The 57,671-nt window shown below is 66.4% G+C and carries 51 protein-coding genes and 5 pseudogenes (1 of these 56 running past the window's edge); 39 read left to right on the forward strand and 17 right to left on the reverse strand.

What is annotated here, in order from left to right:
- Nucleotides 1–98 precede the first annotated feature (98 nt).
- Nucleotides 99–1,514: an IS110 family transposase gene (locus MSM1_RS20750; protein ID WP_213446085.1), complete on the reverse strand. Its 1,416-nt coding sequence runs from the start codon at nucleotides 1,512–1,514 to the stop codon at nucleotides 99–101.
- A 459-nt stretch (nucleotides 1,515–1,973) separates the two neighbouring features.
- Here MSM1_RS20750 and MSM1_RS20755 point away from each other — a divergent pair.
- The 4 genes and pseudogenes from MSM1_RS20755 to MSM1_RS20765 form a co-directional block, all read left to right on the forward strand.
- Nucleotides 1,974–2,288 (forward strand): annotated as a pseudogene (locus MSM1_RS20755) (ATP-binding protein); the annotation flags it as partial.
- A 136-nt stretch (nucleotides 2,289–2,424) separates the two neighbouring features.
- Nucleotides 2,425–2,670: a hypothetical protein gene (locus MSM1_RS22295; protein ID WP_236057386.1), complete on the forward strand. Its 246-nt coding sequence runs from the start codon at nucleotides 2,425–2,427 to the stop codon at nucleotides 2,668–2,670.
- Nucleotides 2,671–2,718: 48 nt separating this feature from the next.
- The gene (locus tag MSM1_RS20760) at nucleotides 2,719–4,197 is read left to right on the forward strand and encodes an IS1634 family transposase (protein ID WP_236057395.1); all 1,479 of its coding nucleotides are present in this window, start codon (nucleotides 2,719–2,721) and stop codon (nucleotides 4,195–4,197) included.
- 77 nt (nucleotides 4,198–4,274) lie between these two features.
- Nucleotides 4,275–4,634, forward strand: a pseudogene (locus MSM1_RS20765) (ATP-binding protein); the annotation flags it as partial.
- Nucleotides 4,635–5,386: 752 nt separating this feature from the next.
- Here MSM1_RS20765 and MSM1_RS20770 read toward each other — a convergent pair.
- Entirely contained in the window at nucleotides 5,387–5,857 is a 471-nt protein-coding gene (locus tag MSM1_RS20770; RefSeq protein WP_213446086.1) for a DIP1984 family protein, read from the reverse strand.
- A gap of 262 nt (nucleotides 5,858–6,119) precedes the next feature.
- Between MSM1_RS20770 and MSM1_RS20775 the strand changes: the two genes are divergently transcribed.
- Nucleotides 6,120–6,392, forward strand: coding sequence for a type II toxin-antitoxin system Phd/YefM family antitoxin (locus MSM1_RS20775; RefSeq protein WP_213446088.1), 273 nt, complete (start codon nucleotides 6,120–6,122; stop codon nucleotides 6,390–6,392).
- Nucleotides 6,392–6,790 (forward strand): type II toxin-antitoxin system VapC family toxin, encoded by a 399-nt coding sequence (locus tag MSM1_RS20780; protein ID WP_213446090.1) that lies wholly within the window; start codon nucleotides 6,392–6,394, stop codon nucleotides 6,788–6,790. The genes MSM1_RS20775 and MSM1_RS20780 overlap by 1 nt, the downstream gene beginning before the upstream one ends.
- Nucleotides 6,791–7,077: 287 nt before the next feature.
- Here MSM1_RS20780 and MSM1_RS20785 read toward each other — a convergent pair whose 3' ends face one another.
- Nucleotides 7,078–7,248: a hypothetical protein gene (locus MSM1_RS20785; RefSeq protein WP_213446092.1), complete on the reverse strand. Its 171-nt coding sequence runs from the start codon at nucleotides 7,246–7,248 to the stop codon at nucleotides 7,078–7,080.
- A gap of 1,076 nt (nucleotides 7,249–8,324) precedes the next feature.
- Between MSM1_RS20785 and MSM1_RS20790 the strand changes: the two genes are divergently transcribed.
- Nucleotides 8,325–8,567 (forward strand): hypothetical protein, encoded by a 243-nt coding sequence (locus tag MSM1_RS20790; protein ID WP_213446094.1) that lies wholly within the window; start codon nucleotides 8,325–8,327, stop codon nucleotides 8,565–8,567.
- 273 nt (nucleotides 8,568–8,840) lie between these two features.
- Here MSM1_RS20790 and MSM1_RS20795 read toward each other — a convergent pair whose 3' ends face one another.
- Nucleotides 8,841–14,093, reverse strand: a complete 5,253-nt coding sequence (locus MSM1_RS20795; RefSeq protein ID WP_307857471.1) for an AAA domain-containing protein — start codon at nucleotides 14,091–14,093, stop codon at nucleotides 8,841–8,843.
- 514 nt (nucleotides 14,094–14,607) lie between these two features.
- Here MSM1_RS20795 and MSM1_RS20800 point away from each other — a divergent pair.
- The 5 genes and pseudogenes from MSM1_RS20800 (at nucleotide 14,608) to MSM1_RS20820 (ending at nucleotide 17,828) form a co-directional block, all read left to right on the forward strand.
- Nucleotides 14,608–14,994: a hypothetical protein gene (locus tag MSM1_RS20800; protein ID WP_213445068.1), complete on the forward strand. Its 387-nt coding sequence runs from the start codon at nucleotides 14,608–14,610 to the stop codon at nucleotides 14,992–14,994.
- Nucleotides 14,991–15,461, forward strand: coding sequence for a hypothetical protein (locus tag MSM1_RS23130; protein WP_236057398.1), 471 nt, complete (start codon nucleotides 14,991–14,993; stop codon nucleotides 15,459–15,461). The genes MSM1_RS20800 and MSM1_RS23130 overlap by 4 nt, the downstream gene beginning before the upstream one ends.
- Nucleotides 15,462–16,033: 572 nt before the next feature.
- Nucleotides 16,034–16,183: pseudogene (locus MSM1_RS20810) on the forward strand (integrase core domain-containing protein); the annotation flags it as partial.
- Nucleotides 16,184–16,270: 87 nt separating this feature from the next.
- Nucleotides 16,271–17,317, forward strand: a complete 1,047-nt coding sequence (locus tag MSM1_RS20815) for a ParA family protein (RefSeq protein ID WP_213446100.1) — start codon at nucleotides 16,271–16,273, stop codon at nucleotides 17,315–17,317.
- 76 nt (nucleotides 17,318–17,393) lie between these two features.
- Entirely contained in the window at nucleotides 17,394–17,828 is a 435-nt protein-coding gene (locus tag MSM1_RS20820; protein ID WP_213446103.1) for a hypothetical protein, read from the forward strand.
- A gap of 66 nt (nucleotides 17,829–17,894) precedes the next feature.
- Here the strand turns inward: MSM1_RS20820 and MSM1_RS22610 are convergent.
- A pseudogene (locus MSM1_RS22610) lies at nucleotides 17,895–19,972 on the reverse strand (DEAD/DEAH box helicase family protein); the annotation flags it as partial.
- Nucleotides 19,973–20,693: 721 nt separating this feature from the next.
- On the opposite strand from MSM1_RS22610, the gene MSM1_RS20830 reads away from it, so the two are divergent.
- Nucleotides 20,694–22,436: a serine/threonine-protein kinase gene (locus MSM1_RS20830; RefSeq protein ID WP_213446105.1), complete on the forward strand. Its 1,743-nt coding sequence runs from the start codon at nucleotides 20,694–20,696 to the stop codon at nucleotides 22,434–22,436.
- A gap of 1,120 nt (nucleotides 22,437–23,556) precedes the next feature.
- On the opposite strand, the gene MSM1_RS20835 is transcribed toward MSM1_RS20830, so the two are convergent.
- Nucleotides 23,557–24,297, reverse strand: coding sequence for a DUF732 domain-containing protein (locus tag MSM1_RS20835; RefSeq protein WP_213446107.1), 741 nt, complete (start codon nucleotides 24,295–24,297; stop codon nucleotides 23,557–23,559).
- Between the two features lie 120 nt (nucleotides 24,298–24,417).
- Here MSM1_RS20835 and MSM1_RS20840 point away from each other — a divergent pair, with 120 nt between their 5' ends.
- Both MSM1_RS20840 and MSM1_RS20845 read left to right on the forward strand, forming a co-directional pair.
- Nucleotides 24,418–24,567: a hypothetical protein gene (locus tag MSM1_RS20840; RefSeq protein WP_213446109.1), complete on the forward strand. Its 150-nt coding sequence runs from the start codon at nucleotides 24,418–24,420 to the stop codon at nucleotides 24,565–24,567.
- On the forward strand, nucleotides 24,558–25,958 hold the full coding sequence (locus MSM1_RS20845; RefSeq protein ID WP_213446111.1) for an IS110 family transposase: 1,401 nt from the start codon (nucleotides 24,558–24,560) through the stop codon (nucleotides 25,956–25,958). The genes MSM1_RS20840 and MSM1_RS20845 overlap by 10 nt, the downstream gene beginning before the upstream one ends.
- Before the next feature lie 108 nt (nucleotides 25,959–26,066).
- Here MSM1_RS20845 and MSM1_RS20850 read toward each other — a convergent pair whose 3' ends face one another.
- From MSM1_RS20850 to glpX, 3 genes are all read right to left on the reverse strand, one after another.
- The gene (locus MSM1_RS20850; protein WP_236057405.1) at nucleotides 26,067–27,215 is read right to left on the reverse strand and encodes a hypothetical protein; all 1,149 of its coding nucleotides are present in this window, start codon (nucleotides 27,213–27,215) and stop codon (nucleotides 26,067–26,069) included.
- Nucleotides 27,216–27,467: 252 nt separating this feature from the next.
- Nucleotides 27,468–28,898, reverse strand: coding sequence for a class II fumarate hydratase (locus tag MSM1_RS20855; RefSeq protein WP_213446113.1), 1,431 nt, complete (start codon nucleotides 28,896–28,898; stop codon nucleotides 27,468–27,470).
- A gap of 34 nt (nucleotides 28,899–28,932) precedes the next feature.
- Nucleotides 28,933–30,123 (reverse strand): class II fructose-bisphosphatase, encoded by a 1,191-nt coding sequence (gene glpX / locus MSM1_RS20860; protein ID WP_236057414.1) that lies wholly within the window; start codon nucleotides 30,121–30,123, stop codon nucleotides 28,933–28,935.
- 53 nt (nucleotides 30,124–30,176) lie between these two features.
- On the opposite strand from glpX, the gene MSM1_RS20865 reads away from it, so the two are divergent.
- The gene (locus tag MSM1_RS20865; protein WP_213446114.1) at nucleotides 30,177–30,812 is read left to right on the forward strand and encodes a DUF4245 domain-containing protein; all 636 of its coding nucleotides are present in this window, start codon (nucleotides 30,177–30,179) and stop codon (nucleotides 30,810–30,812) included.
- A 72-nt stretch (nucleotides 30,813–30,884) separates the two neighbouring features.
- Here MSM1_RS20865 and MSM1_RS20870 read toward each other — a convergent pair whose 3' ends face one another.
- Entirely contained in the window at nucleotides 30,885–31,958 is a 1,074-nt protein-coding gene (locus MSM1_RS20870) for an Lrp/AsnC family transcriptional regulator (RefSeq protein ID WP_213446116.1), read from the reverse strand.
- Nucleotides 31,959–32,091: 133 nt separating this feature from the next.
- On the opposite strand from MSM1_RS20870, the gene MSM1_RS20875 reads away from it, so the two are divergent.
- Entirely contained in the window at nucleotides 32,092–32,727 is a 636-nt protein-coding gene (locus MSM1_RS20875) for an SDR family NAD(P)-dependent oxidoreductase (RefSeq protein ID WP_213446119.1), read from the forward strand.
- Nucleotides 32,728–32,812: 85 nt separating this feature from the next.
- Entirely contained in the window at nucleotides 32,813–33,868 is a 1,056-nt protein-coding gene (locus MSM1_RS20880; protein WP_236057417.1) for an SAM-dependent methyltransferase, read from the forward strand.
- Between the two features lie 37 nt (nucleotides 33,869–33,905).
- Here MSM1_RS20880 and MSM1_RS20885 read toward each other — a convergent pair whose 3' ends face one another.
- From MSM1_RS20885 to MSM1_RS20895, 3 genes are read right to left on the reverse strand one after another with little or no spacing between them, the layout of a single operon-like run.
- The gene (locus tag MSM1_RS20885; protein WP_213446121.1) at nucleotides 33,906–34,139 is read right to left on the reverse strand and encodes an exodeoxyribonuclease VII small subunit; all 234 of its coding nucleotides are present in this window, start codon (nucleotides 34,137–34,139) and stop codon (nucleotides 33,906–33,908) included.
- A complete protein-coding gene (gene xseA / locus MSM1_RS20890) occupies nucleotides 34,129–35,370 on the reverse strand; it encodes an exodeoxyribonuclease VII large subunit (protein WP_374101757.1) in 1,242 nt (413 codons plus the stop codon). Before xseA ends, MSM1_RS20885 begins: the two co-directional genes overlap by 11 nt.
- Before the next feature lie 8 nt (nucleotides 35,371–35,378).
- A complete protein-coding gene (locus MSM1_RS20895) occupies nucleotides 35,379–36,020 on the reverse strand; it encodes a lipid droplet-associated protein (RefSeq protein WP_213446125.1) in 642 nt (213 codons plus the stop codon).
- An 88-nt stretch (nucleotides 36,021–36,108) separates the two neighbouring features.
- Here MSM1_RS20895 and MSM1_RS20900 point away from each other — a divergent pair, with 88 nt between their 5' ends.
- Nucleotides 36,109–37,110, forward strand: coding sequence for a 4-hydroxy-3-methylbut-2-enyl diphosphate reductase (locus MSM1_RS20900; protein WP_213446127.1), 1,002 nt, complete (start codon nucleotides 36,109–36,111; stop codon nucleotides 37,108–37,110).
- A gap of 49 nt (nucleotides 37,111–37,159) precedes the next feature.
- On the opposite strand, the gene MSM1_RS20905 is transcribed toward MSM1_RS20900, so the two are convergent.
- Nucleotides 37,160–38,182: a DUF6542 domain-containing protein gene (locus MSM1_RS20905; protein WP_213446130.1), complete on the reverse strand. Its 1,023-nt coding sequence runs from the start codon at nucleotides 38,180–38,182 to the stop codon at nucleotides 37,160–37,162.
- A 173-nt stretch (nucleotides 38,183–38,355) separates the two neighbouring features.
- Between MSM1_RS20905 and ychF the strand changes: the two genes are divergently transcribed.
- From ychF to MSM1_RS22320, 5 genes are all read left to right on the forward strand, one after another.
- On the forward strand, nucleotides 38,356–39,429 hold the full coding sequence (ychF, locus tag MSM1_RS20910) for a redox-regulated ATPase YchF (RefSeq protein WP_213446132.1): 1,074 nt from the start codon (nucleotides 38,356–38,358) through the stop codon (nucleotides 39,427–39,429).
- Nucleotides 39,430–39,632: 203 nt separating this feature from the next.
- A complete protein-coding gene (locus tag MSM1_RS20915; protein WP_213446135.1) occupies nucleotides 39,633–40,985 on the forward strand; it encodes an SGNH/GDSL hydrolase family protein in 1,353 nt (450 codons plus the stop codon).
- On the forward strand, nucleotides 40,982–42,820 hold the full coding sequence (locus MSM1_RS20920) for a carbamoyltransferase (protein ID WP_213446136.1): 1,839 nt from the start codon (nucleotides 40,982–40,984) through the stop codon (nucleotides 42,818–42,820). Before MSM1_RS20915 ends, MSM1_RS20920 begins: the two co-directional genes overlap by 4 nt.
- The gene (locus MSM1_RS20925) at nucleotides 42,820–43,230 is read left to right on the forward strand and encodes an SxtJ family membrane protein (protein ID WP_213446138.1); all 411 of its coding nucleotides are present in this window, start codon (nucleotides 42,820–42,822) and stop codon (nucleotides 43,228–43,230) included. Before MSM1_RS20920 ends, MSM1_RS20925 begins: the two co-directional genes overlap by 1 nt.
- A gap of 20 nt (nucleotides 43,231–43,250) precedes the next feature.
- Complete coding sequence (locus MSM1_RS22320) at nucleotides 43,251–43,439, forward strand: DUF5989 family protein (RefSeq protein ID WP_213446140.1); 189 nt, start codon at nucleotides 43,251–43,253, stop codon at nucleotides 43,437–43,439.
- Between the two features lie 113 nt (nucleotides 43,440–43,552).
- Here MSM1_RS22320 and MSM1_RS20935 read toward each other — a convergent pair whose 3' ends face one another.
- Nucleotides 43,553–44,248: a guanylate cyclase gene (locus MSM1_RS20935; protein WP_213446141.1), complete on the reverse strand. Its 696-nt coding sequence runs from the start codon at nucleotides 44,246–44,248 to the stop codon at nucleotides 43,553–43,555.
- 49 nt (nucleotides 44,249–44,297) lie between these two features.
- Here MSM1_RS20935 and MSM1_RS20940 point away from each other — a divergent pair, with 49 nt between their 5' ends.
- From MSM1_RS20940 to MSM1_RS20950, 3 genes are all read left to right on the forward strand, one after another.
- Entirely contained in the window at nucleotides 44,298–44,456 is a 159-nt protein-coding gene (locus MSM1_RS20940) for a hypothetical protein (RefSeq protein ID WP_213446143.1), read from the forward strand.
- Nucleotides 44,457–44,792: 336 nt separating this feature from the next.
- Nucleotides 44,793–47,201, forward strand: a complete 2,409-nt coding sequence (ppsA, locus tag MSM1_RS20945; protein ID WP_213446145.1) for a phosphoenolpyruvate synthase — start codon at nucleotides 44,793–44,795, stop codon at nucleotides 47,199–47,201.
- A gap of 163 nt (nucleotides 47,202–47,364) precedes the next feature.
- Nucleotides 47,365–48,708, forward strand: coding sequence for a phosphoribosyltransferase (locus MSM1_RS20950; protein WP_213446147.1), 1,344 nt, complete (start codon nucleotides 47,365–47,367; stop codon nucleotides 48,706–48,708).
- Nucleotides 48,709–48,815: 107 nt separating this feature from the next.
- Here MSM1_RS20950 and MSM1_RS20955 read toward each other — a convergent pair whose 3' ends face one another.
- Together MSM1_RS20955 and MSM1_RS23135 are read right to left on the reverse strand one after the other, a co-directional pair.
- A complete protein-coding gene (locus tag MSM1_RS20955; RefSeq protein WP_213446149.1) occupies nucleotides 48,816–49,247 on the reverse strand; it encodes a DUF2267 domain-containing protein in 432 nt (143 codons plus the stop codon).
- 65 nt (nucleotides 49,248–49,312) lie between these two features.
- Nucleotides 49,313–49,669 (reverse strand): DUF4193 family protein, encoded by a 357-nt coding sequence (locus MSM1_RS23135; RefSeq protein WP_374101758.1) that lies wholly within the window; start codon nucleotides 49,667–49,669, stop codon nucleotides 49,313–49,315.
- 343 nt (nucleotides 49,670–50,012) lie between these two features.
- Here MSM1_RS23135 and MSM1_RS20965 point away from each other — a divergent pair, with 343 nt between their 5' ends.
- From MSM1_RS20965 to MSM1_RS21020, 12 genes and pseudogenes are all read left to right on the forward strand, one after another.
- A complete protein-coding gene (locus MSM1_RS20965; RefSeq protein ID WP_213446151.1) occupies nucleotides 50,013–50,558 on the forward strand; it encodes a GNAT family N-acetyltransferase in 546 nt (181 codons plus the stop codon).
- Nucleotides 50,559–50,650: 92 nt separating this feature from the next.
- The gene (locus MSM1_RS20970; RefSeq protein ID WP_213446153.1) at nucleotides 50,651–51,337 is read left to right on the forward strand and encodes a class I SAM-dependent methyltransferase; all 687 of its coding nucleotides are present in this window, start codon (nucleotides 50,651–50,653) and stop codon (nucleotides 51,335–51,337) included.
- 235 nt (nucleotides 51,338–51,572) lie between these two features.
- Nucleotides 51,573–52,907: a phosphoribosyltransferase gene (locus MSM1_RS20975; RefSeq protein WP_213446271.1), complete on the forward strand. Its 1,335-nt coding sequence runs from the start codon at nucleotides 51,573–51,575 to the stop codon at nucleotides 52,905–52,907.
- Between the two features lie 17 nt (nucleotides 52,908–52,924).
- Nucleotides 52,925–53,347: an archease gene (locus MSM1_RS20980; RefSeq protein ID WP_213446155.1), complete on the forward strand. Its 423-nt coding sequence runs from the start codon at nucleotides 52,925–52,927 to the stop codon at nucleotides 53,345–53,347.
- 12 nt (nucleotides 53,348–53,359) lie between these two features.
- Nucleotides 53,360–54,778: an RNA-splicing ligase RtcB gene (rtcB, locus tag MSM1_RS20985; RefSeq protein WP_213446158.1), complete on the forward strand. Its 1,419-nt coding sequence runs from the start codon at nucleotides 53,360–53,362 to the stop codon at nucleotides 54,776–54,778.
- Nucleotides 54,779–54,873: 95 nt separating this feature from the next.
- On the forward strand, nucleotides 54,874–55,800 hold the full coding sequence (locus tag MSM1_RS20990) for a sigma 54 modulation/S30EA ribosomal C-terminal domain-containing protein (RefSeq protein ID WP_307857473.1): 927 nt from the start codon (nucleotides 54,874–54,876) through the stop codon (nucleotides 55,798–55,800).
- A gap of 28 nt (nucleotides 55,801–55,828) precedes the next feature.
- Entirely contained in the window at nucleotides 55,829–56,266 is a 438-nt protein-coding gene (locus MSM1_RS20995; RefSeq protein ID WP_213446276.1) for a pyridoxamine 5'-phosphate oxidase family protein, read from the forward strand.
- A 106-nt stretch (nucleotides 56,267–56,372) separates the two neighbouring features.
- Nucleotides 56,373–56,480: pseudogene (locus MSM1_RS21000) on the forward strand (IS607 family transposase); the annotation flags it as partial.
- Between the two features lie 19 nt (nucleotides 56,481–56,499).
- A complete protein-coding gene (locus MSM1_RS21005) occupies nucleotides 56,500–56,697 on the forward strand; it encodes a hypothetical protein (RefSeq protein ID WP_213446160.1) in 198 nt (65 codons plus the stop codon).
- A gap of 12 nt (nucleotides 56,698–56,709) precedes the next feature.
- Nucleotides 56,710–56,808, forward strand: a complete 99-nt coding sequence (locus MSM1_RS21010) for a group II intron maturase-specific domain-containing protein (protein ID WP_213446162.1) — start codon at nucleotides 56,710–56,712, stop codon at nucleotides 56,806–56,808.
- A gap of 158 nt (nucleotides 56,809–56,966) precedes the next feature.
- Nucleotides 56,967–57,176 (forward strand): hypothetical protein, encoded by a 210-nt coding sequence (locus MSM1_RS21015; RefSeq protein WP_307857474.1) that lies wholly within the window; start codon nucleotides 56,967–56,969, stop codon nucleotides 57,174–57,176.
- Nucleotides 57,177–57,180: 4 nt separating this feature from the next.
- Nucleotides 57,181–57,671: the 5' portion of a hypothetical protein gene (locus MSM1_RS21020; RefSeq protein ID WP_236057422.1), read on the forward strand. The gene runs 52 nt beyond the window's last position; the window shows 491 of its 543 coding nt (coding positions 1–491); it begins with the start codon at nucleotides 57,181–57,183; the stop codon falls past the right edge of the window.

The raw sequence follows: 57,671 nt of genomic DNA on the forward strand, positions 1-57,671 counted from the left end.
AGGTGACCACAAGTTGGTGAGTGCGGTATTGGGCGACACGCCGCTGTTAAGAGGCGAGATCGGCTGCTGCGGTATGTGATTGAGGGTCTCGGTTTAGGTTAGGCGGCGGCCTGCAGGGTGACTCGGTAGCCCATCGCGGTCAGTTGTGCGATGTGGTTGCGTACCCGGCGTTCGACGGCGACGCGGTTGGTGTGGTAGTCGGAGCCGAGGTCGCAGAAGCGGGCGGCCGGGTTGGAAAGCAGATGCCAGATGACGACCAGGATGGAGCGGGCGACCGCGACCAGGGCTTTGAGTTTGCCGCGGCGTTTAACGATGCGCCGGTAGCGTTCGCCCAAGAAGGTGTCGGTTTTGGCGGCCGCGACCGCGGCCTCACCGAGCGCGCCTTTGAGGTAGGGGTTGCCTTTGCCGGTCTTGCCGCCGCGGGTGATTGGCCCGGACTGGATGGTGCGTGGGCACAGCCGCGCCCACGACACCAGATGCTCAGGTGTGGGAAATCTGCTCATATCCAGTCCGATCTCGGCGATGATCGCCTGCGCGGCGCGTTGGCCGATGCCCGGGATCTCATCAAGGCGGCCGATGACACCTGGCAGGTCATCGGCCGCCGGGGCGGGATCGAGCGGGGCCGAATCGCTGCCGCCGGCGTCAGGATCGGCGTCGGTGCCCGCACCCGCGCTGGTGCCGGGCCCATCGCCGCTGCCGGAGGAATCGATGGCCACAGCATCGTCGGGCAGTTCGGCGATCAGCTCCTCGATGCGCGCGGTCAGGGTGTCGATCTGGGCGCACAGTGCATCGATTTGGCCCAGCAGCATCCGCGCCAGTTCGGCGTGATGGTCATCAAAACGGCCGTCGAGCGCGGCGATCAGCTCCGATCGCTTGGTTTTCATCCGCCCCCGCGCCAGGTCGGCCAGCCGGCGCGGGTCGCGCTGCCCGGCGATGAGCGCCTCGATCATGTCCCGAGTGGACAGGGTGTCCAGCGTGGAGGCCACCGCCGACACCTTGATCGCGGCGTCCTCGAGCAGCTTTTCCAGCCGCTGCCAGTAGCGCGAGCGTTCCCGGGTCAGGTCTTCGCGTAGCCGGGTGTAGTCCCGCAGCCGCCGGATCGGCGCCGGCGGCACGAAACTTGGCCGCAGCAGGCCTTTCTCGGTCAGCTTAGCCAGCCAGAGAGCGTCGAGTTTGTCGGTTTTAGGCCGGCCGGGCACGTTCTTGACATCGCGGGCGTTGACCAGCTGCACATCCAAACCCTGGTCTTCGAGCAGGTAATACCAGATCCGCCAATAGTCCGAAGTCGATTCGACAGTCACCTTCTCGATACCCTGCTGCCTCAGCTGCTGGGCCAATTCTCCGATCGCGCCGGTGCGTGCAGACACCTCCCACACCCGAGAAAACCGCCTCCCGGACTTGCCGGGCAGCCGCACACACACTGTGCCGGTCACCTTGGCCACGTCGACCGCCGCGGCCCGCTCGATCACCACCTCATGGTCGCCGTCGGGAATCTCCTGCGGCGTGGCTGTCACTACCTGCTTCTGCTTGCTCCTGCGTCGTGCCGCCACTTCTGTTACCCTCCCATCGAATCCATCCATATCGGGTGGGTCGCCTGGGGCCTCGGTCAAGGGAACCGAAATTCTGACCGGCGTGCTCGAAGCAACAGTGCGTGACCCTTCCAGGTCGGGCCCCGGCACCAAACTCACATGCGGGCTCACACGCCCAAGGAAACATCGGCGTCGGCAGGCGACCCGACCCCATTTTCACGCCCGCAAGGCGTCCCCCGGAAGGGATAGGGAACTCACATCGAACAGCACGAGTGGAAACCCGACTTAGACAAGTCGGAAACCTTTGATGGCGGAAGCGGCAAGTGGGACGTGCACGGCCCTGGCTACCAGGGCGGTGCTGAAGCGACCAAGACCTCTGATGGCATCAGCGGCAAGGCCGGTATCGACGGCTGGGTCGCCAAAGGCCAGGGTGACTGGTCGGGCAGCAAGGCGCAACGCTGGGAACCCGCCGAGGTACTCAAAGCGCTTCTGGCCGAAGAGGTCAACGGTCGAGACCGCTCCGCGCTGGCGACCCGCCGCACGCAAGCCGGGTTTCCCACCGGTAAAACCTTCGCCGCGTGGGAGCCGGCACTGTCGTCCATCCCGGCACCCACCCAGGCCGCGTTGCGCACCCTGGAATGGATCCACCGCCGAGAAAACCTGGTGGTCTGCGGGCCCTCCGGCACCGGCAAGACGTTCCTACTGGAAGCCCTCGGCCACCAAGCCGTCGAAACCGGGCTACACGTCGCGTGGTTTAGCCCGAAGTTACTGGTGGTGAGTGGGGGAAATGGGGCGCTGAGCTGGAATTTGTGATGATCGGACATAAAAAATGTAGCCACTAAATTATGTGTGTCTATGCCGCTGCTATTACGAATTCACGTTGTAGTATTGGGATGTGACAAAACCAGCCGGCATGCATGTAGCCCGGACGTCGAGTAAGTATGTGGACAAGGCGGGCAATGTTCGCCACTACGAATCGATCTTGGTGCGCCGCACGTTCCGCCAGGGCGGCAAGGTGCGTCACGAAACGCTGGCCAACCTGTCCAAGCTGCCGGCCGAGGCGGTCACCGCGTTCGAGGCCATCTTGAAAGGTCAAACATTGGTGGAGGCCGGTACTGAGTTCGCCATCACCCGCGCCTAGCCGCACGGGCATGTGGCAGCGGTAGCGGCAATGGCCCGCAAGGTGGGTATGCCCGCCCTGCTGGGGCCTTCTGGCCGGTCACGGGATCTGGTGTTGGGGTTGATCATCTCCCGAGTGGTGCGACCAGCCAGCAAGCTGGACACACGGGCGTGGTGGGCTGAGACCACCTTGGGCACCGACCTGGGTATCGCCGACGCCTGCACCGACGAGATCTACGCCGCGATGGACTGGCTCGTGGGGCGCCAAGACGCTATAGAGCGCAAGCTGGTCGCTCAACATCTTGGGCCGCGGGTTAACCCGTCGAAGATGGCGTTGTTCGATCTGTCGAGTACGTGGATGACCGGGCGTCACTGCGAGTTGGCGGCACGCGGGTATTCCCGTGACGGTAAAAAAGGGTTGCCGCAGATCAACTTCGGGTTGCTTGGCGACCGCGAGGGCCGCCCGATAGCGGTGCGGGTATTCCCTGGCAACACTGCTGATCCCAAGGCGTTCACCACGATCGTGGGCGATCTGCAAGACACGTTTCGATTGGACAATCTGGTGATGGTCGGTGATCGGGGAATGATCACCACCGCCCGCATCAACGCCCTGCGCGAACTCAACAATGCCGGAGCCGATTTCGGGTGGATCACCGCGTTACGCGCACCAGCGATCGCCGCGCTGGCCGCCGACCGGGGCCCTTTGCAGATGAGCCTGTTCGACCAACAGGATCTGGTCGAGATCAACCACCCCGACTATCCCGGCGAACGGCTGATCGCGTGCCGCGACCCACTGTTGGCCGCCCAGCGTGCGGCCAAACGCACCCAGCTGCTGGCCGCCACCGAAAAACTGTTAGCGCCCATCGAAAAGCGGGTGGCGGCGGGCCGATTGTCCGGGGCCGCTGACATCGGCAAGGCTGTGGGCAAAGTGTTGGGAAAGTACAAGATGGCCAAACATTTTGACACCACCATCAGCGATGAGAGTTTCACCTACCGCCGCAACCAAACCGCCATCGATACTGAAGCCGCCATCGACGGCATCTACGTGATACGCACCAGCGTCGATGCCGCAGAACTCACCCCGGCCGCTGTGGTGCAAAGCTACAAAGACCTGGCCAACATCGAACGCGACTTCCGCAGCATCAAAACCGACGACCTCCAAGTGCGGCCCATCCGCCACCGCCTCGACGACCGTGTCAAAGCGCACCTACTAATCTGCATGCTGGCCCGCTACCTGGTATGGCATCTCCGCAAAGCCTGGGCGCCATTGACTTTCACCGATGAAAGCCCACCAGCCCGCGACAATCCCGTAGCCCCCGCCCAACGCTCAACCGACGCTGACACCAAAGCCGCCCACAAACAAGACACCGACGCTAACCCCATACGCAGCTTCGCTGGCCTGCTCGCACACCTCAAAACCCTTACCCGCGATAGGATCCGCTACCAGGACACCGACATCGAGATAGACAAACTCGCCGACCCAACCTCTCAACAACGTCGGGCTTTCGACCTCATCGAAGCCACCATCCCCCTGACCATCACCGCGTAGCCACAAACACAAACCAGAAAACCAGCAAAACCCCAGGTCAAAGCCAAAAACCCCTACCCAAACAGCAGTAACTTCGGTTTAGCCTCGAACAACTCGGCGCCCTGGTGCGCCGACACCGCGCCGATGACACCGTCACCAAGGCCATCGGCCGCATCCTGCGTGCTGATCTCGTCGCCGTTGATGACATCGGCCTGCTGCCGGTCGGTGCCGACGCCGCAGAAGGGCTCGACCGGCTTGTCGATGCCGCCTACGAGAAACGCTCGATCGCGTTGTCGAGCAATCTTCACCCCGCAGGATTCGACGAGCTGATGCCCAAGACGCTGGCCAGCGCCACCGTCGACCGGCTACTGCATCATGCCAACGTCTGCCAAACCAGCGGCGACAGCGTGCGGCTCACCCAAGCCATGGCCGGCAAGGGGGTGAACGCCTTGACCTAACCCGCCGGGCACGTCTGATGGCCACGACCGGGCAGATCTCGTGGCCACCAGCGGGCAGTTCTCATGACCGCCACTGGGCAGTCCCCATGTCCCTTGACAGGCCGCCGACCACAACGACAGGAAGGCCAATCAGCCCCGCAAGCACCGTTACCCGTCTGACGAGCTGGGGGGTGCTCTACGCCTGTTTCCGGGCGCCGGATTCCCCATCGCCGGGTCGAAGGCGGCGCGCCACGACCGTGCAGGATGTAATCGCGCAGGGCAAGTGCGAACATGTAATGGTGCTCTAGCTGTGAGGCTTTCATTCACCTCGGTCGAGCGCGTAATGCAACTGCCGCGCGGTGCGGGGACCATGATTCGGATATGCATCGACTACCTTGCGGGACAGCTATTTCCGGACTGGCGCCGCCGGGAGGTGGTCGGGGCTTGATACGGGGTGGGAAATCCTATCCCACAAGTGGCTTGCCCGGGCACGCCGCGATCAGTGCGATTGTCGACCAGCTCCAGAAGGCGTCGCGGATTTCAGCAACCTGACGCGCAAAGGTGTGTGCCCCTTGCCCACCCTCATCGTCGCGAATCTGCACGTGGTGGTGTGCCCTGCGCTGTGCCCTGTCACCGGTGCTCGATGCTGGGCTGCGGTGTAAAGGAGGGAGTCGAACCCTCGCGCTGCCCCTCGCGCACCCACAGAGCCGGCATTGGCCCGCCGGCGGGCTTGTGCACGCCACCGCGACAACTACCTGCTCCACCTCGCTTGGTCAGTCCAGCAGCTCAACCTCCCAGTTGCAGCGTTGGATTCGCACATCGAGCTCCCGAATCTGGCGGGCCAGACCATCGGCCTGCGCGCGCAGCTGGGCAACAGGCAAAGCCGAGAGCATCTTCAGCTCGGACCGCAGCTGGCGCGCGTAGCCGGGTTGGTTCCTTCCGGCAGCTGCATCCGCCGCGGCGGTTATCACCGAGTGACGCGCCCGCATGGCGTCGCGGCGGGCCAGCGCGTCGGTCAGCGTTTCGTCCGTTCCGAACGAGGTGGCGGCGTTGGTGCGATTGATTCGCCGGATCAACGTTTCGTACTCGCTGATCACCTCGCTGGCTTCGGCAAGCAGCGCCGCGGCATCCTCGGTCGGCTCCTCGCCCTCCTGAAAACGAGCATTGCTGACGATGCGAGTCCGCAGCTGCTCGATCCGGCGCACCGAATCTGCGCGCAGCGCTAACGCCTCCGCCAGCTTCATCGTCCCTACCCCCTTGTTGATCATCGACTACGGTAAACGTCCGAGTAGGGCGCCCGTCCAGCAGCAACCGCCATAATTCTCACAATTCGGCCGGCTTGCAACGCAATATGTGTGCGGTAGATGGGATGCCAAAGCCACCACTCCGGCCAGTGCTGGGAGCGATCCGCGGTTCCTCTGCTTTGGCAGAGCGCCAGCTGCCTGGACGCCCAGGGCTGAGCGCTCCAACCCACTGTACTACAAATCCGTAGTACAATGATTTGGCATGTCCGAGGTGCCGGTGCGGGAGCTGAACCAAAACACTGCCGGGGTGCTCGCCCGGGTCAAACGCGGCGAGCAGATCGACATCACCGAACGTGGCGTTGTCGTGGCGCGGCTGGTCCCGGTCCAGGAAAACCCGCTAGCCGAATTGATCGGCGCGGGACGACTTCACCCCGCCACCCTCAGCGGACCGGCGCCCCGTCCCTCCGGACCGATTCACACCGAGCATGAGGCCGGCCAACTGCTGCGCGAGTTGCGAGACACCGAGCGCTATTGATGCTGTACCTGGATACGTCGGCGCTGATGAAACTGATACGGCGCGAACCGGAAAGCCATGCCCTTGCTGACTGGCTTGACGCGCACACACCCGCGCCGTGGGTGTCTTCGACGCTCGTCGAGGTGGAGCTGCCGCGCGCGCTGCGCCGGATAGCGCCCGCGCTGCTCGCCGGGGTGCCCGCGATCGTGGCGCGAGTCGCGCGCTACGAGATCGACGAGCTGGTCCGCGCCGCCGCTGCCGCGTATCCCGACCCCGCTCTCCGGTCGCTGGACGCGATCCATCTCGCGACCGCGCACGCGGTGTTCGGCGCCCGGTTGCGCGCGTTCGTCTCCTACGACGAGCGGCTGCTTGCGGCCGCGGCGGCAGCAGGCCTGCCGACCGCCACCCCGGGACGCTGAGAGTCGCAGCATCTGTGGGGCCGGCGGCGTGGCCGACCTCCCCGGCTACTCACAGCGGCCGATCGCCGGCCCCACTGCCGCGCGATCTCTACGGTGATCGGACGCGGGTGGAACGCGGCCTCGACCGCGCCCAGCCTTGTGGTGCGAGCCGCTCGCTCATCCTCGTCGTCGGCGACGAGAACGCCAAAGCGCAGTTCGGCAATGGATGCGACGCTGATCGCGGCCTCGACATGCGAGGGCGCGTGCGGCCCGATCAGGACCGCGGTGTCGAGGACCGCGCGCATCGGTTAGTGCGCGGCGAACGGATCGTCAACCGGCGCGGCGAACCGATCGAGGTCGTTGTCGCGGCAAGCCGCCGACGGCGACGACGAGCCCGCCGAGGTGTTCGCCGTGACACAACGGGCGATCGCCTCGGCGCTGAGGGTGATCATGCGCGCCGATGACTCCAGCGGGATCATCGGCGACGGGTGCCGGGATCTTCGCGCGCTGCACCCGGTCGTCACTTCTGGCGCAAAGTCACTGGATTGTTGGCAAAGGGCAACCGTATATCCGTCGCCTGGGCCGAGGGCGCAAGGGTCAACCAGCGGGGCGACCGGCCGCCGCTGGCGTGGTTGCCTGAAGTCCGCTAGGCGCGACCGCGAACCGAACTGGGTCTGGTCAGCAACGGAAACCCCGTCGACGAACACCAACCATGTGCGGGCCGGGGCGATTTCCTGATCCGCAGCATCGTTGGCCACGATACGGATCGACCGCATCCCTCACGTTATCCATCACTGATCCAACCGGTATGCCGGCCATCCGCGCGCGCCACCTCTGTAACGCGCGTCAGCCCACCGTCCAGTATGTGAAATGCCCGCCTCGTAGCGACTTTCAGCAAAACCATGACCCCAGGCCGGGTGAGCACAGCACTGGTCCTTTGCGCAGTGAGACATCTCGCTGGCTCCGATCCCTAACATCGCTTGGCCGGCCGTCATTGACGGGCCTCGTCTTCGACCCCAAGTGACCCCACTGAGCGTCCCGCAACTGGCGGCGCTGAAGTTGGTCTCAACGACCAAGGACACCGGTTGCAGCGCCTGCCGTAGGCGAAAACTCCTCGTGGCTCATCCAGTCGGCCAATGATTGTTGCCCGACCAACATGACCAGCTCCTACATTCCATTCCGCCCTTCTCGCATTGGTGTACGGGACGATAAGACATGACACCGACAATGGGCATGGATTGCTAAGCCTTGTCGACATACCGGGTTAGCCCCGGGTTAGCCCGGCAAAGGCGAGGTCGCCGGCCCCCTGTTGCGCCCAACGCCTCGCGCCCCAACCCGGTCACGATCCTGACGCCCGCCCGCTAGGCCCCGGCGCGCTCGTTCTGGTGTTCCGCCAGGCTGACGGCCAGATCGGCAAGTAACTGTTGTACCGCGCCGGGCTCGGCAGCCTGGCACTGCAGGAACCGGGGTCGCGCTGGGGTTTTGCCGCCGACGCCCGCGAGTGGCGGCGGGCCGCTGAGGCCATGCGCATCACACTGGCCACTGGCGGGTCCGCATGATCCGATGCCGGCGGTCTCATCCGGCGCCCCGCGACCCGCTGCCGCATCAGACCCGCGCGGTGTATGGGGAGATGCTGGCGCGCACCCCGCTGCGGTTTCTGCTCGCCGATGATCGCGCTGCCGCCGAAATCGTCGACGGCACCGGTCAGACGGTGAGCAGAAGGTTCTCCTACCGCCAAACACGCGGCGCATTGCCAGGTTTCGTCCCAACCGATGTCTTGGACTCGCCCCCGGTTTAAGAAGAAAGGCCACGACCCTGATCGGGTAACGTTCACCACTGGGCAAGGGCTGAGCCGGTCTCGCGTATCGGCAACCCTTTCGCCCTCAACCCTTGTGCAAAAAACGCCGTTTGCCAGCGCTATGCGCGGTGGTTGCCAGCTAGGCACAATCACCTGTGGTGTCGCCAGTTGGCGCAGATACGGGCCTGTGGAGTCGCGTGACCATCGCAGCAAGAACAGAACAACTTAAGACTTCACGCGGCAGCTGTCCGGCGATCTTGCTCAGGAGCGCTTTCATCCCTGAACCAACCGCATCGTAGTCCGCAGCACTGATTTCGTGCTTTCCGTCAACCGCTTGAGCCCCAGCACGTCGAGCACCGCGCGAAACAGATCCTCCTCCGCAACGACTTCATCGTCGGGCCAGAACTCGGCCAGGTGGTGCGCAAGTTCGGCGGGCGGCACCATGTCGAGGGAGCGCGGCCCCAGCTCCCGGGGTAGCACATCGGGCTGAGAAGCTATCCGGAAAGTCCGTGAATTCAACCCGGCTTCGTTCAGCGGGTTGCTTGACAGAATGAGTGCTCGCCGCTCGGCGACCGAGAGAGCACGGTTGAGCTGGCGTGCGATCTGACGTCCCACCCGCTGCCCGCCGTACGCCTCACGGTATGCCTGATGAACTCTGCGTCCCAGCACCGGTCCCTCGACTTCGACAATGCGTACCACGTTGGCGACAATCTCGTTCAACTGGCTCGCAGCGACCGGCGGTAGTTGTTCAGTAAACGCCATATACCGCTGCAGCAACGATGAGCCCACTAGGTTCGTAGCGATCTCATCGTCATCAGCGGCGCGGTGACGCCCTCCGGATTGGCCATACGATGCTGCAACAGACACGTCCTCGACCGCCTCTTCCAGCTCCGACTCCGCGTCAAACGCGCGGTGTCGACCGCCCCCACTCATCGGTACCACCGCGGTGCGGTACGACTCGGGAACGTCCACAGTGACCTGCCCTGACAACAATGATTCCGACTGTGCGGCAATACCTTCGAGGCGGTCGGCGGTGTCCAGCGAGCGGTTGTCCGCTGCAAGTCCGGACAATTCCTGAGCCGGTTCGTCTGTCACAGCCGTCTCGTCTTCTCCGGACTCGCTGTCGACAGGAGTCGCGGTCCAATCCGCGGGTCGAATGTCCAGCTCGTCGAGCCGTTGCCATAGTTTCGCCAAAGTTCCCGCCATATCGGTGTAGAACATCGACTCCCGGATGCGGAAAAACCTCCAGCCGCACCGTTCGAGCTCACGCTGACGGGCCAGATCCGCCTCGTAGGCTGCCGGGCCATGCCAGAAGTCACCGTCGCACTCGACGGCAAGCCGACCCCGGGCGCCGTCGATCACCAAGTCGATTTTGTAGCCCATCGCCTCGTGCTGCGCGTGCACGGTGTAACCCCGGTCGACGATGCGGTTGTACACCCGCTGCTCGAAAAGAGAGTCAAACGGCGGTACCACCACATCTTCTGGTACGGACCCGAGCGTCAGTTCCCCTGTGTCGGCATGCGCGCGGTTGACGACGCCGTAGCAGTAGTCGAGCAGTTGCCTCCGCATGTCTTCCTTGTTGGTCAAGGGTTCGCGTGGCATCGAGTGATACACCCACATCTGATCCTTGGCGCGTGAGGCGGCGACATTGAACCGCTGCACATACTGGTCACCCGTCAACGCGGTGATCCGCCTGTCTTCCTGTGGCGCTTTCACCATCGATAGGAACATAACGTCGCGCTCGGAACCCTGAAAGTCCGCTGCGTCACCGCACCGAAGGTCGCGCGCTTTCCATTCCTCGTGCGGAATAGTGTCTTGCAACTTGCTCTGGATCAGCCTGGCTTGTTCTTTGCCCAGCAGCGAGATCACACCGAAGGTCTTGCCGTCGTACTTTGGCTCGGCGATGCATTTTGTGATCTGCTCGACGATCGCCTCAGCCTCGACCGGGTTGGTCTTGTTGTCCGCCTCGTAACCGTCGGGCAAGTAGACGACCTTGATCGGATCGAGCCGCTCGGCGCCGAACTGTCGTACCGGAACCAGTCGAATTCCTTCTGGCTCATAAGCAATTCGATTCGAAAAGCCGATGATCTCGGGCACGCAGCGGCGATGCTCGGTCAACGTGATGCGCCCGCCGAAACGCATGTTCGCCTCATCGAAATAACTGCGCGTGGGGTCTTGCCACGAAGCCCGGTAGGTGTCATTGGCCAGATACAGATTGGCCAGGTCACGCAGTTGCTGCTGGTCGACGCCGACCGCCGAAGGCGAAACCTGTTTGTCGTCTCCGATCACGACGAGCTTGGGTGCCAGGTATTGCAGGAAGGTGGCCTCCAAACCGGCCTGCGACGCCTCGTCGACAATGACGACGTCGAACAAATTCGGTCGCACGCGGATCTGCTCGGCGATCCGGTAGAGAGGCATGATCCACACCGGAACCGACGGACGGCACCGATCCATCGCCTCGGTGATTTCGGCACGTTTCTTGGCGGCGTACTTGCCGGTGCCCTTCCCCAGCGAGGCCACCAGTTGCGCGTACTGGGTCAGGTTGGCGCGGGCACGGCCTGTGAGACGACCGGGCGCAACGGCGTGACCCCATGCCCGCTCGGCGGCCAGATGCTCCACCTCGCTTCGGATCTGCTGCTCGATTCCGTTAAGTTGCATCTCGAGCGCATTGATGTCCTCGACGTCTCGGCCCATGACCCAACGCCTTGTCATTTCCCAACGCCATGCGTCGCCGTAGCACGGCAACCTGCCGTCCCAGTCCGCTGCTGTCGGGTCGGCGATGATCGCCCTCGCCAGTCGCGGCGCAGACGCCTCCAAACATGCTTGGATTCGCCCACGTTCTGCAATGGCGTCCGCAACATGGTGCAGATGGACAAGCCGATCGTGAGCTTCCGCATAGGAATTCGTATCTCGGCTGCGCACCGCATCGAGCAGCGAAGAAACGACCTGCGGGGGGTTCGGCCACCTGGCTTCCTCGTTCAAATAGTCGGCCAGCGCATCGATCGGCGCCGATGAAGTGTCCGCTTGGTCGGCAGCTGCGGCTGCCTCAACCAATTCAGCGTAGCGCCTAATCTCGTCGAGGTCGATCCAGTCGGGCACCGGCAGGTCGTTGGCCTCGAACCAGGACCGCTCCGCCTCGAGCCGCTCCCCCAGCGCCAGCACTTTGTCGAGCTGCGCCAGCTCGGTGCGGTGCCAGTGCAACTTCTCGGCAAGGGTGTCCTCGTCCGGGATTTGGACCGAGGACGGCCACGCCTGATCCAACGCTGTGATTATCCGGTTGGCCTCCACCCAGTCGATGAAAGCCTCAAGTCTTTCACTAGTGACTGGCGGCAGCCCATTGATCTTCACATTTGAGAAGAACGGCTGGGCCAACTTGACCGTCTTGGGACTGAACGCACCGATCTTCGGTGAGCCATCCGGAAGTGTCTTGATCTTGCCGCCCGAATCGAGGTATGTCAGAATCGATTTCGCGACATGCTGATACACTCTGTGGTCACCAGCGGACACATCGACCGATGTTGTCGGTCCGATTCGAAAGATAAGTGCCTCGACCTGGTGGGTCAGCGACCTGATCTGCGCGGAGCGAGCCTTCCAGCTCTGATGGCGACCGCTGCGGACGTCGCGCAAGGCCTCGTTCATCCAGGGTTCTTTGCGACGTTCCAACGCGCCGGCTTGTTCGGTGAGTTCAGCAACTCTGTGGCGCAATTCGTCTCGGACTTTCGACGCAAGCGATCTGACAAACTCGAATGACTGATGTGACAACAGGTTGCTGTACCGCTCCTTACGGGCAATCGCCTGCTGCTCGGCGGCGACCAAGGCGGCGAAGTCGTGAGGCTGCACCACTGACTCCAAGGCCGGCAAGCGACGCGTTGCCTCGGTCTCGTTCTCTGCCACGTCGCGGTTCAGCAGCACGTTTCGCCACCACACGATCTCGTCCGAAGAAACGCTGGTGCCCTCGTCGTTCGGATCGACTTCGAACTCACAAATCCATGCGAACCGCGGTTCCTGCTGAAGGTTGCGGTAGGCGATCGCGGCGAGGGTGCCCTCTTCGGGCCCGTCGCTGCGCGGCTCGACCTCCTCGCGACGGATCGCGATCAGTTTCTTATACGCCTCGGCACGCTGCCGCCTTAGGACGTCGATGTTCGCGAGGTGCCGGTCGATGGCCTGTCGGGAAACGTCCGGGTCAAACTGGTCAGCACGCTGGGAGATACTGTCGACCGCGGTACGCAATTCGGCCATCTCCGAACGCGATTGGCCGATCACCGAAACCGCCAGTGCACGTATCTCGCGTGGCAGTTTGTCACGCACCTCGTGCAATGCCCTGTCGGTTTGTGCGGTGATCAGCACCCGCTTGCCCTGGGCGAGCAGGTGGCAGACCAGCGCGGCGGCCGTGTGGGTCTTGCCGGTGCCCGGCGGCCCTTGCACCACCGTCTGGGCGCTGCGATCGACACGCTCGATGATCCGGCGCTGCACATCGTTGACCGCCAGCGGGAGAAAGTCCTCCTCGTCGACCGTGACGATGGCGCCAGGAGTGGGGGTGTAGTCCGATTCGGGCTGGCGATCCGGGTCGATCAACGGCAGCACACCGCTGGGGACTTCTCCGGTGGCCTGGATGTGATTGACGATCTGCTCGTAGATCTGCACCAACCCGCGGTTGGTGCGGCGCCGGAGGATCAGCGCCGGGGCGAACGCGCCGCGTGGTGCCCGCCCGGTAGCGGGGACGAGTGCGTCTTCGTCGTACTCGGCGCGGGCGTCGAGGCAGTGGGTGAGGCGCCGGCAAATGTCCCCGATCGCGATTCTGTCGAGTAGGTGGCCTTCGAAATTCCGGGCCAGCTGTCGGATCTCGTCGATCTTGGCGAGGTTGGGGATGAGCCCCGGGTCGAGCATGTCGAGCTCGATCGACACGTTTTCCGGTGAGGGCACCTGGCACACGGTCAACGTGCCCGTTTTCTCGTCGAACGTGACGGAGACCGAGGCGGTCACGAGGTGACGTGTCACCTGCTCGTGCCCGTCGGGCTGCCACGTCAGGCACCCGACGCCGAGGACGAGTTCGAACTCTTCGGTGTGGCCGACCGACGTGAGGTGGATAGCGAAGAGCTCCTTGTACAGGTCCCTCACAACGCGGTCGCGGCTCTCCCGCTCCGCCCACGACCGCCAATCGAGGAGCCATTCGTCGAAGGTAGCGGCCACGTCCGGCACTTCGGCGAGTTCGCTCCGTCGGCGCTCGGCGTTCTGCTCCTTAGCCTCGCTCACCCCGGTGTCAGTGACGGGGCGAGGCTCCTCGACGTAGATCACCTCCCGAAGGGAGGGTTCTCTACTCAAGTCGTCGATTGGGCCCTCGACCCATGGTATGAGATCTGACGCGATCGGCGGCGGGTCCGACTTGGGTACTCGGTCCACTTCGAGCAGAGGATTGGGCAACTCCAGGTTTGCCATTCGGTGCGCGGATCGTACTGCCAAATGGTCGGGGATGTCGGCGAACCACACCACCTTTTCGAAGCTGTCTACGGTGTATACCCTCGGCACGAGCAACTGCTGCGTTCTGCGCAGGAACGTAAATAGATTGATTGCTTTCCGGACCAGACTTTCCCTGTCGGAATCGTTTTCGGTCATGTCCATCGCTTCCCCAAGATCTGCTCATAAGGCGCTCCGCCAAACGGAATCGTAGTTTTACTCACCGTCGACTGTGGCTTCATTGTGGCGCATAGGGCTGACATCGCCGCGCCGTACCTCGATTTTCTGGGCGTCGTAGATGGCCGCTGGGCCCAGATTGACCACTGAGAAGCGCAGGGTGGCGGCTGAACACCAATGCGCCCGCCCTGACCTCCTCGACTGCCATCCGAAGGGTCACGCGATCGAGCGAACCCTGACGCCATGAGTCTGGGCGTGGCCTCAGGCAAACCGGGCTACCACGGCCCTGTGTGACAGGGTTTGGTGAGACAGCAGCAGTAGCCGATTATCACTACAGGGCGAGACAGGATCACCGTTTTCGGTGACTATGACGATCGCGTCCCTGGAAGGGTGCGCTGATACTGATCAAGTGGGCAGTACACCGGATCCGGGCGCGCGGGCACGGCGGCGCACGTTCACCGCCGAGTACAAGGCCCGTGTCCTCGATGAGTACGACGCGCTGCCGACCGGTTCGTCCGAGCGTGGTGCGTTGCTGCGCCGCGAAGGCCTGTATAGCTCGCACATCGCCGAATGGCGCAAGGCCCGTGCTGCCGGTGCCCGAGACGGGCTGACGCCGAAGAGTAAGTCCAAACGCACCGCTGAGCAGGTCGAGTTGGAGAAGCTGCGGCGACGCACCAAGCAACTGCAGGCCGAGCTGGACCGGACCAAGCTAGCCTTGGAGATCACGGGAAAAGCGCACGCGCTCTTGGAGATGCTCTCCGAGAGCGTGGATTTCGAGCCGAAGTCGAAGCCGTGATCGGCGAGCATCTACCCGACTTGGAGGCGGCGACCAGCACCAAGCAGGCCTGTGAATTGCTGGGCGCATCACGGGCCATGCTGTATCGGCGCCGCAACCCAGCATCACGGCCGGTGCCGCGGACTCGGTCCGAGCCGCCCAACAAGCTCACCGAGGCCGAACGCCAGCAGATCCTGACGGTGCTGCGCTCGGCCGAGTATTGCGACCTGGCGCCGGCGCAGGTGTGGGCGCGCCTACTCGATGACGGCATCTATTTGTGCTCGATCCGCGCCATGTACCGGCTTTTGGCGATCGCTGGGGAGAATCGGGAGCGGCGCCGTCAGCGCACCCACCCGGCGCGCAAGAAACCCGAGCTGATCGCCACCGCGCCCAACCAGGTTTGGTCGTGGGATATAACGAAATTACAAGGGCCACAACGTGGCACCTTCTATCAACTGTATGTGATCATCGACATCTTCTCGCGCTAGGTCGTCGGTTGGACCGTTGCGGCCACCGAGACCGCTGAACTGGCCAAGCAGTTCATCGACGACACCGTGGCCCACCACAGCATCGAGCCCGGCCAACTGGCTCTCCATGCTGATCGCGGCACCTCGATGACGTCCAAGCCGGTCGCCCAACTCCTGACCGACCTGGGCGTGGACCGCAGCCACAGCCGCCCGCATGTGTCCAACGACAACCCCTACTCGAAGGCCAATTTCAAGACCCTCAAGTACTGCCCGGCGTTCCCGGCCCGGTTCGGCTCGATCGAAGACGCCCGCACCTTCTGCAGCGCATTTTCGATTACTACAACCATCAACATCGACACAGCGGCGTCGCACCACACACCGCGGCGTCGGTCCACTACGGCACCGCAACCCAGATCCAGGCCCAACGCGCCGCCACATTCGACGCGGCCTATGCCGCCAACCCCGCCAGGTTCCGGCGTCGCCGACCCACCCCACCGAAACTGCCAACCCTCGCCTGGATCAACCAACCAACCCCCGAAGCACTCATCAAATCCGCATAAGAAACTGTCTCACCGACCTTGACACGTTCCGCCAACCTGCTCGAGGCCCGCGTCGTCATCGGCGACTTCAAGCACGACCATAACCATCGGCATCGTCACTCGGCGCTGGGCTATCTGACCCCGGCCAAGTACGCTGCCCGATGCAGCCACACCCATCACCCCGTGGCCTGCGAGATCAACTGAAAACCGGTATCAACACAACCTGGCTCCAAAACCGGGTGGACCGATTATCGGGGACCTGCCAGTAGCACAGGAAACAAGGGATCGAGAGTGGAGACGATTGCATTTTTCAACCACAAGGGTGGCGTCGGCAAGACAACGATGCTGTTCAACGCGGCGATCGAGATGTCCCGGCTTGGCATGCGGGTGTTGATGGTCGATCTCGATGCCCAGGCTAACCTGACCGCAATCAGCTTGTCCGACGAAACATTGGAGCGCTTATACACATCGACCGAGGCTAGCCAGACCGTCGCGGACGCCTTCAACCCTCTTGTCGGCGGCGCCGGCGATATCGTTGCCCCGATTCCCCATGCCGTTCGGGAGCAGGGTGTTTGGCTTGCTGCAGGCGACCTCCGATTGTCTGATTTCGAGGGCATCATGCCGGGCGCATGGACCGAGGCTTTAGCTGGGTTCGAGCGCGGTTTCCGCGTCACCAGCGCGCCGTACCGCCTGATTCAGGACCTCGGCGGATCGGTCCATGCTGATTATGCCTTTGTTGATCTCGGCCCGAATGTCGGCGCGCTAAACCGCGGCGTGCTTCTGGGCAGCGACTATCTGATTGTGCCGCTTGCCGCCGATCTGTTCTCGCTTCGAGCCCTACCGAGTGTTGGTGGCAGCTTGAAACGGTGGGTCGGCGAGTGGAGGACTGCGAGGGCCGTGCGCAGCGCATCTACGTTGCCCTTCCCAATTCCAGCTGGACTGCCCAAGGTTCTCGGCTATGTATCACAGCAGTTCAACATCTACCGCGGTGAAGCGACTATGGCCTTCTCGAACTGGATTGATCAGATGCCGGAGGAAATCGAACGAGGGCTTCTTGCACCCCTCGCGCAATTCGAGGATGACAACGGCGCGACGCTCGCCGACCCAGCACAATCCGATGGTCCGGACCTTGGCGAACTGAAAAACTACCACAGCTTGGTGCCCCACGCTCAAGCGATGCGCCGGGCGATCTTCGAACTCGAAGCTGACGCGGTGATCCGCGGCAATCAGTTAACGCGCGCGCGGGAAAGCGAGGAGCATTTTCGGGCGCTTTGCGAGAACATCCTGGCACGCACCGGACAGCAGGCCCGGGCACCTGGGGCGTCGACAAAGTCATGAATTGATGCTTAACCTGCGTTGTTGCTGATGTAACACGCGGGACCAGTGTGGTTACAGGACGGAGATAAAGCACTGGATGATCACCGTTTCCACACCAATCACACCTCAGGAAGCGCTGCCGTGTCCGCTGTGCCATCATCGCCACCACCTACCCCACACGGCTCGCCTACGGGACCGGCAGGTATTCGAAGACGGTGTCTGGTCGGTGTACGACTACCAAATCCTCCGGGAAAAAGACGGCTTCGCGTTCGCTCAAGCGTGGGACGGCGGGCGCTACCTGGAGTTAGTGTTGCCGACCGACCACGAACCGGCACCGACTATCACCGACACCTCATTATTGGTCGAGCCGTCGCGTGCTGTCGCGCAACGCAAGCGCGAGGTCGAGGAACTCGGTGAGGAAGAAACGGACGGCAGAGGTCAAGTCGAGGCCGCCGGTCGCGTACCATCGTCTCCGCCGTCGGGGCCCGCACCCAAGAGCCGCTACTTCGGCGTGCCGAACATTGGACCCTGAGTGCTACGCGGTCGACTTCGGCAAGATCAACGCGGAGGTTCTGTAGCACCTCGCCGCACAACCTGGTGTCGGCAAGAACGGAAAGCCCTGCTCGATCTGGTGCACGAGAGCGTTGCGGTTCCGTCAGCGCCCGAAAACGCTGATCGAACCGGAACTCGCGGCGTTGATTTCCGACGAAATCCAGCGCGGTCAGCATGGTTTTGCCCGGTGTTAACCCAGACCCCGGCCGAGCTGCTGCAGAAAACCGGTGGCGCTTTCGGTGGGCCGCAAAAACAAGACGGTGTCCACCTCGGGAATGTCGAGTCCCTCGTTGAACAGGTCAACGGCGAACAGGATGTTGATCTCCCGGTTGCGCAGCGCTTTTAGCGAGGCGTGGCGTTCGGTGGCCGAGGTGTCCGCCGACACCGCACGCGCCGGCACCCCGGCGGCGTTGAACCGCTCCGCCATGTAGCGGGCATGCTCGATGCTCACGCAAAACCCCAGGGCACGCATCGCCGCCACGTCGGCCACCTTGTCGCGCAGTTCCTTGAGCACGACGCGGGTGCGCGCGTCGTTGCCGGTGTAGAGGCCGCTCAGCGCCGCGGGGTCGTAGCTGTCGCGCTGCCACTGCACGTCGGCCAGGTCGACCCCGTCGTGCACACCGAAGTAATGAAACGGGCACAGCAGATGCTGGTCGAGGGCCTCCCACAGCCGTAGCTCAGCGGCGACTCGCCCGTCGAAGAACTCGCGGACATCGACGCCGTCGCCGCGCTCGGGTGTTGCGGTCAAACCCAGCAGTTCGACGGGTTGCACATGACCGAGCAGCCGCCGATACGACGCGGCCTCGGCGTGGTGGAACTCATCGACCACCACCACGTCGAAGTGGATGGGGTCGATGGTGGCAAGCCGTTCGGCCGACAGTGACTGGATGCTGGCGAACACGTGGCGCCAGGTGCTTGGCTGCTCCCTGTCGACCAGCAGTTCCCCGAACGTCGGCTCGGTCAGCACCTCCTGATACATGCGCCGGGGCCTGCACCAGGATCTCCTTGTGGTGCGCGACGAACAACAGCGTCAAGTCACGACCGTGCACCTCACGCACCAGCCGGCGATAATCCAACGCGGCCACCACCGTCTTGCCCGTGCCGGTGGCCGCCACGATCAGGTTGCGGTGCCGATCATGTAGCACCCGCTCGGCGTCGAGGTCTTCAAGCATCTCGGCCTGAAACGGCTTGGGCTGCACCTTCAGCCCCGACAGCGTGACCGTGAGCCGGTCGCGTCGGCGCCCACCCGCTGCGACCTCGAGCGCCCCACGCAGCCGCTGCCCGTCGGCCGACGGCCGGTAGGGCTCGAATTCGCGACTCTCCCAACAGGCTTCGAAGGTCGTGCGGAACTTCTCCAGCAGATGCGGGGTCGACACCCCAGACAGGCGCACATTCCACTCCAGCCCGTCCACCAGCGCCGCATGCGACAGATTGCTCGACCCCACATAGGCGGTGTGAAAACCGATGTCGCGCTGCAGCAGCCACGTCTTGGCGTGCAACCGGGTGCGCTCGGTTTCGTAATTGATGCGCCCTGCGCGCCGAACTCCTCCACCAAGGCATCGAGGGCCCGCGCGTCGGTGGCCCCCAGATAGGTCGTCGTGATGACCCGCAGCGGCACCTTGCGCAACCGCAGCTGGTGCAGCTTTCTTCCAACAGCCGCAAGCCCTCCCATTTAACAAAGGCGCACAACAAATCCACGTGATCGGCACTGGCGAGTTCGGCGCGCAGCTCGGCAGCCAGTGTGGGTTCGTAGTGCGCATTGGTCATCAACGTCGTCTCCGACAACGAGGTGGCCGGCCGCGGCAACCGGGCGACACCGACCCGGTTGGCCGCCCTCACCTCCTCGAGGCGCTCGATTTTGTCGGGCTCGTCTTGGTGCAACGCCTCAACCATCGCGTCGGGGTCAGGCAGCGCCGCCAAGACCCGGCGCACCACCTCCACGCGGGCCTGCGGCGTCGCTGCACCCCGAAGCGCGCGCTCGATGACCGGCGTGAGATGCCGCGCGATGGACAGCGGGTGCTCGCCCTCATCAACGAAGCCGATCTCGGGGTGCAGATCAGGTCGCCCCGCCAACGCGCGGTGCAGCCGTTCGGTCAGCAGTGACTCGTAGAGCCCTTCCTGCACGTCGGCAGGGTAACGGATGGGTACGACAGGGGCCGAAATGGGACGGTAACGCTTTCGGCGAAGCCGCACCTCCGGAGGGCCCCTTACTTCTCCGGCGTTGATATTCCGCCACCATCACGAGGCGGGTTAGGAGTCGGATTTTGTGCCGGCTTCGGCCGACGACCCCCGGTTCGGGGACGACCGCCTTCATTATCGGGCTTGGGGGATTTCGGGGCCGTTAGCGGCGGGAGCCGATTCTGCACGCTCAGCCGCATCACGACGCGGCAAGTTGCCCACGCCGCCGCCCTTCGGTGGCTGCGGCATTTCGACCGTACCCGTGCTTGGGATGTATCCCCCCGAGCGGGGTGGCAGCCAAGCATGACGCTTCTGCTTGCGGCTACCTGCTGTCGTCGTCGCTGCTTCCTTCGCGCGCGTCAGGCCGGGATAGCCCATAATCGGGGCGCATCGCCGAGGTCGTTTCCCTGTATTGCCGGCACTGAAAATGAACACGACGGCGGCACTGTCGGTGAGGCAACAACGGTAGTTGGTGGCCTGTTGACGTGGTGGTCAAGGTGACGGCGTGAGGCGGGTTGTCGGTGTTCATCGTGACGGACGGAGGCGGGCAGGCGATACCGCGCGCCTGGCGGGTGGGCCGGGCCGTTGAAGGGGTCAGCTGGCGGGGCGAGAAGGCGACTCCGTCAGAAGCGCTCGGCCGCACCGGTGACGGCGGTAGTATCGGCGCATGCCGTTGGTGGCCGGCTCGATTTTTGCTGGGTACACCATCCTCCGGCTGCTGGGTTCTGGAGGGATGGGCGAGGTTTACCTCGCGCAGCACCCCCGGTTACGCCGCCGCGACGCGTTAAAGATTCTTCCCGAGTCGCTCACCGTGGATCGCGAATTCCGGGAGCGGTTCCACCGTGAAGCCGACCTCGTCGCCGAACTGTGGCACCCAAATATTGTCGGGGTGCATGATCGGGGCGAGTTCGATGGCCAACTGTGGATTGCGATGGACTACGTCGAGGGCACCGACGCTGGACAGCTGATGAAAGCCCGGTATCCGGCAGGGATGCCAGCACATGAGGTGTGCGCCATCGTCACCGCGGTGGCCAGGGCGCTCGATTACGCTCACCAGCGGGGATTGTTGCATCGCGACGTCAAGCCGGCCAACATCTTGCTCACCGCGCCAGAAGACGGCGAACGACGGATCCTGTTGGCCGACTTTGGAGTAGCCCGCCAACTGGCGGACGCCGGCGGACTGACGGCGACCAATATGGCGGTGGGCACGGTGGCGTACTGCGCACCTGAGCAGTTGATGGGGCTGGAGGTGGATGGGCGCGCGGATCAGTACGCATTGGCGGCCACCGCGTTTCACCTTCTCACCGGCGCACCGCCGTATCAGCATTCCAACCCGGCGGTTGTGATCAGCCAACACCTCAACGCAGCACCGCCAAAGCTCGGTGATCGGCGCCCGGAGTTGGCATACCTCGATCCGGTGTTGTCAACAGCGTTGGCCAAAGACCCCGCCGACCGGTTCGGCCGGTGCCGCGAGTTCGCCAGCAGGCTCAGTGGGCGGGCCGCCGTTGACGCGGACAGTGATCGTCTCACCGAGGCGGGCATCACCGTCGCCGCCCGCACCGCGGGATCCGCGCAGTCGGTACGACACGGCGCGAAACCACAGTCGACGACCACGAAGTCTCCATTGCGGCCTGAGGAAAGCCCGCCATCGGGCAGTGCGCCGACCGCAGCACAGAACTCGCGGCGACGGCGCCCGATCCTTGTCGGGGCGGTGATAGTGGTGGTGGTCGCCGCCATTGGTGCCACCCTGTACGTGATCGAGCGGGACAATCACGCAACCACCAGCCCGCCAACCAGAACCCTGCCTGCCGCCGTGCTCGACGGCACCTATCGCGTGGAGGTAGACCTTGCAAAGGGGACGGTCAACGGTGCGCCCAACCCCCAACCCAACACCGGCAACACCGCTTGGTGGGCATTTCGGTCATCGTGCGGACCTATCGGTTGCGTTGCCACCGGGACCGAGCTCGACGTCAACAACCATCACGTGGTGTCCAACCCTGGTGACACAGCCGAGTTCCATTTTGTCGATGGTCACTGGCAGCGGACACCCGTTCAGACCCACGTGCAGCTTCCACATTGCCTGGGGGCAGACGGGAAAAGTGTCGTCGCGGGCGTGAACACCGCAATGGCTACGTGGTCGTTTAAGCCCCAGCTCGACGGCACGCTTCGCGGCGGTATGACCGGCACTATTCTGACCAATGAATGCGGTAACCAAGGAGAGGTGATCCAGGCGCCGTTGGTGGCGACACGGATGGGTGATGTGCCGCCTGGTGTCAGCGTGGCCGATCCGGCGACGGTCACCGCTTCCCCGACGACCAGCACCGCAGCCCCAGTTGTCGGGGGCCGGTGCTCGACGGCACCTATCGCGTGGACTATGAATTCACAAAGCAGACGGAAAACGGCGCCCTAATAGACGGTTCCGCTGGGGACGAGACACACTGGTGGGCCTTTCGTTCCCTGTGCACATCGGCTGGATGCGTTGCCACTGGGGCCGTACTGGCCGACGAAAACCACCAAGAGCCCACGGGTGGCGTAGTTGTGCTCCGTTTCGCCAATGGTCACTGGCAGGACACGCCGTATCTCCAGTCAGGGGACCAATGCCCCGGTGAAACAAACGGAACAGTCACCGAGACCGACACGGTCAGTTGGTCTTTGGAGCCACAGCCCGACGGCACGCTTCGAGGCGTTGCGACGCTCACCGCTCTAACCAATGAATGCGGCAACCAAGGAGACGTGTGGCGGACACCTCTTGTGGTGACCCGTCAGGGCGATGTGCCGCCCAGTGTCGTCCTAGCTGATCCAGCGTTGTTCCTGGCCCCGCCTGTGCGAGCCACTGACGGCCCTCGCTGAACCTGCTCCACGAACTCCGACGAACCGACGACGGCGGTCCATCCACGACCCGCCGATACCCGGCTTGAAGTGCGAAACGCATCGATATCGTTCGACCTGGTTATGTGTGACAATGGTCAGGTTGTGGTCCAAAGTGCCGCTCTACAGGACTCGGCGGACATGACGGCCGCGGCGCGGGTGACGGCCTACAGCCGTATCGCACTCGCTACCGGTAGCAGACTGTTCGGAATCTGCTCTGTACCAGCCGATCTCCTCCTCCTACCACCGCGACTGTGAAAACCCCCCGGGCACCGGTCGTGTTCACTGTGCCGTCGCATACGACCGCACTTCTCACCCTCGGCCACGTATCGCTCCTAGGAGCATCGGTTTCTGGTCACCACAGCGTTCGTCGAGCCCGAGTCGGGTTCCGCATCGGACCGCGCTGACGTGCTCAAGCATTCCCAGGGGCTTGGCCGCCGCCACGCAACCCCGAGCGCAGCCAGATCTCATCAAGCAAAAGTTGGCCGCGGATCGCCGCCAACCGTTTGCGGCAGAGTCGAATCCGTTGCCGCCGTCGGGAAACAACGGCATGGGTGGCGCCGGTGGTGACATCCCCGCCGGGCACGCGACGGCGATCGGGTACCCGGTCAAATGGCGTGCGCTTACGGTGAACGGCGTCCGCGGGATCTCGCGGAAGCTTTTCAGTAGCACGTGGGGTAAGCCACCTGCGCGCTGGCGTCCAGCATGAGCGCGTCGGGGCCGATCAGGTTCGCCATCTCGCGGTCGGCCTCCCCGACGCTTTCGCCTTGCTGCAGGAGTCGGCAATAGTGGTGGCCCCACTCGATTACCTGCGCGGGATTGACGAAGGTATAGCCGAACGGCTCCAAACTTTCCAAGAACTCCTGGTCCTCTGCCGGTGTGAACCCACCCGGCCCGGGCGCCGGGATGGTGCGCGCCGGCGGTCGAGGTTGCGTAGGCCGCGGCGCCCTCGGTGCCGGCACTACTGCGGGTGCCGCCTGCGCGGGTGCCGGCACTACTGCGGGTGCTGCCTGCGCGGGCGGCAGCACTGCTGGGGGTGCTGTCTGCGCGGGCGGTGGCGCCGCCTTCCGTGGTGCGGCGGCTTGCGACGGTGGCGCGGCGGCTTGCGACGGTGGCGCGGCCCTCGGGATCGGTGCCTGAACAGGGCCGGGCGCAAGTGTGTAGTGGCTGCCGGGCTGCGGCGGGGGTATCAGCACCAGCATCCCGGCGATGGCAGCCGCGGCGATGGCCACGGCCGCGATGGCAGCGGCGATGAGCAGGTAGGCGGCCCTGACGGGCCAGCTATCCTCCTGCCATGGTGTGTCATCGTCTGGGTAAGGTTCCTCACCCCAGGCGTAGGCAACGCCTGTGGGTGCCCGGTCTAGCGCCGCTGTCGCGCCGACAACGGTCCTGTCGTCGCTCATGGCTCTAGTGTGCTCCCGGTGTCCGACATTTAGCCTCGGTGTGAGTCCACGGGCAGGTCCGAGGGTCCGACTGGGACATTTGGTGATCCCTGAGATTTGAGCGGCCTCCCGTGGACTTTGGTGTCTGGTCGTGCGGTGTTCTTGTTCGGGAACTTGGAGCCAGCCCGTGGTGTGGACTCCTGCTTAGAGAATGTCTGGACCGTGGCCGTGGCGCTCAGTCACGTGGTGATCTGGAAGAGCTTGTGGCAGGAGGGTTTGCAGTGGCATTGACGTTGGGGATCGACGTCGCGGTCCGGGCGGCGCATCAGGCGACGCTGGCCCGTGACGGCAAGACGGTGTGGCGGGGCCGTAAGTTCTTGACCCGCCCCGACGAGCTGGAGCGGGTGTGGGCCGATGTGGGTGCCGAGGATCCAGGCGAGCTGACGGTGGTGCTCGAGCCCACCAGAAACGCCTGGATTGTGGTGGCGGAGTGGTTTCGCCGGCGCGGCGCGAAGGTGGTGATGGTGCCGACGACTCAGTCAGCGGACCTGCGCAAGTACTACTCCAAGCACGCCAAGAACGACCGGATCGACTCAGAGCTGTTGGCCCGGCTGCCGCTGCTGCGCCCTGAAGGATTGCGTCCCTACACCGGGCAAGGCCCAGCTGATCCGTTGCGGCGGCTCACCAAGCAGCGTTCCACGATGGTCAAGCGCCGCACCGCGGTCTATGCCCGCCTCGACTCCCTCATCGAGCTGCTGGGACCGTCCTGGTATGCGGTGCTCGGGTCGAACTACGGCAACGCCGCGCTGCAGTTTCTGGCGCACTACGCCAATCCCCACGCAGTGATCCGGCTCGGCCAGGCCAGGCTGGCCAGGTTTCTCGCCACGCGGTCCCGTGGCGCCTGGCGTGACGAGCATGCCGCCGGCCTGATCGTCGCGGCCAAAGAAACCCTCGCCCTGTGGAATGTCGACGGCACCGATGGGATGAGCTTCGCCGAACTGGCCGCCGACATCGCCCACGAGGCCGAACAAGCGCTGTTTTTGACCCGTCAGATCAAAGAGATCGACGAACGGATCGCAAACCTCTACGCCCAGGCCGACCCGCAGGGGATTGTCGCGTCCGCGCCCGGCCTCGGAGCCACCATCAGCGCGGTCATCGCCGGCCGGATCGGTGATCCGCACCGGTTCACCTCGCTCGCGGCGATCCGCGCCTACACCGGACTGGTCCCGAAAGTCAGCCAATCGGGGGTGGTCAAGACCGAGTCGTCGATCACCAAGGCCGGCGACCCGCTGCTACGCGAAATGCTTTGCACCGCAGCCGATCAGGCGCGCAAAGTCGATCCCCAATTTGCCGCGAAGTACCACCGTCTAATGGCCGGGGACCGCCACCATGACTCGGCGATCTGCCACCTGGCCACCATGCTGATCACCCGCATCGCCACCTGCATGCGCAACGGGCAGCCCTACCAACTGCGCGACGTCGATGGCACCGCGATCACCGAATCGGAAGGCCGAGCCATCGTCAAAGAGCGCTACCAACTCGATCCCCGCCGCCGCGACCACGTCCGCCACAAACTCATGCGCCAGCGCCGCAAAAAGGCGGGCCAGGAGTCACAGGAGTCGCCACGCGCTCTAACATCCCAGCCCGCTAAACGCAAGCCTACGAACCCCCAAGTGGCTTGACTTCAGTTAGGAACTCAAGCCGGTCTTCTCGGGCGCGCGCGATGCGTCGAAGGCTCGGTCGCGCGTGAGCCGCGGCGGCGTTGAACGCCGACGACGGCCCGGCCGCAATCACGTCCCAAACCGCGTGGGCGACTCTGGGCGTATCGGGTGTATCACCGCGCGCCGGGCGGAGCCTCGCTGTCGAGGGAAGGCCACACGGGGCCCGGCGCACGTGACGCTACGGGCAATGACGGTCGACAGATGGGTTCTCGGGCGGGGTGGCGGCACGCCCTCGGACCATGGTGGACCGCGTGGCGTCCTCGATGAGGAACCGACAACGTCGATTCCTCGGCCCGACCTCGGCGAGGTGATCAGCTCCCGGGATCGGTGGGCCCCAGCTTCATGTGGTATTCGACTGCGGCAGAGGTGTTTTCGTCGGCTCTGGATTCGCCGCTTCACGAATCGGGCCAGTGCTAATGTTCCGGCGACTGCTATGGCGAATCCCACCACGACCATCCAGCCGAAGCCGTCGCGGGTGCGGTCACCGAGCCATCCCACCCCGACGAGCGCAGGCCCAATCGTTTCCCCGACCACCATTCCGGCGACGGCCGTGGTCACCGATCCGCGGCCCAGCGCAGACGTCAGCAACAGATACCCGGCGGCCCCGCCCAGGGCCACCGCGTACAGGGCCGGGTTGGTGTAGAACGTGGCTCTGGTGGGATCGGTCACATCGATCAGGCGCACGCCGACCTCCACGGCACCAAAGCCGCCACCGGCCCCTAAGCCCAGAACGAGGGCCCGCCAGCGGCCGCCCAACCGTCCTGCCGCCGCACCGGCAACGAGTATCGCGGCGACCAAACCCACCAGGGCCCAGCCCAGTCCAGCCGGGCCGCGCCGGGATCCCTCCGGGCCGGCAGCGAGCCCGAGCATCGCAAGGCCCACACAGACCACGCCCACAGCGGTCCGCTCCGCCGGCGCCAGCCGCGCCGAGAGCAGCCATGCGGCCCCGACGGCGGTCACCGCGAGTGAGGCGGCTAACGCCGCGGCGACGACGTAGATCGGTACTAAGCGCAGCGCCACCACTTGGAGCAGAAAGCCGCCGGCGTCAAGACCAAGCCCCGCGAGATAGCGCCAGTGCCGCACCGCGCGCAACAGCAACATTGCGTCGACACCCGAGCCGCTGCCGGCTGTTACCGATCGCGTCGCGGCGGCCTGCAACACCGACGCCGTGCCATAACACACTGAGCAGCCCAGCGCCAGCAGCAACCCGATCAGCACACACCGACCATACGAGACGGACCAGTCGGCTATCCAGCGGAAAGTGGAAGCCCTTGTTGCGCAGGGCGATTGCGACGTTGACCACGCAATCGCGCGGCGCGCGGTCCTGGGCAGCGAGCTGTTGGGGCTCCGACACGCGCCCTGCCCCGAACGCCACGAGGTTGTGGGGCCCAGCGCAACGCCATGCCGAGAACCGCCAGGAGCCGATCGATCGCTCGGCCTCTACGAGAGCGGCAACCTCGCCGACTTGGCTTAGGAATCCCCGAGATCCCCGTCTTTGACCTTGGCCATCGCCAGCACATCGAGGCGCCGATCCAGCTCCTCCAAGGACAGCACATCACCGACCAGGCCGCGGTCAATGACGGCCTGGCGGATGGTCTTGTGCTCCTTGAGCGCTTCTTTGGCCACCGCGGCGGCCTCCTCGTAGCCGATCACCGCGTTCAACGGTGTCACGATCGACGGTGAGGATTCGGCCAGCGTGCGCAGCCGCTCCACATTGGCCGATAGCCCGTTGACACACCGCTCGGCGAATAGCCTCGACACGTTGGCCAGCAGCCTGAAGGACTCCAGGATGTTGCGCGCCATCATCGGGATGTAGACGTTGAGTTCGAATGCGCCGTTCGCGCCGCCCCACGCGATTGCGGCATCGTTGCCGATCACTTGCGCGGCAACCTGCGTCACCGCCTCCGGTATGACCGGATTCACCTTGCCCGGCATGATCGAGCTACCCGGCTGCAAATCCGGCAACCGGATCTCGGCCAACCCCGTCAGCGGACCCGATCCCATCCAGCGGATGTCGTTGGCGATCTTGGTCAGCGATACCGCGATGGTGCGCAGTGCTCCGGACGCTTCGACCAACCCGTCGCGGGCGGCCTGGGCCTCGAAGGAGTTTTTCGCCGTGCGTAATTCGGTCAGGCCGGTCCGAGCGATCAGCACCTCGACCACCTTGGCCCCGAAGCCGTCCGGCGCGTTGAGGCCGGTGCCCACCGCGGTCCCGCCGATGGCCAGCTCGCCCAGCCGCGGCAGCGTGGCTCGTACCCGCTCGATGCCGGCAGCGATTTGGCGGGCGTATCCGGAAAACTCTTGCCCCAGCGTCACCGGAACGGCGTCCATCAGGTGGGTGCGTCCCGACTTCACCACCGTGCGCCACTCGCGAGCCTTGGCAGCCAGCGCGTCGCGCAGCAGCTCTAGTGCTGGGATCAGTTGGCGCACTGCGGCTTCGGTGGCAGCAATATGCGTTGCCGTCGGGAAGGTGTCGTTGGAGGACTGCGACATGTTGACGTCGTCGTTGGGATGCACGACAACCGGTGGTGTCGCCCGGGCGGCGATGCTGGCGATCACCTCGTTGGCGTTCATGTTCGAGCTGGTGCCCGACCCGGTCTGGAAAACGTCGATGGGAAACTGGTCGTCATGGCGGCCGTCGGCGATCTCGGCCGCGGCGGCAATGATGGCGTCGGCCTTCTGCGGCGCCAGCAACCCGAGATCCCGGTTCACTTGCGCGCAGGCGCCTTTAAGCAGACCCAGGGCGCGGATCTGCGCGCGTTCCAGACCGCGCCCGGAGATCGGGAAATTCTCCACCGCGCGTTGAGTTTGCGCGCGCCACAACGCCTTTGCCGGCACCCGGACCTCGCCCATGGTGTCGCGCTCGATGCGGTACTCGGTGTCGGCGGCGCTATCGGCCATGGGTCAGCGTCCTCGCTCGTAGGTCGAATCCGGGTTATGGCAATGGGTAGCTGGCGTTGGTGTCGCCGGTGAAGTCGATGGAGGAGTATTCGGCAAGTTTCGACAGCCGGTGGTACGCCTCGATCATCCGGACGGTGCCGGACTTGGAACGCATCACGATCGAGTGCGTGGTGCACCCGCCCGGGTAGTAACGAACACCCTTGAGCAAGTCGCCATCGGTTATCCCTGTCGCGCAGAAGAACACGTTTTCACCGGACACCAAATCCTCGGTGGTCAGCACCTGATCGAGATCATAACCGGCGTCGATGGCTTTCTGGCGTTCGGCGTCATCGCGGGGCGCGAGCTGGGCCTGGATCGCGCCGCCCATGCAGCGGATGGCCGCCGCGGCGATGATGCCCTCCGGGGTGCCGCCGATGCCCGCCAGCATGTCGGTGCCCGAGTTGGGCCGGCACGCGGAGATCGCACCGGCCACGTCGCCGTCGGTGATCAACCGGATTCGCGCCCCGATGGCGCGGACGTCGTGAATGAGCTGGGCGTGCCGTGGCCGGTCCAGGATGCACACCGTCATATCGGGCACCGACAGATCCTTGGCCTTGGCGACCGCGCGGATGTTGTCGGCGATTGGCCTGGTGATGTCCAGCACGTGCGCGGCCTCAGGCCCGGCGGCGATCTTGTTCATGTAATACACCGCCGACGGATCGAACATCGCGCCCCGCTCGGCGACGGCTAGCACCGAGATGGCGTTGGGCATGCCGTTGCTCATCAGGCGGGTGCCGTCGATGGGATCCACCGCGACATCGCACTGCGGGCCGTCGCCGTTTCCGACCTCTTCGCCGTTGTAGAGCATCGGCGCGTGATCTTTCTCGCCTTCCCCGATAACGACCACGCCCCGCATGGACACGGTGTTCACCAGTTCGCGCATCGCGTCGACCGCGGCGCCGTCGCCGGCTTCCTTGTTGCCGCGGCCGACCCAGCGTCCCGCGGCCATCGCGCCGGCTTCGGTGACCCGCACCAGCTCGAGGGCCAGGTTCCGGTCCGGGGCCTCACCCCGGGCCCGCACCCGCGACGACGAGCCGGGTCGCGGCGAGGAGGAGGGGACACCAGCGACTTCCGTCGACGACGACGAGCCGGGTCGCGGCGAGGAGGAGGGGACACCAGCGACTTCCGTCGACGACGACGAGCCGGGTCGCGGCGAGGAGGAGGGGACACCAGCAACATTAGCCATGTGTTGATTGTCCCAGATGAAGGCTGGCGTGCGGAGCTGGGATACTGAGTTTCATGACCGCGCAGCCCCAGCCGAGGGCCAAGCCCGCCAAGTCGCGGCTGCTGACGGACGGGCGCGACATGTTCTGGTCGATCGCGCTGCTGGCTTTGGCCTGCATCCTGTTGGCGGGCCTGGCTGGCACCTGCTCGTTTCAGCTGGGTGCGCCGCGCGGGGGACCGGTCCCGTCCTACGACGCCGCGAGCGCCCTGCGTGCCGACGCGCAGGCACTTGGGTTCCCGATCCGGTTGCCGCGGTTGCCTTCGGGCTGGCAAGCCAACTCCGGAAGTCGTGGCGGCATCGAAAATGGCCGAACCGACCCGTCGAGCGGCCGGGCGGTGAACGCCGTCACCTCCACGGTCGGATATCTCAGCCCGACCGGCATGTATCTGAGCCTGACCCAGAGCAATGCCGACGAGGACAAGCTGGTCGGCTCGATCCATCCGTCCATGTACCCGACGGGTGTGATCGGCATCGACGGCGTCAACTGGGTCGTCTACGAAGGCAAAGGCCGTGAGCCGGTGTGGACCACCCGGCTGGACGGCCCGTCGGGTTCCGCGCAGATCGCGATAACCGGCGCCGGAAGCACCGATCAGTTCCGGGCGTTGGCGGCGGCGACGCAGTCACAGGCGCCGCTGCCCGCGACGCGCTAGGGACAGCGGTTTCGCGGCGTCCGGTTGCTTCCGCCGGGGAACAGCTCACGTGCCGGTTGCCTCCCGGGCAGCTCATGTGGTCGGCGAATGCCCTACGGACGGCGAGGCGTGCTGCGCGCGGGTCGCCCAAGGTGCGGGGGCGCGGTCGAACAGCCGTCCGTGTGCGACGAGCGAGGCGGCTTGCTTGAGGCGTTGCGTGCGAATGCTGACCTCAAACGTCCGGATGTGATCGATGGCCGCCAGGCGCTCGGTGAGGTAGCGGTAGAGGTCATTGGCGTCCTGGCAGATGGCGACGGCAACAAGGTTGTTGCGCCCGCTGACCGCGGCGGCGAACGCGATCTCATCATGGACGGCGATCTGCTCGCCGACACCCTGCAAGTGCTGGGGGGCGACGGTGAGCCACAGCATTGCGTTGAGGTGATAACCCAGACGCTCCGGCAGCAGCTCGACCTCGTAGAGCAGGGTGCCCGCGGCTTCCAGGGCCGCGATTCGCCGCGCTACCCGCGCGGCCGACCAGCCGGTTCGCTCGGCCAGGAGCGCCAGCGGGGCACGCGCGTCATCGGCGAGCGCGTCCAGTAGCGGGCGGTCCTGCGCCGTGGGGGTGATCGGCCGCCCGGACCCCGTGCGAGCGGGCGGATCCGCGAGGATCTGAGCGGCCTGCTCGCCGGTGAGCTTGGGGCCGTAGCCGGTCCACGTGTTGCCGTAGCCGGTCGATGACGGCATCGCTTCCCCGAACGTGTGCAGCAACAGATCCACACTGATGTCAAGGACCGACGCCGAGCGGGGAAGTTGTTGCAGCAAAACGTCTTCCGGGGTTTCGCCGATGGGTGCGTGGATGATGCAGACCAGCTCGGTCCAATCCGAGGCGACGTTGGCGTAGGTGACCTCCGAGCGCCGCACGAGCGCCTCGGCCAGCGCGTGTATCCGGTCCGGCTTTGTGTGGATGCGGGCCACCCACCGGGCATTTCCATGGACGTGGGGATTGACCAGGCCGACGACACGCAGCACGCCCGCGCGACGCAGCCGATGATAGCGGCGCGCGACGGTTTGCTCGGATACGTCCAGAGCCGCGGCGATCCGGCGAAACGACACTCGCGGCGCGAGCTTAAGCGCGTGCAGGATCTGCACGTCGAGCGCGTCGGTCATGAGGAAAGTATGCGGGATTCACCGCGAGCACGTGGATTTCTTAACTGTTGGGCGGATGAGCAAGGCAGTCCTTCACGGTGGGTGTGAGGCTGTCTGTGGGGGATCAGCACGGGATTGACGGGAAGGTGATGCCGTGCAGTTGACGGGCAATACCGTCCTGGTGACCGGCGGTGCCACCGGGATCGGCCGTGACCTGGCCGAATCATTTCACTGGCTGGGTAATCAGGTGATCATCGCGGGGCGGCGCCCCGCGCCGTTGCGGGCCGTCGCCGCCGCGAACCCGGGCATGCAGTATCTGCGGCTGGATCAGGGCGACCGCGCCGGTATCCGGCGATTCGCCGTCGAGCTGGCCGCGCGCCATCCGGACCTCAACATTGTGATTAACAATGTGTGCGCCGCGGGCTCCGGACATCTTCCCGCCGGCGGCCCCGAGACGGCGCAGGCGATCGAGGCGGTCAGCCCGTGGGGGCCGATCCGGCTGATCGCGGCGTTGCTGCCCACCCTGACGGCCCGCCCACGTGCCGCGATCGTCAACGTCACGTGTGGATTGGAGTGCGTGCCCACTGCCGCCGTCCCGGCGTATTGCGCGACCAGGGCGGCGCTGCGCTGCTACACCCGGTTGCTGCGTTTGCAGCTTCGTGACAGCGGGGTTCAGGTGATCGACGTGACCCACCGCACGTGCAGCCCGGGATCCTCGCCGATGCCACCGGCGGATGCCCTTGCCGCGCGACGCGCGACGACGGTTCTGTCCCGTGTGGGAGCGGCCTGAGCTGCCCACCAAGCCCGGGCGGTGATCCTGGCGAGGACGCAGCCGTATCGGCGAATGTCTCCAACGACGCTAAGGAAGTTGATCGATGCGGACCACGATGCCTAGGCCGGACGAAGACTGGCCGATGCGCGCGCCGAGGGCCGGCGCGATGAGCTATTACCGGCGAACCGCAGGAGGAGCGCAGATCGGCGGACTGACCTGCGCCCCACGCGGATTGGCCAGGAAAGACGGCGACAGCTGGGATATCGGCGAGAGCGTGGGGGCAACGGCGCTGCAGGCGGCCGCGTCGCGGGCCGCCGAGAGCGCCCAAGCGCACCCGCTGATTTGCGACCCGTTCGCAAGGCTGCTGGCCGCAAATGCGGGCCCGGCCTGGGCTCGCCTTGCCGACGGCGACCTCGGCTGGCTGGGACACGACGAGCACGCACGCCGGATGGAGATCCTGGCCCGTGACTACCACGCGATGCGCACCCGCTTTTTCGACGAACGCTGCCGGGTCGCCACCCGTGCCGGCATCCGGCAGGTGGTGATTTTGGGCGCCGGCCTTGATTCCCGGGCCTACCGGTTGGATTGGCCGCCCCACACCGAGGTGTATGAACTCGACCAGCCGGGTGTGCTCGCCTATAAAGATGCCACGCTGGATGGGCACGACGCGGTGCCGCGGGCGCATCGCTGCGCCGTATCGGTGGATTTGCGCCACGACTGGACGACCGCGCTCACCGCCGCCGGGTTCGACCGCTGGGCGCCCACCGCGTGGCTGGCCGAGGGTGTCATGCCCTTTCTCCGCGCCGCTGACCAGGAAAGCCTGCTGGCCCGCATCACCGCGCTGAGCTGCGATGGCAGCATGCTGGCGATCGAGGCGGTCGACCTCGAATCCTCGTTGAACCCCAGCGGGCTGGCCGCCTGGCGGGAGCGTGCCGGCCGGCTACGCAGCCGGCTGGGCATCGGTGTCGATGCCACGACGCTGATCTACGACGACAAGCCAGCGCACCCCCAGCGTTGGCTCAGCGAGCATGGCTGGACCGTCGAGGCGGTTCCCAGCGACCGGGAGCTCGCCCGCCTGGGCCGACCGGTGCCCGCCGATCTGCGGGCGGAAAGCGTGGCCAGCACCTTGCTGATCGCCACCCGGCGGCCCGGCGATTAGGCGTGGCGGTTAGGAGCGGCGCGGGGGCGATTTCGCGTCACGCTTCGTCGCCGTCGCCGGCGGCCAGCGCGTCCTCCACTCGCTTACGGGCGCCCGCCAAGTGCTCTTCACATCGCCGGGCAAGCTGCTGGCCCCTTTCCCACAACTTCAGCGATGTCTCCAGGTCGAGACCGCCCTGCTCCAGGAGCCGGACAACCTCGATCAACTCGTCCCGGCATTGCTCGTAACCAAGCTCGCTGACGGGTGTCCCCGCTCCCGGGTCAGTCGCCATCGGTGAGTCCTTCGCTAACCGCCGCGAGGGCGCCGTCGGAAACCCGCACCCGCAGCCTGGTACCGGCGGGCGCGTCGTTGACCGACCGCAACACCGATCTAACACCCTCGGCGGAAACCGCTTGCACCACGGCGTACCCGCGGGCCAGGGTGGCGGCCGGGCCCACGGTGGCCAGCCGGGCGGCCAGATGGCCGATGCGCTCGGCCTCGGCGGCCACGAGGCGGGTGATGTCGCGGCGCAGCGCCTCGCGGGCGCGGCGCACCTCGTCGGCGCGTGCTGTCAGCGCCGCCAGCGGATCGGCCAGTGCCGGGCGGCTGCGCAACTGGGCCAGTGCCCGCTGTTCGCGGGACACCCAGTTGCGCAATGCTTGCGCGCTGCGCCGGCGCAGGTCGTCGAGCAACGCCTGCTCGGCAGCGGTATCCGGGACGATCATCTTCGCCGCGTCGGTGGGGGTGGCGGCCCGCAGATCGGCGACCAGGTCGCACAGCGGGTTATCGGGCTCGTGGCCGATCGCGCTGACCACCGGCGTGCGGCAGGCGGCGATCGCGCGGCACAGCGTCTCGTCGGAGAACGGCAGCAAATCCTCGACGCTGCCGCCACCGCGGGCCAGCACGATCACGTCGACAGCCGGGTCGCGGTCCAGTTCGCGCAGCGCGTCGACGATCTGCGGGACGGCGTTGGGCCCCTGGACCGCGGTGTTGCGCACCGCGAAACGCACCGCGGGCCAGCGCGCTGCCGCCACCGTCGTCACATCGTGCTCGGCCGCGCTGGCCCGCCCGGTGATCAGTCCAATAGTGTTGGGCAGGAACGGAATCGGCCGCTTAAACCGGGGGTCGAAGAGCCCCTCGGCGTCCAGCAGCCGGCGCAGCCGCTCGATGCGCGCCAGCAGCTCGCCCAGGCCGACAGCGCGAATATCGCTCAGCCGCAGGGAAAATGTGCCACGCCCCGTATAAAACGTCGGTTTGCCGCAGACCACCACCTGCACACCTTCGGACAGTTGCACCGGTGCGTCCAGCAGCAGCTCACGCGAACAGGTCACGGTCAACGACATGTCGGCCGCCGGGTCGCGCAGCACCATGAACACGGTCTTGGAGTCGGGCCGGATGGTGATCTGTGCCAACTGTCCCTCGACCCAGACGGCGCCCAGTTTGTCGATCCAGCTCGCGATCCGGACGGCCACCGCGCGAACCGGGAACGGGTTTTCCGCCGAATTCGCGGGTTGATCCGGCACCGATCGGGTCACTTTGCGGTCGCGCGGGTGATCCTGTTGGCAAGCAACGTCTGAAACGGAGCGCGGGCCTTGGTGGCCTGCTCGTAGGCCAAAAGGGCTTCGAGCTCATCGACGTCAAGCGTGTGCAGCCGGGCGCGCAGCTGGGCCAGCGTCAACGTGTCGTAGTCGAGTTCCGTTGCCACCGGCGGCGCCGGCGCCGTTTTGGCCGGGCCCGTTTGCGCCGGGCCGGGCCCGGGGGGCTGCTGAGCCGGCATGGGCCGGGCCGGTGGCCCGGCCGGCGTGGCGGACTCACGGGAGGCTGGTGGCCCTTCGGCCACCGAATACAGCGCAAACCGTCCCTCGGTTCGGCGATCGTCGTTGCCGGCCGTGGGCCCCGGGCCGGACGGCTCGTCACCGGGCTGGGCGGAGTCCTCGTCAAAGGTTGCCCACTCCGGCTGCTCCTCCTTCGGGGGGAACAGCGTGTCCAGGGTGGCGTCGCCCTTGATGACCAGCTCGGCCAGGTTTTGCTGGAATCGCATCACCAGGTGCGCCGCCTGGCTGACCAGCGTCATCGGGTACAGCAGGATGGTCCGCGGCAGCTTCATCGTTTCCTCCACGGCAACCGTCGCCACGCCCACCAACAGCCGGATTCCATACGGTGCAGTAGACATGAGTCCCAGACTGCCCTAACCGGCGGTCAAGTCCAAGCCGGCGGCGTGAGCTGGCGGGTGTGCGCCGGGAGCAAGTACGCTGATGCCCATGCCGCCGACCGTCGACGTGGGCATTCCCGGCGCATCTCGCTCCGCAGCCGGCACCGCCGCCGGCAAGCGGGTGCTCCTGGCGGAGCCCCGAGGGTACTGCGCGGGGGTGGATCGCGCCGTCGAGACGGTCGAGCGGGCGCTGCAGAAGCACGGCCCGCCGGTGTATGTCCGCCACGAGATCGTGCACAACCGCCACGTGGTGGACACCCTGGCCAAGGCCGGCGCGGTTTTCGTCGAGGAGACCGACGAGGTTCCCGAGGGCGCCATCGTGGTGTTCTCCGCGCACGGCGTGGCGCCGGCCGTCCATCACTCGGCCGCCCAGCGGGGCCTGCAGGTGATCGACGCCACGTGTCCGCTGGTCACCAAGGTGCACAACGAGGCCAAGCGCTTTGCCAGGGATGACTACGACATCCTGCTCATCGGGCATCAGGGTCACGAGGAAGTCATCGGGACCGCCGGGGAAGCCCCCGAGCACGTACAGGTCGTCGATGGGCCCGCGGCCGTCGACACGGTGACGGTCCGCGACGAGAGCAAGGTGATCTGGCTGTCCCAGACCACGCTATCGGTCGACGAGACCATGGAGATCGTGCGGCGGCTGCGCCGGCGCTTCCCGAAACTACAGGATCCGCCCAGCGACGACATTTGCTATGCCACGCAGAACCGCCAGGTCGCGGTCAAGGCGATGGCGCCCGAATGTGACCTGGTGATCGTCGTGGGATCGGCCAACTCGTCCAACTCGGTGCGACTGGTCGAGGTGGCCGCGGGTGCCGGCGCCCGGGCCGCTCACCTGGTCGACAGCGCCGAGGACATCGACCCGACGTGGCTGGGCGGGGTGACCACGGTCGGCGTCACTTCCGGCGCGTCGGTGCCCGAGATATTGGTGCGCGGTGTGCTGGCGAGGCTGGCCGAGTTCGGCTACGACACGGTTCAGCCGGTGACGACGGCCAACGAGACGCTGGTGTTCGCGCTGCCGCGGGAGATTCGCCCGGCCCGGCGCTGACCGCGCCCGCCGCCGACGCGGGGTGGCTGGCATGCGCGTGGCGGGGATTTCAGATGTCGTACTCCCACGACTCGGCCGTCGAGTCGCGCGTACTCCAGGTTTTCGGGCCGACGGGACCCTCCTCGTCGCCGGCCGACCCGCGATAGCGGACTCGTGAGATGGGGTGATGGGTCGCCGTGGTGCCGTCCGCTGTGGGTGGCGCGGGCCGGCGGCGCCGCCCGAAGGGCGGGAGCGGTTCCCCGGGTTCCAGGGGTTCGTACGGGTCGTAGCGGCTGTCGCGTGCGGTGGCCCGGCCGGTGGGCACTCGGGGATCCCGGCCGATCTCCCGCAGCGGCCGGCCGGCGCGCACTCGAGGATCCCGGCCGATCTCCGCGGTGGCCCGGCCGGTGCGCACTCGAGGATCCCGGCCGATCTCGCGCGGCGGCCGCCCGCGCAGGTCAGGTTCGTGGGGCACCCGGCTACGGCGCCGCGGGGCGGGTGGCTCGGCGGCCTCGCCGTCGGGGGCTCGTGAACGGCGCCGGGCACGCCCAACCGGCGCCTCGGGCGTGTCGTCCCGCGCCGGTGCCACTCGGCGGGACCGGCTCGCGGCGGGGCGCGCGACCGGGCCGGCGGCACCGGCACTCTTCGTCCGCGGGCGGGCTGCCCTCCCGAGAGACCAGCGAACGATGCCGATCAGCAGCACACCGGCCGAGGTAGACGCCATCAACGGGAAGCGCTCGATCAGTGGATAACCGCAGTTGATCAGGATGTCCCTGAGGCCGGTGATCTTGGCGCCGTGGAACAGCCAGTAGGCGCCGGGCACGCTGACGAACAGGATCAGCGGTGGCTGGATGACCGCGGTGAAGATTCCCGATTGCCGCACGGCGATCACCGCCGCCACACAACCCGACGCATAAAGTGCGGCGAAGACATTCGTCAGTTGTTTGGCGCCCGACCCGGCGTCGAAGGCGTAGCCGAGCGCCGTCGCGGTTGCGGCGATGACCACCGCCGCCCACCAGGGCACCCCGGGGACGCTGGGGTGAATTGAGCGGTGCTCCGCCGCCACCGCTGACCTCGCCCGCTGCACTGACACACGTTGACCGTACCGGGTGATGGCCGACAACGGGTGGCCCGTACGCTTCCGGCGTGCCTGAGGTCCTCCCCGCCGGCGACGGCGCAGGGTGGGCCGCCCCGCGGGGCAGCGGCGGCAATGGCAATTAAGCCCCGCCCGGTGCGGCTGCGTACCGCTCTACACTTGGGATCGCTGTGAGCCTGAGCCTGGGGATTGTGGGTTTGCCCAATGTTGGCAAGTCGACGCTGTTCAATGCGCTGACGCGCAACAATGTCGTGGCCGCCAACTACCCGTTCGCGACGATCGAGCCGAACGAGGGCGTGGTTCCGCTGCCGGATCCGCGGTTGGCCAAGCTCGCGGAGATTTTTCATTCGGAGCGGATCGTCCCGGCGGTGGTCACCTTCGTCGACATCGCCGGCCTCGTTCGGGGTGCATCGGAAGGGGCCGGGCTGGGCAACAAGTTCCTGGCGCACATCCGCGAATGCGACGCCATCTGTCAGGTGGTGCGGGTGTTTTCCGATGACGACGTGGCACACGTCGCCGGGCGGGTCGACCCCAAATCCGATATCGAAGTGGTCGAGACGGAGTTGATCCTGGCCGATCTGCAGACCTTGGAACGCGCGGTGCCCAGGCTGGAGAAGGAAGCCCGCAACCGCAAGGACCGCAAGCCGGTTTACGAGGCCGCGGTGACCGCCCAACGGGTGCTCGAGGGCGGGACGACGTTGTTCGCCGCGGGGATGGACGCCCGCGTGTTGCGGGAGTTGAGCTTGTTGACCATCAAGCCGTTTCTCTACGTCTTCAATGCCGACGAGGCCCTGCTGACCGACACGGCGCAGGTCGCGCAGCTGCGTGAGCTGGTCGCTCCCGCCGACGCGGTTTTCCTGGACGCCAAGATCGAGGCGGAGCTCCACGAGCTCGACGACGAGTCGGCCGCCGAATTGCTGGCGTCGATCGGGCAGAGCGAGCGAGGACTCGACGCGCTGGCCCGGGCCGGCTTCCACACCCTTAAGCTGCAGACCTTCCTGACCGCGGGGCCAAAGGAGGCCCGGGCGTGGACGATTCACCAGGGTGATACCGCTCCCAAAGCCGCCGGGGTGATCCACAGCGACTTCGAGAAGGGCTTCATCAAGGCCGAGGTGGTTTCCTACGATGACCTGATCGCGGCGGGTTCCATGGCCGCGGCTCGCGCCGCCGGCAAGGTCCGGATGGAGGGCAAGGACTACGTGATGGCCGACGGCGACGTGGTGGAGTTCAGATTCAACGTCTAACTCGACCGCAATCTCACCCGGCCAGACGCCCGGGCACCAGCGAAACCGGTGCCGAGGAGGCGCGAGGAGGCGATACCGACCCGGGTTCCGCACTGGTGTCGCCGCGCGCGCTTTACTATGCTGCGGTTTTGGCGCATCGCCGTCGCCGCCTTCGCCCGGGCCGGTGGCTCCCAGGCCCGCGCGACAGCGGCGCCCACCGGGCGGTGGCAGTACGCTACCTCGGTAACTACCTGCCGGGCACGGCGACGACGACGGGAGCTGGACCAATGGCCACGCTGGACGTGACGAGCCGTCCGGCCGCCGACGGTGGGGGCGAGGCACCCCGGCCGCGTCACCGGATACGCGCGGTGTTGTTTCGGCTGCTGGCCGTCGTTCTCACGGTGGCCGCGACCATGGGCGCGGTGGAAGCCGTCTTCCGCGTTCTCGGCTACCGGCCCCTCTACGACGTCTATGCCAAGCCCGACAACTTCTACGTCGCCGACAGGTTGGTCGGCTGGTCGTACGGGCCGGGGGCGACGGGCGAGTTTGTGGGGCCGCGGCCGTTTCCCATCACGTTTCGCACACACATCCGGATCAACTCTCTTGGCCTGCGCGGCCCCGAGTTGACCCCGGTTGCCCCCGGCGGGTTGCGGGTGCTGGTCCTGGGCGACTCGGTGGCCAGCGGGCTGGAGGTGGCCGAAAACGAGACCTACTCGGCGGTGGCAGCCGGCCTGCTGTCTCAGCGGCTGGGCGTTTCGGTGCAAGTCGTCAACGCCGGCGTGCGCGGCTACGGCACCGACCAGGAGTGGTTGCTCTACCGCGAACGCCTTAAGCCGCTGCACCCCGACGTCGTCCTGGTGCACGAAACCGCCAACGACCCGGATGACAACGTGACGCTGCACCGGATGCGGCGGGTGTTCGGCAAGCCGGCCTTCATCCTGGGCCCCGACGACACCCTGCACTTGGTGGGCCAGCCGGTGCCCGACTATCCCCGCTGCTCGGAGTACCGGGTAATGGACGACGCGGTGCGCCGGGCCGACGGCGCGCGCGCCCGCACGGTGTGCCGGCTGCAGCTGAACCTGGCCAACCACTCCGCCTTTTTCAGCTTCGTCGCCGAGCGCCTGCAGCGGAATCCGGCGCTGGTGGCGGCGCTGTACAACCTGGGCAGCACCGACGATGAGGCCGCGCACCACCCTCCCGTCGGCGCGCCCGCGAGCCCGCAAGCTGCTGCGGGGAATCCCGGTTCCCCGCCGGCGGTACCGGCCCCGCCGCCGGCCACCCCGTACGCCCAGCGGCTGACCTCGGTGCTCATCAGCCGGATGGCCGACGACGTGCGCCGTGATGGTGCGCGCTTCGTGCTCATGGGCCAAGACTTTGACTTGCAGAAGCTCGACATGCCCGCCTTCGAGCAGCAGGGCATTCCGCTGATTCGCATCGACGCGGCCCTGGTCCCGGAGAACCTGATCCCCAACGACGGGCACCCCAACGCGACCGGGCATCACCAGATCGCGGAGCTGCTCACCGATCAGATCGAGCCCCTACTGCGGGAAGTGCTGGAGGCCAAGGCCTTCCGATGACGGCCATTCTCGGCATCTCGGCCTACTACCACGACGCCGCCGCTGCGCTGGTGGTCGACGGCTCCGTGGTGGCCGCCGCCCAGGAGGAACGGTTCACCCGCCGCAAACACGACCCGTCGTTCCCCGCGCACGCCGTCGGCTACTGCCTGCGGGAAGGCGGGCTGGCGGCCAAAGACCTCGACCACGTGGTCTTCTACGAAAAGCCGTTCCTCAAATTCGAGCGGTTGCTGGAAACATACGCGGCATTTGCACCCCGTGGCTTTCGGTCCTACGTGCGGGCCATGCCGGTGTGGCTCACCGAGAAGCTGCACCTGCCGCGTGAGATCCGCCGCCAGCTTCGCGGCTACACCAGGCGGCTGTGTTTCGTCGAACACCACGAATCCCATGCCGCCAGCGCGTTTTTCCCCTCACCGTTTGACGAAGCCGCGATATTGACCTTCGACGGTGTCGGCGAGTGGGCGACCGCGACCATGGGCACCGGCCACGGCAACCGGATCCGGCTGCACGCCGAGCTGCGCTTCCCGCACTCGCTGGGCATGCTCTACTCCGCGTTCACCTACTTCACCGGATTCAAGGTCAACTCCGGCGAGTACAAGCTGATGGGCCTGGCTCCCTACGGCGAACCGGTCTACGCCGACCGCATCCTCGACAAGCTGGTGGACCTGCGCGACGACGGGTCGTTCCGGTTAGATCTGCGGTACTTCGACTACTGCACCGGGCTGAAGATGACGTCGAAGCGCTTCGAGGAACTCTTCGACGGTCCACCCCGGGCACCCGAATCGCCGATCACCCAGCGGGAGATGGACTTGGCGGCGTCGGTCCAGCGGGTCACCGAGGAGATAGTCGTGCGGGCGGCGCGCCACCTGCAGGCCACCACGGGCATGACGAATCTGTGCCTGGCCGGCGGGGTTGCGCTCAACTGCGTGGCCAACAGCCGCGTCCTGCGCGACACCGCGTTCGAGCGGATCTGGGTACAGCCGGCCGCCGGGGACGCCGGCGGCGCGCTCGGGGCCGCACTGTTCGTCTGGCACCAGCTGTTGGACAACCAGCGGGCGCCGCACGGCCGCGACAGCCAGCGCGGCTCGTTCCTCGGGCCCCGCTACCGCCGCGAGGACGTCACCGCCGCCCTGGGCCGGCACCGCGCGACCTACCGGCTCTTCGACGACGAGACCGAGCTGTGTGACGTGGTGGCCGGGCTGCTCGCCGACGGCAACGTGGTCGGCTGGTTCCACGGGCGCATGGAGTTCGGCCCGCGTGCCCTTGGCGCCCGCAGCATCCTCGGCGACCCGCGCAGCCCCCGCATGCAGTCGGTGATGAACCAGAAAATCAAGTTCCGGGAGTCCTTTCGGCCCTTCGCCCCGGCGGTGCTGCTGGAACACGTCGACGACTGGTTCGAGCGGGCGGCGGGGGAGGAGAGCCCCTACATGCTGCTGGTCGCGCCGGTGGCCCCCGCGCGCCGCACCCCGGCCGCCGAGACGGCCCGGGACACGGCCCAAGGCCTGGACAAGCTCGGCGTGGTCCGCTCGAGCATCCCCGCGGTCACCCACGTGGACCTCTCGGCGCGGCTGCAGACCGTCGACGCCGAGCGCCACGGCCGGTTCCACCTGCTGCTGCAGCGGTTCTACCAGCGCACCGGCTGCCCGGTGCTGGTCAACACCTCGTTCAATGTCCGGGGCGAACCGATCGTGTGCACCCCTGACGACGCGTTCCGCTGCTTCATGGCGACCCAGATGGACGCGCTGGCGCTCGAGGACGCGGTGCTGCTCAAGTCCGAGCAGCACGACACCGCTCCGGCGCAGCTGCAGCGCTACCTGAGGGAATTCTCCCTAGACTGATGATCCGCCTCGACCGTGACCCGGGCCGGCGCCAGCTGGCGGTGTTCGCTGTCGTGCTGCCCCTCACGTTCGCGGTGCTGGGCCTCGTGGCGGGCCATCGATTGGGCATGTCTGGGGTGCGCACCGGGCTGTGGGTGATTGGCGCCGTGCTCACCGCGGCGTATCTCGCGGTGCCGCGGCTGCGCCGGCCGCTGTATGCCGGGATGTCGCGGGCCGTCTACCCGATCGGCTGGGTGCTCTCCCACCTGATACTGCTGACCGTGTTCGTCGTCGTCGTCACACCCGTCGCGCTGCTGCTGCGGGCGCTGGGGCAGGATCCCATGCAGCGCCGCTTCGACCCGTCGGCACCGTCATACTGGGTGGCGCACCGCCCCGCCGACGACCCTCGCCGGTACTTTCAGCAATTCTGAGGAGATTCTGAGGAGATTACGTGCCCGACTCCGAGTTCGACCGCGCCGCCTCCGAACGCCCGAGCACATTCCTCGGCGAGTTCTGGCGCTTTTTGCTGCACAACAAAAAATGGTGGCTCATCCCGATCATCGCCACCCTGCTGTTAGTGGCGGTCCTGATCGTCGTGGCCGGCTCGGGCGCCGGTCCGCTGATCTACACGCTCTTTTGATGAATTGCCGGGAATTGCCGCGAATCGTTGGGCCGAGGCGCTGCCGGTGGGGGGTAGCGCCCGCCCCGCGTACCGTGACCGCCGTGGTTGCCCGGCGCTTCGCGGCCGGGTGATCAGTCCGCGATCACCGCGATCTCGCCGCCGAGTTGATAACCCGGCGTCAGCGGAAGTGCGTCACCGCTCCAGAACGACCCGGGGTCAAACCAGTTCGCCGACTTCCGGGTGCTCAGTAGCCCCATTTCCGCGTAGGTGATGGCCACCGTTTCCGCGCAGTATGCGGTTTCCAGGCTCACGCTGCGCCGCCGGGCTTCGCGTGCCGGTGTCCGCGCGCGAGCCTTCCTGCTCACCAGCGGCATTGCGCGCATCCAGCCGTAAGCGCCGGAAAGTCGGCCACGCAGCCAGCGGCCCGTGAGCCGCGCTGCGGTGGGAAACGGCAGGCCGTCCATGCGCGCGATGACCCGCAGCAGCCGGTCCTCCTGCTCCCGGTTGGCGTACGGCGTGAGCTGGCGCAGCCAGCACCGCTGCCGGTAGCGGCCCATCCACTGCTCCACGGCCTGGCGGGCATCGTTGAGTTGCACGCCCCGATGGTTGGTGCCGGTCCAGATGTCTAGGAGCTTGTCGCCGAGTTCGGCGTGCCAGAGCAGCGGCGGCAGATCGTCGATGGCAACCGTCATGCCGACATGGTTCACCGGGGCATTCGTCAGGGCCCTGATGGCGCGGTCCGGACCCGAGACGCCGCGGAACAGCCAGATGTCACCGGTCCGGGTTTCCTGCAGTGCCCGCTCCAGTGTCACCGTGCTTGCGTCCACAATCGCAGCTTAGATACCTGGGATACCCGGTCGTGGATAGCCTGAGGCAATGCGCAACCTGTGGAAATGGCTGGGGTTGGCCGGAGTCGTCGGCGTTGCGGCCGGGGGCGTGCTGGTCGTCCGTGATCAGCGGAAGCGAAACTCCTACACACCCGATGAGATCCGGGCCCGGTTGCGCCGGCGGCTGGCCGAATCCAACCGGGTGTAAGCGGTGGTTGCGACGGCGGGCACGCCAGATGCCGGCGATGCCCCGCCCGCGCACCGGATCGGGGCTCGTCCGGGGGAGCCGCACCCCGAATGGCGCCCGTGATCGGGGCCGTTCGGCCCTATCCGGGCAGACCGCAAGCTGTTTCGCTGGCTAAGGAGGTGGCGGCGCGGATGACGAGCGACAGCTTGGGGCTGGGGCAGCCCGTCGCCGCGGCCGGGCCGCCGCGCGACCCGGCCCTGCGGCTGGCCCCGACGCTCGGGCCACCTCGGTCGGTGCCCTGTGGGGCGGGCCCGGCTGGCCACCGACGCCCGAACGGCATCAACTGGAAGGATCACCGTGACCGCGTTGAAGTACGTACGGTTCTTCGAGGAATTCGGCATCGAGGCTGTGCCGCTGGTCGGTGGCAAGAACGCCTCGCTGGGCGAGATGTATCGCAAGCTGTCGGGTGAGGGGGTGCTCGTTCCCAACGGCTTCGCCATCACCGCCGACGCCTATCGCCGGATGCTCGACGCGGCGGGGGCGTGGTCGCCGCTGCGGGCCGCCCTCGAGGGGCTCGATCCCAGCGACGTCGCCGACCTGGCGCGCCGCGGCAAGCAGGCCCGTGAGATCGTCTACGGCGCCGGGCTGCCCGGCGATGTCGCGGCAGAGGTGCTTGAGGGCTACCGACGGCTGCAGCAGCAGTATGGCCCGGACGTGAGCCTGGCGGTGCGCAGCTCCGCGACCGCGGAGGACCTGCCGACGGCCAGCTTCGCGGGCCAGCAAGAGACCTATCTGAACATCCGCGGCGAGCAGAGCCTGCTTGACGCCTGCCGGCGCTGCTTTGCGAGCCTGTTTACCGACCGCTCTATTCACTACCGCATTGACCAGGGCTTCGACCACTTCCGGGTGGCGCTGTCGATCGGCGTGATGAAGATGGTGCGCTCGGATCTGGCGTCGTCGGGGGTGATGTTTTCGCTGGACACCGAGTCCGGCTTTCGCGACGTGGTGTTCATCAACGCCGCCTACGGGCTCGGGGAGAACGTCGTGCAAGGCGCGGTGGACCCGGACGAGTTCTACGTCCACAAGCCCACCTACGTCGCGGGGCACCGTGCCGTGCTGCGCCGCCTGCTGGGCGACAAGGCGGTGAAGATGGTCTTCGTCGAGGGCGAGACCAGACACACCACCCGCAACATCCCCACCCCGAAGGCCGACCGCACCCAGTTTTGCCTCACCGACGACGACGTCCTCGAGTTGGCTGGCTACGCCATCAAGATCGAGCGCCACTACGGCCGGCCGATGGACATGGAGTGGGCCAAAGACGGCATCGACGGGCGACTCTATGTGGTGCAGGCCCGGCCGGAGACGGCCGCCTCCCAGCGCCGGGTGACCACGCTGGAAAGCTACGTGCTCGAAGGCTCCGGTGAGCTGCTCGTCGAGGGCCGCTCGGTGGGCGAGAAGATCGCATCGGGGACGGCTCATCTAATCGAGAACCTGACCCAGCTCGCGGAGTTCAGGCCGGGCGAGGTCTTAGTCGCCGACACCACCACACCGGACTGGGAGCCGGTGATGAAGACCGCGGCCGCGCTGATCACCAACCGTGGTGGGCGCACCTGCCACGCCGCGATCGTCGCCCGCGAACTCGGGATTCCCGCCGTGGTCGGCTCGGGCAACGCGACCAGCCGGCTCACCAGCGGCCAACCGGTCACGGTGTCCTGCGCCGAAGGTGACACCGGGCGCGTTTACCGCGGGGCAGTCCCGTTCCGGGTCGAGCGCACCGAGATTGCCGACCTGCCGCGGCCGGCCACCGAGATCATGATCAACCTCGGCAATCCCGACCTGGCGTTTAAAACCTCGTTTCTGCCCAACGATGGCGTCGGCCTGGCCCGCATGGAGTTCATCATCAGCGAGTCGATCAAGGGCCACCCGCTGGCGTTGCTGCATCCCGATAAGGTGACCGATTCCGGGGCACGCACGCAGCTGGCGCAGCTGACCCGCGGCTACCCCGACGGGGCGACCTTTTTCGTGCAGCGGCTCTCCGAGGGGATCGGCACCATCGCCGCGGCGTTCTGGCCCAAGCCCGTGGTGGTGCGCATGTCGGACTTCAAGACCAACGAGTACGCCAGCCTCATCGGCGGAGCGGACTTCGAACCCCACGAGGACAACCCCATGCTCGGTTTCCGCGGTGCCTCCCGCTACGCCCATCCCGCCTACGCGGAGGGTTTCGCGCTCGAATGCCAGGCGATGAAGCGGGTGCGCGAGGAGATGGGGCTGACCAACGTCATGCTGATGCTGCCGTTCGTGCGCCGCATCGCCGAGGCCGAGCAGGTGCTGGCCCGGATGGCCGAGCTCGGCCTGCGAAGAGGGGAGAACGGGCTGAAGGTTTATGCGATGTGCGAGGTCCCGAACAATATCGTGTTGATCGACGATTTCTCCAAGCATTTCGACGGCTTTTCCATCGGCTCCAACGACCTGACTCAGCTCACCCTGGGGGTCGACCGCGACAGCGAGATCGTCGCGTTCGACTTCGACGAGCGCGACGAGGGAGTCAAGGAGATGATCCGGCTGGCGGTGGAGGGCTGCCGGCGCAACGGCATCCACTCGGGGCTGTGCGGCCAGGCGCCCTCCGACTACCCGGACATGGCCGAGTTTCTGGTCGAGATCGGCATCGACTCGATGAGCCTCAACCCCGACACCGTGCTCAAGACCACCAAGGCGGTGCTGGCCCTCGAGCAGCGGCTGGGACGCGCCCCGCGTACCGCCCGGTGACGTCCGCGGGAATGGGGACACGCTTCGGGGAAGCCACCGGAAGCTGCTGGGAGACTGCACGGAAGCGACGAGGAGGCTGCACGGCAGCGGCGAGGACTTAGTCCCAACAAGTGCGGCCATAGGGCCCTTTGCGGTGCCGGCCCGCCGCGTCACACTTGAGAACATGATGCAGTTCGCTGACCGTGCTGACGCCGGACGCAGACTGGCCCGGCGCCTGGCCTCTTTCGGCGACCACGATGTTGTCGTGCTCGGGTTGCCGCGCGGGGGGGTGCCGGTGGCGTTCGAGGTCGCCAAGGCGCTGGGGGCCCCGCTCGATGTCCTCATTGTGCGTAAGCTCGGGGTGCCGTTTCAGCCTGAACTTGCCTTCGGCGCGATCGGTGAGGGCGGGGTGCGGGTCATCAACGAATCCGTCGTGCGGGACGCGAACCTGAGCGCGTCTGACATCGCCGCGGTCGAAAGCAAGGAGCGCACCGAGTTGCAGCATCGACTCGATCGCTTCCGGCGCGGCCATGACCGCCTGCCCTTGGCGGGCCGGACCGCACTGATCATCGACGACGGCGTCGCGACCGGCGCGACGGCCAAGGCCGCGTGCCAGGTCGCCCGCGCCCAAGGTGCGCGCCGGGTGGTCCTGGCGGTCCCCATCGGTCCCGCCGGCGTCGCCGACAACTTTGCCGGATACGCCGACGAGGTGGTCTGCCTGGAGTCACCGAGGCTCTTCTTCGGCGTCGGCCAAGGCTACCGCAATTTCGCCCAGACCTCCGACGAGGAGGTCATCGCGCTGCTCGATCGCGCGCGCAGCGGCTATCCAGACATGGTCACCAGCGCCGGCGGGGAGGATCCCCTGCTGCGCGACGAGGACGTGCAGGTAGCCGCCGGGCCGGTGATGTTGGCGGGCCACCTCACGGTTCCGGAGCATCCGAGGGGCATCGTCGTCTTCGCTCACGGCAGCGGCAGCAGCCGGCACAGCCCGCGTAACCGCTACCTCGCCACGGTGCTGAGCGGCGCCGGTTTCGCCACACTGCTGTTCGATCTGCTCACACTCGACGAAGAACGCAACCGCGCCAACGTCTTCGACGTCGAGCTGCTCTCCGCTCGGCTGGTCCGCGTCACCGAGTGGCTCGCCGGCCACCCCGACACCGCGTCCCTGCCCATAGGCTATTTCGGCGCCGGCACGGGAGCGGCGGCGGCGCTGGCAGCGGCGGCCGATCCCCGGGTGAAAGTGACGGCGATCGTTGCCCGTGGCGGTCGGCCCGACCTCGCGGGCGAGCACCTGAAGCTGGTGCACGCGCCGACCTTGCTGATCGTCGCGGAGCGCGATGACGCCGCCCTCGAGCTCAATCGGCGGGCGCGCGACGTCATCCCGGCCAAGTGCGAAATCATGGTGATCGCCGGGGCGACTCACCTTTTCGAAGAGCCCGGTGCCCTCGAGAAGGTTGCACGGCTGGCCCATGATTGGTTCATGATGTATCTGGGGGCCGATGTCTCTCGCAGTGATGTCCGCGGGTGATCTCCCGCAAGTGATCTCCCGTAAGTGATCTCCCGAAGTTATGTGCGGCCGAAGCTATGTGCGGCGTGGCGGTCGCGCCGGGGCAGGCCGGGGCAGTAGGGGGGCCGTCAGCGGGAGGGCTGCAACAGGTTGCGGATCTCCGCGGGAAGCTGATTCAGCGTCTTGTCCATGTGCGCCACCGGCAGGTGGCGTAACGCGGCCGCGGTGGTTGCCGCGGCCGCTTTGCCGACATCATCGAGGGAAATGTTGGCTTCCCGGGCAAAGCGGGCCGCGTAGTCCTGCGCGCCATACTTTTCGGGCACGGCGTGGGGATTCCAGCCCGCGTAGAAGATGCCCCTGATGAGATCGGGTAGCTGGGCGGCGAAGTGGGCGCTGGCCTCCACGGTAAGCCGGTCGCGCAGCGTATGCAGCCAAGCCCGCAATACCCGGTAGGCGAACTCTCGATCCTCGGTGTCGAACTCCTTTGCCACGTCGTGAATCCACGTGTGCGCCATATGCATCGCATGGTCTAGTGCCGGGACTTTTACGTTGGTGGACATAGCTACCTCCTGCACTGCTGCCCGCAGTCCGTTGCCGTCGCCGTGGATCGCCGCGCCCCGCGCGGCTAAGCGCAGTCCACGCACCGTAGCTGACCGCCCTGCGAGCTTGCCAGGCGACTCCTGTGGAGGATGAGAAAGCAACTCGAACAGACAAATTCGTCTGCTTGCTTGGGGATGACCGCAACGGTGAGCTCGTCACCTGTGAGCTCGGCGTCAGTAGGCTCCAATGATGCCTGCACAACGGACTCGCCGCCATCATCGGTGTCCGCCAAACCAGACCCCAGGCCGTGCCCGGGAAGCATCTCCCGCAGCAGCTCGTCAACGCGCGGCCGGTTATCCTCGTCGTACCGCCCACTTAGTCGTGGGGCGATGGCCTCAGAGAGCAGTGACCGCGGCTGCCGCCGGGTGCGCAGTGTAGTCATCTTGGTCTCCCTACCCGCTGGGTGTGAATCCTGGTTTTCGATGGGATCACGACACGACGGCACCGCAATAGGGTCCGAAGTCCCTCGGACCGGGTCCATTCGGCTGTCATTTCCCCGCCCGCAGGGTCCCGCAGGGTGGATCGGCGGGAGCGATCGCCACACCCGCACGGCTCGGTCGGCGCCGGGCTGACAGCGGCGGATCCTCAGGCCGGTAGGGTCCTGGCAGCACCCGGGCGGCCCGTCACCGCGAGCACGGCCAAAGCCGGGGCCTTGCGCAAAAACATCCGGTCCGCCACCGTATACCCGGTATTCGGGTATTCGCCATAGAGATGAGGGCAGCTCGGTGACTGACGGATGCGTCAATGAGGGCATCAATGAGGGCCAGAAAGTCAGGCTGCTCGACGGCGCCGAAGTTGTGCTGCGCCGCCTCGACCGCCGTGACACGGACGCCGTCTTAGAGCTTCATCGGCGACTCACCGCGCACGAACAATACCTGCGGTTTTTCATCCCCAGCCCGGCCTACCTGGAGACGTTCGCCGATAAAGTGGTCGAGTGCAATCAGCGCCAATGGGCGCTTGGGGCATTTGAATCCGGGCGACTGATCGGTGTCGCGAACTATGTGGTGTCCGCCGATCCGGGTGTCGCCGAAGTGGCCGTCGCGGTTGCCCACGAGGACCATCTCCGGGGGGTGGCGACCGCCTTGCTCAGGAGTCTGGCGAAAATCGCTTTGGACAACGGAATCCATTGCTTTACCGCTGACGTGCTCGCCGAGAACACCGCGATGCTGAAAGTTCTCTTCGACGCCGGGTGGCGGTATGCAACGCAGCGCGAGGGCCCGGTGATCAGCCTGCAGATCGACTTGACGCAGCTGCAGGCGCTCGACCTGTGATGCGTCCCTGGGCAGGCGGATGCGGCCGTCAGCCGGGTCGCCACGGTGGTCAGGCGCTGGAAGCCGTTCTCGGCACCCGCTTTTGATCTGCAATGCCCGGGGCTTTCCCACACTCGGATCTGGACGCGGCCCGCCGCTACGACCGTTGGTTCGACCGGCGATGGGGCCGCTATGCGTGGCGCATCGAATCGGCCGCGGTGTTGCGTGCGCTCGGACCAGTGTCCGGCAGGCGGATCGTGGACGTCGGGTGCGGCACGGGACGGTTAGGCGCGCTGCTGGCCGCTCAAAACGCCGATGTGATCGGGATCGATGTGGATGCGGCCATGCTGGCCGTGGCGGCCCCCCGACTGGCGGGCCGCCTGGTGCGGGCCGACGCCATGGCCCTGCCGCTGCGCGATGCCAGCGTTGACGCCGCAGTGACCGTTGCCACCCTGGAGTTCACCACCGATCCCGCACGGGCGCTGGCCGAGATGGCGCGCATCACCCGCCCCGGCGGACGGCTGGTGGCGGCGATGCTCAACCCCGCCAGCCTCTGGGGGTGGACCGGCCGGGTGCGTGAGCGCAGTCCCTATCGCGCCGGCCGGTTCCTGTCCCGTGATGCCCTGTTGGCCCTTGGCCGCCGACACGGCGCCGCACATGTCCGTGGGGTTCTCTATGCCGCCGAACCCCTCCCGCTGCCCGGGTGGTGTGGCCCGCTCACCGAGGCCGTCGGCACAGCGATGCTGCCGTGGTTCGGCGCGGTTCAGCTCCTAAGCGTCCGGCGGACCCAGGCCCGCTGACCGTGGGGCCGCTCCGGCAAGGCGCTCTGGCAGGCCGCTCTGGGGAGGCGGCGCAGAGCATGCCGCGGCGCCGAGCGCATAGTGCTGTGCGTGCCCGGTCGGCGTCGCAAGAACGACCGAGACGTGATCGCTGATGCCGACGCCGCGGCCGGCGGGGTGTTCAAGGGCATTAGTCCCGATGAAAGTGGCCATAGGGCCCTTCGCCGGGCCGGTATACCGCGGCAGACTCGACGATGTGCAGTTGTTCCGCGATCGCGCGGAGGCTGGGCGTCGGCTGGCCCAACGCCTGGCCTCGTTTCATGGCCAGGATGTTGTTGTGGTGGGCCTGCCCCGAGGCGGGGTGCCGGTGGCCTTCGAGGTCGCCAAGGCGCTGAACGCCCCGCTGGACGTGCTTGTGGTGCGCAAGCTGCGGGTGCCGTTCCAGCCGGAGCTGGCCTTCGGGGCCCTCGCCGAGGGTGCGGTGCGGGTGATCAACGATGCGGTGCTGCAACAGACCGGTTTGACCCGGGAGGAGATCGCCGAGACGGAAGACGTGCAATGCGCCGCGCTGCAGTGGCAAATTGAACTGTATTGCCGTGGACGCGAACGTATTCCGCTCGCCGGACGGGTGGTGGTGATCGTTGATGACGGGTTTGTCAGCGGGGTGAGCGCCAGGGCGGCGTGTCAAGCGGTTCGGGAGCAAAACGCAGCGCGGGTGATATTTGCCGCGCCGGTGGGCTCGCCCGATGTCGTTGACGTGCTGCGCTCGTGCGCCGACGAGGTGGTGTGCCTGGAGACACCGGCCTACTTTTTCTACGCCACGGTGGGTCAGGGTTACCACCGGTTCCCTAAGATCTCCGACGACGAGGTGATTGCGCTGCTCGACCGCGCGCGTGCGGGATTTTTAGCACCCGCCGCCGGCAACACCGCCGATCCATTGCTGCGCGATGAGGAAGTCCGGGTGACCGCCGGACCGGTGACGGTGGCGGGGCATCTCACAGTTCCCGGGGACGCCACGGGGATCGTCGTGTTTGCTCACGGCAGCGGAAGCAGCCGCCACAGCCCCCGTAACCGGTATGTGGCCGAGGTCTTGAACCGGGCCGGTCTGGCCACGCTGCTCTTCGATCTGCTGACGCCCGACGAGGAGCGCAACCGCGCCAACGTCTTCGACATCTCCCTGCTGGCTCGCCGGTTGGTTGACGTCACCGGGTGGCTGACGACCCAGCCCGACACCGCAGCGTTGCCGGTCGGCTACTTCGGCGCGAGCACCGGGGCGGGTGCGGCTCTGGTCGCGGCCGCCGATCCCCGGGTGAAGGTAGCGGCGGTGGTGTCCCGCGGTGGCCGGCCCGATCTGGCGGGCGCGGCGCTGGCCGCGGTTCGCGCGCCGACGCTGCTCATCGTGGGCGGCCGCGACGAGCTGGTGCTTGAGCTTAACCGGCGGGCGCAAGCCGAGATGCGCGGCGAGTGCCGGCTGGCCGTGGTGCCCGGCGCCACCCACCTTTTCGAAGAGCCGGGCACCCTGGAGCAGGTTGCCATGCTGGCCCGCGACTGGTTCCTCGCCCACTTGAGCGCACCGGTCTCCCGCTCCTAGTGCCAGGGTGAAAATCCATGGCGGGCAACATATCAGGGCATCGTAGCGTACCGCATACGGCGGATTTGCGGATCGAGGCCTGGGCGCCCACTCGAGACGGGTGTGTCCGGGAGGCGGTACTGGGTGTGGTGGAGAGCTTCCTGGATACCTCGGGCGCTCAGCCGCAGCACATCCGCGAGCGCCGGCTGAGCTGCGACGGTGACGAGGACCTGCTGGTCGGCGTGCTCGACGAGATGATCTATCTGTTGGACATCGACGGTGAGGCGCCGGTCGATGTCGCGCTTACCAACGCGGACGGCGGTGTAACTGCCTCGTTTGCGATGGTCGACGCGAGCACGCTGCCCCAGATAGGCGCGGTGCCCAAGGCGGTGTCGCTCAACGAGTTGCGCTTTACGCACGGTCAGGCAGGCTGGCGTTGCGCGGTGACGCTTGATGTGTGATTGAGGCGAACTATGAAGATCATCGAGGAGACCCCCTACCGATTCCGGATCGAGCAAGAAGGGGCGATGCGGGTGCCCGGAATCGTATTCGCATCCAAAACGCTGCTCCCCGGCGAACCCGGGGATATGGCGTTGAGCCAGGTCGCCAATGTGGCGACACTGCCGGGGATTGTGCGGGCGTCTTACGCGATGCCGGATGTGCACTGGGGGTACGGGTTTCCGATCGGGGGAGTGGCCGCCACCGACGTCAACGCCGGCGGGGTCATCTCGCCCGGTGGGGTCGGTTTCGATATCTCTTGCGGGGTAAGGCTTTTGGTCGCCGACTTGGACCGCGATCGGCTGCAACCGACGATGAAGGCGGTGATGGATCATCTCGACATCGCGATCCCGCGCGGGGTGGGCACCAAGGGGGTGTGGCGGTTGCCCAACCGGGCCACGCTGGAAAAGGTGCTCATCGGGGGCGCCCGCTTCGCCGTGGAGCAGGGACACGGCGTGGCCCGGGACCTGGAGCGCTGCGAAGACGGTGGCATGTTAGCGGGAGCCGATGCGGCGGCGCTCAGCGACCGGGCGGTCGAACGCGGGCTCGGGCAGATTGGCAGCCTGGGCTCCGGCAACCATTTTCTGGAGGTGCAGGCCGTGGATCGCGTCTATGACCCGGACGCCGCCTCGCAGATGGGGTTATCGGAGGGCACGGTCTGCGTGATGATCCACACCGGCTCGCGTGGGCTGGGCCATCAGGTCTGCACCGATCACGTGCGTCAGATGGGCCAGGCGATGGGCCGCTACGGAATTCAGGTACCCGACCGCCAGCTAGCGTGCGTGCCCGTCGCCTCCCCTGAGGGCCAGGCATACTTGGCGGCCATGGCGGCGGCGGCCAACTACGGGCGCGCCAACCGCCAACTGCTCGCCGAGGCCGCCCGCCGGGTCTTCGAGGAGCACACGGGAGCGTCGCTGGAGCTGCTCTATGACGTGTCGCACAACCTGGCCAAGATCGAAGACCATCCCGTCGACGGCCGGATGCGGACCGTGTGCGTGCACCGCAAGGGCGCGACTCGTTCACTGCCGCCGCATCATCCCGATCTGCCGCCCGAGTTGGCGGCGGTCGGCCAGCCGGTGCTGATTCCGGGCACCATGGGCACCGCCTCGTATGTGCTGGCGGGTGTGCCCGATAACCCGGCGTTCTTTTCCACCGCCCACGGTGCCGGCCGGGTGTTAAGCCGCCATCAGGCCGCCCGTCATACCAGCGCTGATGCGCTGTCCAGAGATCTTGAGAAAGCCGGTGTTTTGGTGCGCGGCATATCCCGCAGGGGGCTCGCCGAGGAGAAACCCGAGGCGTATAAGGACATCGACGCCGTCATCGAAACCAGCGACCGCGCCGGGCTGGCTCGCAAGGTCGCCCGCCTCATTCCTCTGGGCGTGGTGAAGGGCTAAGCGAAGCATCCCGGCGGCTATCCGCTAGCCGGGCCGGCGTCCGGCTCGCGGCGGTGCGGCGGGCAAACCATTGCCGGCCAAGCCCTGCTGGTCATGTGTCGGTGCCGCTGCAGCGCATCGCAGGTGAGGACTTTCGGCACTATTCGTCGCGGGTGACGGTAAGCCAGACTTGCTTGCCGCTGCTGCAGTTGATGAGTTGCGAAGAAAGTGGGGTCTGCCTCGTGGTGTCTGCAGTCGAGCCCTCGGCGGCTCAGCACTTCCCCAATGTCACCGTCTTCTCCGCCGACCGTATATCGGCCTCGGAGGCCGAATATGTGGCGCATGCGGTGGGCCGGGTGCTGGAGCATCGGGGAATCTCCGGGGGTGCTCGAGTGCGGCTGAGCACCGCGAACCACGCCGATGGGCCGATGCTGGTGCAGGTGAATTTACACGTGCGGAACACTCCGGCGCGGGTGCAGGCCCTCACCGGCGGCCCGGATGATCTGTCGTCGGTGCTGGTGCGGCTGGACCGTCAGATCGTTCGGGTGTGGGCGCCGTGGCGGCCACGGCCCTGGCCCGACCGGACCCGCCGGATATTGACCGCGTCCGCGGAGGCGTTGGTCTCCCGTCGCAAAGCCTATGTGCTGCAGCGCGGGACGCCGTTAGAGGCCTTGGCGGTGATGGACGCGATGGACTACGACGTGCACTTGTTCACCGACATCGAATCCGGGGAGGAGGCGGTGGTGTATCGGGCCGGACCGTCAGGGCTGCGGCTGGCACGCCAGCGACGCATGTATCCGCCCGGGTGGTCGTGGTCGCCGGCCGCCTGCAACCCACCGGTGCCCTTGATCGTGAATTCGTCTCCGACGCCGGTGCTCAGTGAGACTGCCGCAGTGGAGCGGGCGCGCGAAGGTCTGCGGTTCCTGTTTTTCACCGACCCGGAGACCGGCCGTGGCCGGTTGCTGTATCCGCGCTACGACGGCAACCTCGGGTTGATTACGCCGGTGGACCATGCCGACAAAGGTGAAAATGCCGCGAAGTGACCATCGGCCGGATGGCGGGGGCGTCGACATGGCAGCGCGCCGGGTGGTTGAACTCGATAGCACCGAGGCGATGCGGTTGTTAGCCAGTGTCGATCACGGGCGGGTGGTGTTCACCCAGCACGCGTTGCCGGCGATTCGCCCGGTGAACCACCTTGTTGACGCCGGACGGGTGATTATCCGCACCCGGCTGACCGCCCGGCTCTCCACCGTGGTGCGCTCGAGCAGCGACGCCAGGATGGTGGTGGCCTATGAGGCCGACGATCTCGACCCACGGCGGCGCACCGGCTGGAGCGTGGTGGTGACCGGGCTGGCCAGCACACTCACCGACCCTGATCAGGTCAGCCGCTACGAGCGGCTGCTGCAGCCGTGGGTGCACCCGGCGGACACCGTGATCGCCATCGAACCCGAGATCATCACGGGTATCCGCATCATCGCCGACACCGCGAAATGCGACACCACGAAATGAGCGTCGTCCGCCCGGCGATCATCGGATGGCCCCGGCCGCGGCGGGTAGCCAGCTGTTGCGGTTGAGTGGTCGGTAGTTGTCGGTGGTGTGCTGTAGGAACTGAGATATGAGTCTGGCGGTGTGGGCTGAGCGCAATGGTGTTGCGCGGATGACGGCGTATCGCTGGTTTCGTGCTGGGCTGTTGCCGGTACCCGCCCGACGCGTGGGCCGGCTAGGGAGGGCTTCTTGAAGTGGTGCTGTGCACTCGCCTTCCCACGTTCGGTGCAGCAGCCGCAGATGGCACTCACGCCACCTCGGCGCTCATCGCGGCCAGCGCTACCGCGCTGACCGCCGGTAAGAACCCGATGACCCAATCACCGTTGCGACCCAGCATCCGCCGCTGGCGGCTGCGCCTGAAGACCGGTCACGACCTGGATGAGCTCGCCGCGTAGATCAACCCGATCGTGGTGGGCTGGATGAACTACTACGGCCTGTTCTACCGGTCGCGGTTTTATCCCCTGTTGCAGCGCATCAACACCTACCTGATGCGGTGGGCCGGATAGAAGTACAAGCGGCTGCGCGGCTTTCGCCGGTTTCAAGGGTGGTGGGCCGGGGTCGTTCAACGCGACCCCGCGCTATTCGCGCACTGGCGATGGGCAAGCACGGTCGCCGGATTGCGATCAGAAGAGCGGAGTGATGGGAGGCTGTCACGCTCCGTTCTGTGGGGGACCTGGGGGTGCAAGTCCCCCGGGGCCACCCGACTCTTCAGCGTTTCGCGATCCAACGTGCGGAGGACGTCTTGCGCCAAGAGCTGGTGACGGTGATGGAGCCCGAACAGTTCGACAAGCTGGTGTCCTCGCTCGACGCCGCGGACTCCGCACCACGACTCGCGGCAGCCGCCCGCAAGCCGGCGGCGTTCCAGCGGCGCTAAAGCGGTGTTCGAGGCCGCGCGGCTCGATGACGAGCATGCGTTGGCGGGGTTCGACCGCGGTAAGCAGGCGCTGAACAGCTGGCTGGTCGAGCATGCCCGCCGCGCGGACAGTAGCGGAGTCGCGCACGTGTACGTGTGGACCCCGCGCGGGGAATCGAAGGTTTGCGCTTATTTTGCCATCTGTCCCGCCGAAGTCGTGCGGAAAGACGACGGCGTGCCAGGGTCGATGGCTGGCGGGTATTCCCGCATACCCGGGTATTTAATCGCCCGGCTGGCACTCGACCGAGCACTGCATGGTCAGGGGTACGGCGAGCAGCTACTCCTGGATGCAGTTGGCAAAGCCGTTGCCGCGTCGGAAATTGGCGGGGACGACTCATCGTTGTCGATGCGCCAGACGAGGAGTCCCAGTCGTTTTACGAGCATTACCACTTCGTCCCCGTCCGGTTTTGTGAGCGCCGTCTGGCGAAACGACACAGCGGCCGGACCTTTGTTGCA

The sequence above is a fragment of the Mycobacterium sp. SM1 genome, from assembly GCF_018361265.1.
Lineage (GTDB): Bacteria > Actinomycetota > Actinomycetes > Mycobacteriales > Mycobacteriaceae > Mycobacterium.

Excerpts from the sequence above, each read along its gene's own strand:
- MSM1_RS20790 (WP_213446094.1), top strand. The coding sequence starts at position 8,325 with ATGATCCGATGCCGGCGGTCTCATCCGGCGCCCCGCGACCCGCTGCCG.
- MSM1_RS23135 (WP_374101758.1), bottom strand. The coding sequence starts at position 49,669 with ATGACTACACTGCGCACCCGGCGGCAGCCGCGGTCACTGCTCTCTGAG.
- MSM1_RS20870 (WP_213446116.1), bottom strand. The coding sequence starts at position 31,958 with ATGACCGACGCGCTCGACGTGCAGATCCTGCACGCGCTTAAGCTCGCG.
- MSM1_RS20925 (WP_213446138.1), top strand. The coding sequence starts at position 42,820 with ATGATCCGCCTCGACCGTGACCCGGGCCGGCGCCAGCTGGCGGTGTTC.
- MSM1_RS20830 (WP_213446105.1), top strand. The coding sequence starts at position 20,694 with ATGCCGTTGGTGGCCGGCTCGATTTTTGCTGGGTACACCATCCTCCGG.
- MSM1_RS20780 (WP_213446090.1), top strand. The coding sequence starts at position 6,392 with ATGCTGTACCTGGATACGTCGGCGCTGATGAAACTGATACGGCGCGAA.
- MSM1_RS20920 (WP_213446136.1), top strand. The coding sequence starts at position 40,982 with ATGACGGCCATTCTCGGCATCTCGGCCTACTACCACGACGCCGCCGCT.
- MSM1_RS20980 (WP_213446155.1), top strand. The coding sequence starts at position 52,925 with ATGGCGGGCAACATATCAGGGCATCGTAGCGTACCGCATACGGCGGAT.
- rtcB (WP_213446158.1), top strand. The coding sequence starts at position 53,360 with ATGAAGATCATCGAGGAGACCCCCTACCGATTCCGGATCGAGCAAGAA.
- MSM1_RS20775 (WP_213446088.1), top strand. The coding sequence starts at position 6,120 with ATGTCCGAGGTGCCGGTGCGGGAGCTGAACCAAAACACTGCCGGGGTG.
- MSM1_RS20970 (WP_213446153.1), top strand. The coding sequence starts at position 50,651 with ATGCCCGGGGCTTTCCCACACTCGGATCTGGACGCGGCCCGCCGCTAC.
- MSM1_RS20900 (WP_213446127.1), top strand. The coding sequence starts at position 36,109 with ATGCCGCCGACCGTCGACGTGGGCATTCCCGGCGCATCTCGCTCCGCA.
- MSM1_RS20950 (WP_213446147.1), top strand. The coding sequence starts at position 47,365 with ATGATGCAGTTCGCTGACCGTGCTGACGCCGGACGCAGACTGGCCCGG.
- MSM1_RS20835 (WP_213446107.1), bottom strand. The coding sequence starts at position 24,297 with ATGAGCGACGACAGGACCGTTGTCGGCGCGACAGCGGCGCTAGACCGG.
- MSM1_RS20865 (WP_213446114.1), top strand. The coding sequence starts at position 30,177 with ATGACCGCGCAGCCCCAGCCGAGGGCCAAGCCCGCCAAGTCGCGGCTG.
- MSM1_RS20895 (WP_213446125.1), bottom strand. The coding sequence starts at position 36,020 with ATGTCTACTGCACCGTATGGAATCCGGCTGTTGGTGGGCGTGGCGACG.
- MSM1_RS20820 (WP_213446103.1), top strand. The coding sequence starts at position 17,394 with ATGATCACCGTTTCCACACCAATCACACCTCAGGAAGCGCTGCCGTGT.
- MSM1_RS20785 (WP_213446092.1), bottom strand. The coding sequence starts at position 7,248 with ATGATCCCGCTGGAGTCATCGGCGCGCATGATCACCCTCAGCGCCGAG.
- MSM1_RS20760 (WP_236057395.1), top strand. The coding sequence starts at position 2,719 with ATGCCCGCCCTGCTGGGGCCTTCTGGCCGGTCACGGGATCTGGTGTTG.
- MSM1_RS20955 (WP_213446149.1), bottom strand. The coding sequence starts at position 49,247 with ATGTCCACCAACGTAAAAGTCCCGGCACTAGACCATGCGATGCATATG.
- MSM1_RS20995 (WP_213446276.1), top strand. The coding sequence starts at position 55,829 with ATGGCAGCGCGCCGGGTGGTTGAACTCGATAGCACCGAGGCGATGCGG.
- MSM1_RS20770 (WP_213446086.1), bottom strand. The coding sequence starts at position 5,857 with ATGAAGCTGGCGGAGGCGTTAGCGCTGCGCGCAGATTCGGTGCGCCGG.
- MSM1_RS20885 (WP_213446121.1), bottom strand. The coding sequence starts at position 34,139 with ATGGCGACTGACCCGGGAGCGGGGACACCCGTCAGCGAGCTTGGTTAC.
- MSM1_RS20880 (WP_236057417.1), top strand. The coding sequence starts at position 32,813 with ATGCGGACCACGATGCCTAGGCCGGACGAAGACTGGCCGATGCGCGCG.
- glpX (WP_236057414.1), bottom strand. The coding sequence starts at position 30,123 with ATGGCTAATGTTGCTGGTGTCCCCTCCTCCTCGCCGCGACCCGGCTCG.
- MSM1_RS20855 (WP_213446113.1), bottom strand. The coding sequence starts at position 28,898 with ATGGCCGATAGCGCCGCCGACACCGAGTACCGCATCGAGCGCGACACC.
- MSM1_RS20940 (WP_213446143.1), top strand. The coding sequence starts at position 44,298 with ATGCGCAACCTGTGGAAATGGCTGGGGTTGGCCGGAGTCGTCGGCGTT.